We start from the raw sequence: 57,671 nt of genomic DNA, 5'->3' as shown, positions 1-57,671 counted from the left end.
ACGCCGAAAACACGGTGAACGTGCGCAAGCTCAAGGTTGGCGCCAGCGATGGCGAGAACAGCGTAATCCTCGAAGGCCTGAAGGCCGGTGACCGCCTGGTGCTGGAAGGCACCGACCGCCTGCGCGAAGGCACCAAGGTGGAAGTGGTCGAAGACAGCTCGCAAGTGCCGACCACCCCAGGCCAGCACCTGCAAGGCCAGGAAGCCAAAGGTTCGGCACATACCGGCGAAGCACAGCCTGGCAACGCAGCAGGCAAGGCGGGCGCATGAACCTCTCGCGTCTGTTCATCCTGCGGCCGGTCGCCACCACGCTGAGCATGCTGGCCATCGTCCTGGCCGGCCTGATCGCCTACAAGCTGCTGCCGGTATCCGCTTTGCCGCAGGTGGATTACCCGACCATCCGCGTCATGACCCTGTACCCCGGCGCCAGCCCGCAGGTCATGACCAGTGCCGTCACAGCCCCGCTGGAGCGCCAGTTCGGCCAGATGCCGGGCTTGAGCCAGATGGCCTCGACCAGCTCCGGCGGGGCCTCGGTGCTGACCCTGCGCTTCAACCTTGACATGAACATGGACGTTGCCGAGCAACAGGTGCAGGCCGCGATCAACGCCGCCAGCAACCTGCTGCCCAGCGACCTGCCGGCACCGCCGGTGTACAACAAGGTCAACCCGGCCGACACCCCGGTGCTGACCCTGGCCATTTCCAGCAAGACCATGCCGCTGCCCAAGCTCAACGACCTGGTCGATACCCGCGTGGCGCAAAAGCTCGCGCAGATCAGCGGCGTAGGCATGGTCAGCATTGCCGGCGGCCAGCGCCAGGCCGTACGCATCAAGGTCAACGTCGATGCCCTGGCCGCGAACGGCCTGAACCTGGATGACGTGCGCACGCTGATCGGTGCCTCGAACGTCAACCAGCCCAAGGGCAATTTCGATGGCCCCACCCGGGTGTCGATGCTCGATGCCAATGACCAGCTGCGTTCCCCCGAGGAATACGCCAACCTGATCCTGGCCTACACCAACGGTGCGCCGCTGCGTCTGAAAGATGTGGCCGAAATCGTCGATGGTGCAGAAAACGAGCGCCTGGCCGCCTGGGCCAACGAAAACCACGCGGTGCTGCTGAACATCCAGCGCCAGCCAGGCGCCAACGTCATCGAAGTGGTCGACCGCATCAAGGAACTGTTGCCGTCGATCACCGACAACCTGCCGGCGGGCCTCGATGTGTCGGTACTGACCGACCGCACCCAGACCATTCGTGCTGCGGTCAAGGACGTGCAGCACGAACTGCTGATCGCCATCGTCCTGGTGGTGATGGTCACCTTCGTCTTCCTGCGCCGCTTCAGTGCCACCCTCATCCCGTCGATTGCCGTGCCGCTGTCGCTGATCGGCACCTTCGGCGTGATGTACCTGGCCGGTTTCTCGGTGAACAACCTGACGCTGATGGCCCTGACCATTGCCACAGGCTTTGTGGTCGACGACGCCATCGTCATGCTGGAGAACATCTCCCGGCACATCGAAGAGGGCGAGACGCCCATGCAGGCAGCGCTCAAAGGCGCCCGGCAAATCGGCTTCACCCTGATTTCGCTGACCTTCTCGCTGATTGCGGTACTGATCCCGCTGCTGTTCATGGCTGACGTGGTCGGCCGCCTGTTCCGCGAGTTCGCCATCACCCTGGCAGTGGCCATTCTGATTTCCCTGGTGGTGTCGCTGACCCTGACGCCGATGATGTGCGCGCGCCTACTCAAGCGCGAGCCCAAGCAAGAGGAACAAAGCCGCTTCTACCGCGCCAGCGGCGCCTGGATCGACTGGCTGATCAAGCACTACGGCAACGCCCTTCAGTGGGTACTCAAGCACCAGCCGCTGACCCTGCTGGTGGCCGTGGGCAGCCTGGTGCTGACCGTATTCCTGTACATGGTGGTGCCCAAGGGCTTCTTCCCGGTGCAGGACACCGGGGTGATCCAGGGCATTTCCGAAGCGCCGCAGTCCACTTCGTTCGCTGCCATGAGCGAGCGCCAGCAGGCACTGAGCAAGGTGATCCTGCAGGACCCTGCCGTGCAGAGCCTGTCGTCCTACATTGGCGTCGATGGCGACAACGCCACGCTCAACAGCGGCCGCCTGCTGATCAACCTCAAGCCGCACGGCGAGCGCGACGTCACCGCCAGCGAGGTGATCAGCCGCCTGCAGCCGCAAGTCGATCGGCTGGTGGGCATCCGCCTGTTCATGCAGCCGGTGCAGGACCTGAGCATCGAGGACCGGGTCAGCCGTACCCAGTACCAGTTCAGCCTGTCATCGCCGGACGCCGACCTGCTGGCGCAGTGGAGCGGCAAGCTGGTGCAGGCGCTGCAGCAGCGCCCGGAACTGGCCGACGTGGCCAGTGACCTGCAGGACAAGGGCCTGCAGGTGTACCTGGTGATCGACCGTGACATGGCCAGCCGCTTGGGCATCAACGTGTCGCAGATCACCAACGCCCTGTACGACGCCTTCGGCCAGCGGCAAATCTCGACCATCTACACCCAGGCCAGCCAGTACCGCGTGGTGCTGCAGTCCAAAGACGCGGCAGTCATCGGCCCGCAGGCGCTGGAGTCGATCCACGTCAAGGCCGCCGATGGCGGCCAGGTGCGGCTGTCGGCGCTGGCGCGCATCGAGCAGCGCCAGGCCCAGCTGGCCATTTCCCATCTCGGCCAGTTCCCGGCAGTGACCCTGTCGTTCAACCTGGGCCACGGTGCATCGCTGGGCGAGGCGGTGCAGGTGATCGAGCAGGTGCAGAAGGACATCGGCATGCCGCTGGGGGTGCAAACCCGCTTCCAGGGCGCGGCGGAGGCCTTCCAGGCGTCGCTGTCCAGCACCTTGCTGCTGATTCTGGCGGCGGTGGTGACCATGTACATCGTGCTGGGCGTGCTGTACGAAAGCTACATTCACCCGGTGACCATCCTCTCGACTCTGCCGTCGGCGGCGGTGGGGGCCTTGCTGGCCTTGCTTATAAGCGGCAACGACCTGGGCATGATTGCCATCATCGGCATCATCCTGCTGATCGGTATCGTCAAGAAGAACGCGATCATGATGATCGACTTCGCCCTCGAGGCCGAGCGCCACCAGGGCATGAGCCCGCGCGATGCGATCTACCAGGCGGCGCTGCTGCGCTTCCGGCCGATCCTGATGACCACGTTGGCCGCGCTGTTCGGTGCGGTGCCGCTGATGCTCGCCACCGGCTCCGGCGCCGAGCTGCGCCAGCCGCTGGGCCTGGTGATGGTCGGCGGGTTGCTGGTCAGCCAGGTGCTGACACTGTTCACCACCCCGGTCATCTACCTGTACTTCGACCGCCTGGCCCGCCGCTGGCGCCCGGCCACTGACGTGAAGCAGGCCGAGGCATGAACCTGTCCGGTCCTTTTATCCGGCGCCCGGTAGCGACCATGCTGCTGAGCCTGGCGATCATGCTGCTGGGCGGGGTCAGCTTCGGCCTTTTGCCCGTGTCACCGCTGCCACAGATGGACTTCCCGGTCATCGTGGTATCGGCCAACCTGTCCGGCGCCAGCCCCGAGGTCATGGCCTCCACCGTGGCCACGCCACTGGAGCGCAAGCTGGGCAGCATCGCCGGCGTGACCACGTTGACCAGCAGCTCCAACCAGGGCTCCACGCGGGTCATCATCGGCTTCGAGATGGGCCGCGACATCGACGGCGCGGCGCGCGAGGTGCAGGCAGCGATCAACGCCACCCGTAACCTGCTGCCCAGCGGCATGCGCAGCATGCCCACTTACAAGAAGATCAACCCGTCGCAAGCACCGATCATGGTGCTGTCGCTGACGTCGGACGTGTTGCAGAAAGGCCAGCTGTACGACCTGGCCGACACCATCCTGTCGCAGAGCCTGGCCCAGGTATCGGGGGTAGGCGAGGTGCAGATCGGCGGCAGTTCGCTGCCGGCAGTGCGCATTGCTGTCGAGCCGCAATTGCTCAACCAGTACGGCGTGTCGCTGGACGATGTGCGCACTGCCGTGGCCAACGCCAACCAGCGCCGGCCCATGGGCTTTGTCGAGGACGCCGAGCGCAACTGGCAGGTGAGGGCCAACGACCAGTTGGAAAGCGCCAAGGATTACGAGCCGGTGGTGATCCGCCAGCAGAACGGCACCATCCTGCGCCTGTCCGACGTGGCGACCATTACCGATGGTGTGGAGAACCGCTACAACAGTGGTTTCTTCAATGACCAGAGCGCAGTGCTGCTGGTGGTCAACCGCCAGACCGGTGCCAACATCATCGAAACGGTCGACCAGATCAAGGCACAGTTGCCAGCCCTGCAGTCGTTGCTGCCGGCCAATGTGCAACTGAACGTGGCAATGGACCGCTCGCCGGTGATCAAGGCCACCCTCAAGGAGGCCGAACACACCCTGCTGATCGCTGTGGTGCTGGTGATCCTGGTGGTGTACCTGTTCCTCGGCAGCCTGCGCGCCTCGTTGATCCCCAGCCTGGCAGTGCCAGTGTCGCTGGTGGGCACTTTCGCGGTCATGTACCTGTGCGGCTTCTCGCTCAACAACCTGTCGCTGATGGCCTTGATCCTCGCCACTGGCCTGGTGGTGGACGACGCCATCGTGGTGCTGGAGAACATCTCGCGGCACATCGAGGACGGCCAGCCGCCGATGAAGGCGGCTTTCCTGGGGGCCAAGGAAGTGGGCTTCACCTTGTTGTCGATGAACGTGTCGCTGGTGGCGGTATTCGTCTCCATCCTGTTCATGGGCGGCATCGTGCGCAACCTGTTCCAGGAGTTCTCGATCACACTGGCGGCGGCGATCATCGTGTCGCTGGTGGTATCGCTTACCCTCACGCCGATGCTGTGTGCCCGCTGGCTCAAACCACACCAGGCCGAGCAGACCCGCGTGCAGCGCTGGAGCGACAAAGTGCACCAGCGCATGGTCAACGCCTATGACCGTAGCCTGGGCTGGGTCCTGCGCCACAAGCGCCTGACCCTGCTCAGCCTGCTGGCGACCATTGGTATCAACATCGCCCTCTACGTGGTGGTGCCCAAGACGCTGATGCCGCAGCAGGACACCGGCCAGCTGATGGGCTTCATCCGCGGTGACGATGGCCTGTCGTTCAGCGTGATGCAGCCGAAAATGGAAATCTACCGCCGCGCCTTGCTGGCCGACCCGGCAGTGCAGAGCGTTGCCGGGTTCATCGGAGGCAACAGCGGCACCAACAACGCCATGGTGCTGGTGCGCCTGAAGCCGATCAACGAGCGCAAGATCGACGCGCAGAAGGTGATCGAGCGCCTGCGCAAGGAAATGCCCAAAGTGCCCGGAGGTCGGCTGTTCCTGATGGCCGACCAGGACCTGCAACTGGGTGGCGGTGGGCGTGACCAGAGCTCGTCGCAGTACCTGTATACCCTGCAGAGCGGCGACCTGGCGGCATTGCGCCAGTGGTTCCCCAAGGTGGTTGCGGCGCTGCGTGCACTGCCGGAGCTGACCGCCATCGACGCCCGTGACGGTTCCGGTACCCAGCAGGTGACACTGGTGGTCGACCGTGACCAGGCCAAGCGCCTGGGCATCGATATGGACATGGTCACCTCGGTGTTGAACAACGCCTACAGCCAGCGTCAGATTTCCACCATCTACGACAGCCTCAACCAGTACCAGGTGGTGCTGGAGATCAACCCCAAATACGCCTGGGACCCGAGCACGCTGGAGCAGGTGCAAGTGATTACTGCCGACGGCGCCCGTGTACCGCTGTCGACCATCGCCCACTATGAAAACAGCCTGGCCAACGACCGGGTCAGCCACGAAGGCCAGTTCGCCTCGGAAGACATCGCCTTTGACGTTGCCGAAGGCTACAGCCCCGACCAGGCCATGGCGGCGCTTGAACGTGCGGTGGCCAAGCTGGGCCTGCCCGAGGACGTGATCGCCAAGCTGGGCGGTACGGCCGATGCCTTTGCCAAGACTCAGGAAGGCCAGCCGTTCATGATTCTTGGCGCGTTGGTGTTGGTCTATCTGGTGCTGGGCATTCTTTATGAAAGCTACATCCACCCGCTGACCATTCTCTCGACACTGCCTTCGGCAGGCGTCGGTGCCTTGCTGACCCTTTACGTTACCGGTGGCGAATTCAGCCTGATCTCGCTACTGGGGCTGTTCCTGCTGATCGGTGTGGTGAAGAAGAACGCCATTTTGATGATCGACCTGGCCTTGCAGCTGGAGCGCCATCAGGGCATGTCGCCGGAAGAGTCGATCCGCCGGGCCTGCCTGCTGCGCCTGCGACCAATCTTGATGACCACCCTGGCCGCCATCCTTGGCGCCTTGCCGCTGCTGCTGAGCCATGCCGAAGGTGCGGAAATGCGCCAGCCGCTGGGCCTGACCATCATCGGTGGCCTGGTGTTCAGCCAGGTCCTCACCCTTTACACGACGCCGGTTGTCTACCTGTACCTGGACCGCCTGCGCCACCGTTTCAACCGTTGGCGCGGCGTGCGCACCGACGCCGCCCTGGAAACCCCGCTATGACTTTTGCCCAGACCCCACTTCACCGTGCGCTGCAAGCGCTGACCCGTGGGCGTGGCTCGCGCCTGCTCGGCGCCGGGTTGTGCGTGGCCTTGCTCAGCGCCTGTACCCTGAGCCCGGACTACCACCGCCCCGAGCTGAACAGCCCGGCGGCGCAGTTCAAGCACGCCGAAGGCTGGAGCCAGGCCACGCCGTCAGATGCCATCGCCCGCGGCGCCTGGTGGGAAATCTACGGCGATGCCGGGCTGAATGCGCTGGTTGAAGAACTGAACCGCAGCAACCAGACGGTGGCGCAGTCAGAAGCCCAGTACCGCCAGGCCCAGGCGCTGGTGCGCAGCAGCCGTGCGGCGCTGTTCCCCAGCCTGGACCTGAGCGCCGGCAAGAACCGCTCTGCCCAGGGTACCGGCAGCTCCAGTTCCAGCTTGTCCAATAACAGCAGTGGCATTCGCAACACCTACAACGCCCAGCTCGGTGTGAGCTGGGAGATCGACTTGTGGGGCAAGCTGCGCGAAACCATGAATGCCAATGAGGCCAGTGCCGAAGCCAGCCTCGCCGACCTCGCGTCGATCCGCTTGAGCCAGCAATCGGAGCTGGTGCAGAACTACCTGCAATTGCGGGTTATCGATGAGCAGAAGCGTCTGCTGGAAGCCACCGTGGCGGCCTATGAGCGCTCGTTGCGAATGACCGAAAACCAGTACCGCGCTGGTGTCTCTGGCCCGGATGCCGTGGCACAGGCGCGTACCCAGCTGAAGAGCACCCAGGCGGATTTGATCGACCTGATCTGGCAGCGTGCGCAATTCGAAAACGCCATTGCCGTGCTGCTGGGCAAGACCCCGGCCGACTTTGCCCTGGCTGACAGCAAGGCCATTCCGGCGTTGCCGCAAATTCCGGTTTCGCTGCCTTCGCAGCTGCTGGAGCGTCGGCCGGACATCGCAGCTGCCGAACGCAACGTGATGGCGGCCAACGCCAATATCGGCGTGTCGCGGGCAGCGTACTTCCCTGACCTCAGCCTGAGCATGAGTGGTGGTTATTCCAGCAGCAGTTTCAGCAACTGGATCGAGCTGCCCAACCGCTACTGGTCGGTAGGCCCGCAGCTGGCGCTGACCCTGTTCGACGCCGGCAAGCGCAGCGCCGAGGTGGACCGCACGGTGGCGGTGTATGACCAGACCGTGGCGCAGTACCGCCAGACCGTGCTGGACGGTTTCAAGGAAGTGGAAAACCTGCTGGTGCAGTTGAAGGTGTATGGCGATGAAGCGGTGGTGCGCCAGGAAGCGCTGGACGCCGCCCGCGAGTCGCTGCGCCTGACCGAGAACCAGTACCGCGCGGGGCTGATTGGCTACCTGGACGTGGTCAACGTGCAGACCACGGCGCTGAGCAACGAGCGCAGCGTGTTGAACCTGCTGCAAGGGCGCCTGGTGGCCAGTGTGCAACTGGTTGCCGCGCTGGGCGGCGGCTGGGATGCCGAACAAGCCTTTGCCGAGCAGGACTAAAGTAAACGCCCGCTTTTGTGGGAGCGGCCTTGTGTCGCGAAAGGGCCGCGAAGCGGCCCCAGATTATCCGCACAAACATCAATATTGCCGGGGCTGCTTCGCAGCCCTTTCCGACCGGTCCGGCGCCCCGGCAAGGCCGCTCCCACAAAGTACGCCACAGATCTGCTTAGGGCTTGCATTGGATCCATTCCCATTCGCAAAAACCCCGTGCGTTTCGCCTAAGCTTGAGTACAATTGTCAGCTTTTGCCGGGCCCCCTGTCCCGTCGCTGGAATTCCCAATGCTGACCGGTAGCTACTCCTCTTCGCTGGTGTTGATTTCGCTGTGCGTGGCGATTCTGGCGTCCTATACCGCCCTTGACCTGACCGGCCGCATTGCCACCGCCAAGGGGCGGGCGTCGTACTTGTGGATGGGAGGTGGCGCACTGGCCATGGGCATCGGCGTGTGGTCGATGCACTTCATCGGCATGCTCGCTTTCAGCCTACCCATCGACCTGGGCTATGACCTGGCGCTTACCGCGTTCTCGCTGCTGATCGCCGTGCTGTCCTCGGGTTTTGCCCTGTGGCTGGTGAGCCAGCCGAGCTTGCCGTGCCTGCAACTGGGTTTTGGCGCGCTGATCATGGGCGCCGGCATTGCCTGCATGCACTACACCGGCATGGCTGCGCTGCGCATGTTGCCGGGCATCGACTACGACCCGACGCTGTTCGGTGCCTCGCTGCTGATTGCCGTGGGCGCTTCGGCGGCGGCGTTGTGGATCGCCTTCCGCCTGCGCAAGCACACCCCCTATGTGCGGCAGATCCGCGGCCTGGCGGCGGTGGTGATGGGCATTGCCATCGTGGGCATGCACTACACCGGCATGGCGGCGGCGAATTTCCCTGAGGGGAGCTTTTGCGGTGCACTGGGCGGCGGGCTGCAGGGCGACGGCCTGGTCTACCTGGTGCTGATCACCACCCTGGCAGTGCTGGCGGTGGCCTTGCTGACCTCGGTACTGGACGCCCGCCTGGAGGCGCGCACCGCCGAGCTGGCCCGTTCGCTGACACTGGCCAACCAGGAACTGACCCAGCTGGCCCTGCACGACACCCTCACTGACTTGCCCAACCGCACCTTGCTGGCCGACCGCATCGAGCAGGCCATCGCCAAGGTAGCGGAGCAGGGCGGCTGTTTTGCCCTGATGTTCATCGACCTGGACGGCTTCAAGCCGGTCAACGATGCATTTGGCCACCATATCGGCGACCTGCTGCTCAAGGCAGTGGCGTCCCGCCTGCGCGGTCACCTGCACAGCCAGGACACCCTGGCGCGTATCGGTGGCGACGAATTCGTGCTGTTGGTAGAGCTGCAAGAGCCCGACGATGCCATGGACGTGGCGGTCAAGCAGGTGAACCTGGTGTCACGGCCATTCCGCGTGGCCGAGCATGACCTGCAGTTGTCGGCGAGCCTGGGCATCGTCCTGTACCCCGGCAACGGCCAGGACCAGCACGAGCTGCTGCGCAATGCCGATGCCGCCATGTACCACGCCAAAAGCGCTGGCAAGAACGGCTATAGCTTCTTTGATGTGTCGATGAACAGCAACGCACGCCAGCAGTTGCAACTGCTGCAGGACCTGCGCCAGGCCCTGGAGCAACGCCAGTTCCGTTTGCATTACCAGCCCAAGTTCGACGCCCAGGCCTGCCTGCCGATTGGTGCCGAGGCGTTGTTGCGTTGGGAACACCCGCAGCACGGCCTGTTGCTGCCCGACCGCTTCATCGGCCTGGCGGAAAAGACCGGCCTGATCATCCCGATCGGTGAGTGGGTGCTTGACGAAGCTTGCCGGCAGATGCGGCATTGGCTGGATCAGGGGCACGCGGGCTGGCGCATGGCGGTGAACCTGTCGGCCATCCAGTTCTGCCATGCCGGGCTGGTCGAGAGCGTGGCCCGCGCACTGGAGGAGAACGGGCTGCCGGCCAACTGCCTGACCCTGGAAATTACCGAAACCACGGCCATGCACGACGCCGATGCCAGCCTGACCGTGCTGCAACGCCTGTCCGACATGGGCGTGGACCTGTCCATCGATGATTTTGGCACCGGCTACTCCAGCCTGATGTACCTCAAGCGCCTGCCGGCCAACGAGCTGAAAATCGACCGTGGCTTCGTGCGTGACCTTGAGCAAGACAGTGACGATGCAGCGATTGTCTCGGCAATCGTGGCATTGGGCCAGGCGCTGGGCCTGCGCATCGTTGCCGAAGGGGTGGAGACCGACAAGCAGCAAGACTTCCTGACCCGTCTGGGTTGTGATTCGCTGCAAGGTTACCTGCTGGGGCAGCCGGTACCGGCCGAGCAGTTCATGGACAAGTTGCAGGGCTTGCGCCAGGAGAGCGCCGCAGGCTAGACAGCGTTGCGCAAGGTGAAGGCGGGTATGAAAGCGTCCATTTCCGCTTCGACGGCTTCGATGATGCGCTCCACATCGGCTGCAGCCATGATTGCGGCACACGGTATGCCGGCGATGGCCATCAGGGTTTCGCCGGTGGCGCGGTCGAACAGCCGCGCGATCATGCTGCGGGGCGCATCCATGGTGGCTTCGAAACCCAATGGGTGGAAATGCCAGCGCATCACCTGGCAGGCGTTGGGGAACGTCATCTTGTTCATGCCTGCCTCCTTGTCCGTGCCTGGACATGGTGAATAGCCCGCCACACAGATGGCGGCTGCCGGGAATGTAAAGATAGCAGCTGTCACGGGCGATTCTCGGCTGCCAACATGACAAATGTGCCAATCCATGACAGCGGTCACATCCGGGTCACCCTACCGATGAGGCGGCTGCTTTCAGGCAAACGTTTACCTCGCACGATCACGCCCGTTATCCGCTTCAATCAGGTAGATCTCATGGCTTTTCGGCGAAGCGTTTTTCGGACGAGCGGCGCGCTCACCCAAGCAGCCCGGCCGCGATGTTGATGGTGAACCCCAGGATCGCTGTATTGAACACGAAACCCACCAGAGAATGTGCCAGCACTACCCGCCGCAGTTGCCTGCCGGCCACGCCTACGTCCGAGGTTTGCACGGCCACGCTGATGGTGAACGAGAAGTAGTGAAAGTCCCAATAGTCCGGGTTGCGCTCGCCGTCGGCGAAACGCAGGGGAGGTTCATGGTTTTGCCCGGTATAGAACAGGCGGGCGTAATGCAGGCTGAAGATGCAGCCGATCAACAGCCAGGAGCCCGCCACGGTCAGGCCGGTGTAGAGGTAGTGCAGGGCCAGTGCCGTGCCCTCCAGGCCTTTGCTGGACACCAGTTGCAGGGTGACCGCGGCAAGGCTGGCGATGGCGGCGATGCACACGGTGAGCAGGACCAGGCCTGCGTTTTCGTCTTCGACGCGGGCAACCTTGCGGACCTTTTCCGGGCTGGCGTCCCAGGTGAGGTACATCACCAGCAGCAGGTACAGCCATACGCCGAGGTTCCAGCCGGCGAGTATGTGCTGCACGGTGTCACCGGCGGGGATCAGCCAGGCGCCGACAAGGCCGACTGCGGCTGCGAGGGTCAGGCGGGGGTGGGTACGGGTCAGACGGTGGAAAGCCATGGGGCCTCATTTACTGTGGGTGTGGCTACAACTCTAGACCGTTCCGGCCTGAGTACGGGTTCACACGTTCTTTGTGGGAGCGGCCTTGCCGGGGCGCCGGACCGGTCGGAAAGGGCTGCGCAGCGGCCCCCGCTTTTGTAGGCAAAACTTAGATTGAAGGGGCCGCTTTGCGGCCTTTCGCGACGCAAGGCCGCTCCCACAAGAGGGGCGCGTGGGCTGTGGTTTTCTTTGATACCGGCCATCGCACACCCTTGCAACTCTCAGTACACTGCACGTTCCAACACCAACATCTGTTGAACTCGAGGTTTTTGCATGACGCTCAGTCCTTTGGCAGGCAAGCCGGCTCCGGCCAGCGTGCTGGTCGATATTCCCCGACTGCTCACCGCCTACTACACCGGCCGCCCCGACGCTGCCGTGGCGGCCCAGCGGGTGGCCTTCGGCACCTCGGGGCACCGGGGCACTTCGCTTGAATTGAGTTTCAACGAATACCACGTGCTGGCCATCACCCAGGCCATCTGCCTGTACCGCCAGGAGAAGGGCATCGATGGCCCGCTGTTCATCGGTGCAGACACCCACGCACTGTCGGCTCCGGCCACAGCCAGCGCCCTGGAAGTGCTGGCCGCCAATGGCGTGCAGGTGATGCTGTCCAAGGATGACGAGTACACGCCCACGCCGGCCGTGTCCCACGCCATCCTCTGCCATAACCGTGGCCGCCAGCAGGGCCTGGCCGACGGCATCGTCATCACCCCGTCGCACAACCCGCCGCAAAGCGGTGGCTTCAAGTACAACCCGCCCAATGGCGGCCCTGCCGACAGCGACGTGACCAAGTGGGTCGAGGCCAAAGCCAACGAACTGCTGGCCGCGAACCTGGCGGGCGTCAAGCGCATGGACCATGCCCAGGCGCTGCAGGCCCCGACCACCCAGCGCCACGACTACGTGAGCAGCTATGTGGCGGACCTGGAAAACGTCATCGACTTCGATGTCATCCGCAACGCCAAGCTGCGCTTGGGCGTCGACCCGCTGGGCGGGGCAGGGGTGCACTACTGGTCGGCCATTGCCGAACACTACAAGCTGGACCTGGAGGTGGTGAACACCGAGGTGGACCCGACGTTCCGCTTCATGACCGTCGACTGGGACGGCCAGATCCGCATGGACCCTTCCTCGCCGTACGCCATGCAGGGCCTGATCGGCCTGCGCGAGCGCTTCGACGTGGCCTTCGCCTGCGACCCGGACCACGACCGCCACGGCATCGTCACCTCGGACGGCTTGCTGGCGCCGAACAACTACCTGGCCGTGGCCATCGACTACCTGTTCCGCCACCGCCCGCAGTGGCGCACCGACGCCGCCGTGGGCAAGACCGTGGTGTCCAGCGGCCTGATCGACCGCGTCACCCAGCGCCTGGGCCGTGAGTTGTACGAGGTGCCGGTGGGCTTCAAGTTCTTCGCCCAGGGCCTGTTCGACGGCTCGCTTGGCTTTGGTGGCGAAGAAAGTGCCGGTGCGTCGTTCCTGCGCCGTGATGGCTCGGTCTGGGCCACCGACAAGGACGGGCTGATCCCGGCCTTGCTGGCCGCCGAAATGACCGCCCGCACCGGGCGCAACCCGAGCCAGGCCTACGCCGACCTGACCGAGGCACTGGGCAAGCCGTTCGCTACCCGTGTCGAGGCCAAGGCCGATGTGCGGCAGAAGGCATTGCTGAGCAAGCTGTCGCCGGAGCAGGTGAAGTCGACTGAACTGGCCGGTGAGCCGATCGTGCAGATTCTCAGCCACGCACCGGGCAATGGCCAGGCGATTGGCGGCCTGAAGGTGATGACCGCCAATGGCTGGTTCGCTGCGCGGCCGTCGGGCACCGAGGACATCTACAAGATCTACGCCGAAAGCTTCATCGACGAGGCGCACCTGCAGCGCCTGGTGCAGGAAGCGCAGGTGCTGGTGGATGCGGCGATTGCCTGACCGGTAACAAACCGCTTGGTGCTGCGGCGCAACGTAAATTAGAATTAATCCTATTTACGCCGCCGCAGGGCCATCCCCATGATCGACGCCGCGCCGCCACCGCAGCCTAGCCTGCCTGCCCTGTACCGGGAGCATCGCAGCTGGCTTGAAACCTGGCTAAGCCGGCGCCTGGGCAATGCCTGGGATGCCGCCGACCTCAGCCAGGATACCTTCCTGCGGTTACTCACCAGTGCCCAGCCATTGGCAGACATTCGCGAGCCACGCGCCTACCTGCTGACCGTGGGCAAGCGGCTGTTGAGCAACTTCTACCAGCGGCGCAGCCTGGAGCAGGCCTACCTGGATGCCCTGGCACAGTTGCCCGAGCAGCACGTGCCCTCGCCAGAGCAGCGCTGGGTGTTGCTGGAAACCCTGCAAGCCCTGGATGAGTTGCTCGATGGCCTGAAGGCGCCGGTGCGCAAGGCCTTTCTCTGGAGCCAGCTCGAAGGCTTGGGTTACGCCGAAATCGGCAAACGCCTGGGCGTTTGCGAACGCTCCGTCAAACGCTACATGGCGCAGGCTTACGAACATTGCCTGCTGGCCGAGTTGCAATGACCACCCACTCCCCCGAAACCCGCGAAGCGGTGCGTGCTGCCGCCCGTTGGCTGGCGCTGCTGGATTCCGGCAACGTCAGCGAGACGGACTTGTTGCGCCTGGCGCAATGGCGGGCCAGCAGCAGCCTGCACGAAGACGCCTGGCAAAAGGCATCCTTGCTGCGCGAGCGTTTTTCCCGGTTACCCGGGGCGTTGGCCATGGCCACGCTGGACCGCCCGGACGCCGGCCGTCGCGCGCTGCTCAAGCAAGCCCTGGGTGTGGCGGCACTGCTGCCGGCCGCCTGGCTGGCAAGCCGGGAATTGCCGCTGGAGGCCTGGACGGCCGACATGCGCACCGCGGTAGGGGAGCGCCGGCAGGTGCTGCTGAGCGATGGCACATTTGTGCAGCTGAACACTGACAGTGCGGTGGACATCGACCTGGGCGCGCGGCGGCTGACGCTGCTGCGCGGCGAAGTGGCGATCAGGGTACCCGATAGCCTGAGCCTGGCCGTGCAGGTGCCTTACGGCCAGGTTGCGCTCAGCGCTGGCGATTTCAATGCGGGTGAAGTGTGCTTGCGCCTGGTCGATCAGGCCTGCCGGGTTTCGGTCGTCAAGGGGCTGGCCAGCCTGCAGCCACTGCATGGCCCGGCCCGTGTGCTGCAGGCCGGGCAGCAGGCCAGCTTGCAGGTGGCTGGCGTCGGCCCGGCCACAGCCCTGGACGAATGGCTGTTGGGTTGGCGCGAAGGCGTGCTGCGCCTGGATGACCGCCCCTTGGGCGAGCTGTTGCATGAGCTGCGAAGATATCGCCCCGGTGTGCTGCGCTGGGCGCCGGAGCTGGAACGCCTGCGGGTGACCGGCACTTTCCGCCTGGACGATACCGACCGGGTGCTGGCCCTGCTGGCCGCCAGCCTGCCGTTGCAGGTGCAGACGCGCACGCGTTACTGGGTCAGCCTGGCCGCGCGAGAAAATCGTGCATGAGGCTGTCCCCTTTTTTTCACTCACCGGTCATTACCGGTAGAAGAAACTAAAGGGGAGCCTTGTTCAATGCCTGCAGTAATGTCTTGCCGCCTGCGCCCACTGGTGCGCGCAGTGCGTCCGTTGTTCGCCATGAGCCTGTTGTTGTGTGCGCCCGCCTGGGCCGATGAGGCGGCGCGGCGAGCCTATCAGGTGCCAGCCGCCAGCCTGGGCGCCGCGCTCACCCGGTTTGCCGACCAGGCTGGCGTCAGCCTTTCGCTGGACCCGGCACTGGTCCAGGGCCGCCAGAGTAGCGGCCTGTCGGGTAACTACAGTGTCGAAGAAGGCTTCCTCCAGCTGCTGCGTGGCAGCGGCCTGCAGTTGCTGCCGGTGGGTGAGGGCGCTTTCACCCTGGTGCCGGCGCCACAGGCGGGGGGGGCGCTGGAAATTGCCCCGACCAGCATTGTCGGCGGCCTGGCGGCGGGTGGTGATGCACAGCCTTACGCCGGTGGCCAGGTGGCGCGCGAGGGGGCACAGGGCCTGCTTGGAGCGCGCGATTTCATGGAAACCCCGTTCAGCATCACCAGCTACACCAGCGAACTGGTGAAGAACCAGCAAGCGCGAACCTTGGGCGAACTTATCGCCACCGACCCCTCGGTGCGTGCGACCAACCCGGCGGGTGGGCGTTTCGAGCAGTTCACCATTCGCGGCTTCAGCCTGTTCAACAGTGACGTGGCGTACAACGGCCTGTACGGCATCTTGCCGACCTACTCGATCGACATGGAAATGGCCGACCGGGTCGATATCATCAAAGGCCCCAGCCAGTTGATCAACGGCATTTCGCCGCGAGGCAGTGTGGGCGGCGGTATCAATGTGCAGCCCAAGCGGGCCGGCGACAAACCGATCACCGAGTTCACCGGCAGCTATGCCTCGGCTGGCCAGGCAGGCGGTGCGGTGGACGTTGGCCGGCGCTTTGGCGAAGGCCAGCAGTTTGGCGTGCGCTTCAACGGTGTGAAGCAGGCGGGCGATACCGAATGGGACCACCAGCGCGTCGAGCGCGAAATGGCAGTGCTGGGCCTGGATTTTCGTGGCGAGCGCCTGCGGTTGTCGGCAGACCTCGGCCACACAGAGCGTGACACCGATGCGCCGCAAGAGCGTGTGCTGGTCGGTGCCAACGCCAAAGTGCCGGACGCCAACGATGTACGTCACAACTACGCCCAGGCCTGGAGCAAGGCGCGCACCAACGACACCTTTGGCGCACTGCATGCCGAGTACGACGTCAGCGAGTCGCTGCTGGCCTATGGCGCTGTCGGCGCGCGCAAAAGCAACCATGACTTCCTGCGGCACAACGTGTCCATCACCAACGATGCCGGCGACTTCACCGTGCAACCGCGCGACTTTACCCGCGATGAAACGGTGCGCACCGCCATGGCGGGTGTACGGAACTGGTTCCACACCGGGCCCGTCAGCCACGAGCTGAACCTGGCGGCCAGCTACTTCTACATGGACTTCACCAACGGCGGCGCGCGCTATGCATCGGCGCCCAGCAACCTCTACAACCCGGTAGCGACGCCGACGCCTGGTACCCCCACCCGCATCGATCCGGAGGTCTACACCGAAAACCGCTTCTCCGGCGTGGCCCTGGCCGACACCCTCGGCTTTTTCGATGACCGCCTGCTGCTGACCCTGGGCGCGCGTTGGCAACGGGTGCAGGTGGATGACTGGAGCGACGGCGTTAAAGGCGACACCGCCTACGACGAAGAAAAGGTCTCGCCTTCTGGCGGCGTGTTGCTCAAGGTCACCGACCAGCTGTCGTTGTACGCCAACTACATGGAGGGCCTGAGCCAGGGCAAGATCGCACCGTCGACCTCGGTCAACGAAGACCAGATTTTCCCGCCGTTCACCAGCCGCCAGGTCGAGGTGGGGGCCAAGTACGACCTGGGCCAGGTCGCCTTTACCGCCAGTGCCTTCCGCATCCGCCAGCCGGCCTACGAGACCAACGCCACCTCGTGGGTGTTCGGCCCCAATGGCAAGCGCGACAACCGCGGTATCGAGCTGAGCGTGTTCGGGGAACCCGTGCAAGGGCTGCGGGTGCTGGGCGGGGTGATGTATATCGACAGCGAGCTGACCGATACCGTGGGTGGCGCCTTTGATGGCAACCGCGCGCCGGCCACGCCCGAGTACAACGTCAACCTTGGCGCCGAGTGGGACGTGCCGGGGGTGAATGGCCTGACCCTGACAGCGCGGGGCATTCACTCCAGCTCGCAGTACCTGGACCAGAACAACAGCAAGCAGATCGATGGCTGGGAACGCTACGACCTGGGGGCGCGCTATGCCTTCAACGTGGACGCGACCGAGGTTACCTTGCGGGCCAGTGTCGAGAACGTGCTGGATGATCGCTACTGGAGCTCGGCGGGGGCTTCCGATGACAGTGAACCGGGGCTGACCCTTTCCACGCCGCGGACCTACCTGCTCTCGGCAACAGTCGGCTTTTAAGCCCTGCACGGTCTTTGTGGGAGCGGCCTTGTGTCGCGAAAGGGCCGCGAAGCGGCCCCAAGGATGCAATAGACTGGAAGACCCTGGGGCCGCTGCGCGGCCCTTTCGCGACACGAGGCCGCTCCCACAAGAGGGTGCACCCGCCTGCAAGATCAGGTGGGTGCAATTGCTCGGCCCAGCTTCTGCGACTGGCCCTGCAACACGCGCATCAGGTGCATCGCCGCATGCGACGGCGGCTCGAAGCGCGAATAGACAAAGCTGATGTCGAAGTGAATCTCGTCCGCCAGCGGCACCACCGCCAGGCCGCTGTCCTGCGCCACGAACTCGTCGATTACGCTGATGCCCATGCCTTGCTTGACCAGCGCCACAGCCTCGTTGGCATTGGTGAACGACAACAGTGACGGCAACTGCGCGCCGTGCCGCTCGATGTGCCCGGCCAGCAGTTTGCCAAACGGCATGTCGGGCCTGAACAGCAGCAGCGGATGGCCTTCCAGTTGGTGCAAGGTCAGCGAGGTATGCCCGGCCAACGCGTGATCGGGTGGCATCACCACCACCATGCGCCCGCGCATGAAGGGCTGTGAATGCAGGTGATCGTGTACCACGGGCAGGGCGGCAATCGACAGGTCGACCTTTTTCGACAGGATCTGGTTGGGCATTTCGCCCATCAGCGAGGTTTGCCACTCGATGTTCAGCGAAGGCGCCTCACGCTTGAGCTGGGCCAGGGCGATCGGGATGACCACCGTCGACAGCGAAGCGCTGCACGAGATGCGCAGCTTGCGGTGGCCGCCTGCGCCCAGTGACAGGGCGCACTCGTTGACCTCCAGCGCTGCCTGGTACACCCGCTCGACTTCGCGGAACAGCACCTGCGCCTCGGCGGTGGGCACCAGGCGGTTGTTGATGCGCTCGAACAGACGGTAGCTCAAACGCCCTTCGATGTACTGGATCAGCTTGCTGACAGCCGGCTGCGACACGTACAGCAGCTTGGCCGCCGCGCTGATCGAGCCGGTCAGCATCACCGCACGGAACACCTCCATGTGGCGCAGCTTGAACACCATGGGGCTTGCGTCTGCGCCTTCGTTGCCAAGCAGCATATCTATTACCTTCGGTTATGGTCTTTGCCATCTGTGTATGAGCGTCAAACCTGGCCACGCAGTATCTTGAACCCAGCCAAATTGCCCTTGCGGCGCACAATAACAAGATCTGAAGGCAAGCGCAGTGGCGCTGCCGGGAGTGCTGCGTGAACATCTTTGACGAACCGAAGATCGATTGCCATAACCATTTGTTTGACCCCGCCCGTTTCCCTTACCACCCCGACGCACCCTATGCGCCCTCCGGCCAGGAAGTCGCCACCCAGGAACAGTTCACCCGGGTGATGGACACCTACGGTGTGCAACATGCCTTGCTGGTGGGCCCCAACAGCGGCTACCACACCGACAACCGCTGCCTGCTGCATGCCCTGGCCACCGGGCAGGGGCGGTTCAAGGGCGTGGCGGTGGTCGAGGCGGGTATCCACCTCGATGCGCTGGCTGCGCTGCAAGCGCAAGGGGTGGTCGGTATCGCCTTCAACCCCGCGCTGTACGGGGTGGCCAGCCTCAAGGACGTTGACGGGTTGTTCGGCAAGCTTGCCGAGCTCGACCTGTTCGCCCAGGTGCAGGTATGCGAAGACCAACTGCTTGAACTGCGCAGCCTGCTTCAGGGCTCGCGTGCACGCTTGCTGATCGACCATTGCGGCCGGCCGGATGTGGCGGCTGGCGTGCAGCAGCCGGGCTTCCAGGCGTTGTTGCAACTGGCGGACAGCGGCCGTGCCAGCGTCAAGCTGTCTGGCATGCAGAAGTTCGCGGCGGCCGATGCGTTGCTGGAGCAAAGCCGTGCCTATGTGCACGCCCTGCTCGAAGCCTTCGGTGCGGACGCCTGTGTGTGGGGTTCGGACTGGCCGTTCATTCGCCAGCGCTCGCGGGTGGACTACGGCCCGCTGCTGAAACTGGCCGAGCGTCTGATGCCGGATGCCCGGCTGCGCCAAGCGGTGATGTGGGACACCCCACGACGTCTGTTCGGGTTCGTCTAGAACCTGGTTTTGCCATTCCAATAACAAGAGAGCAACCGTCATGAACACTGAGCAGAACGCCAGCCTCGGGGTGTTTGACACCCCGGCCCGCGCGCAGCAACGCACCCGCACCCGCTTCATGATCCTGGCGCTGATTTCAGGCGGCACCATGATCAACTACCTCGACCGCAGCGTGATGGGCATTGCCGCGCCCAGCATCAGTGCCGACCTGGGCCTGAACGCGGCGATGATGGGGGTGATCTTTTCTGCCTTCTCGTGGACCTATGCCGCCGCGCAGATCCCGGGTGGCATCCTCATCGACCGGCTGGGCACCAAGCTCACCTATTGGCTGGCGCTGACGTTGTGGTCGCTGTTCACCGGCCTGCAAGGGCTGGCGCAGGGCTTTTTGTCGTTGCTGGGCATGCGCTTTCTGGTGGGCATGACCGAAGCACCGTGCTTCCCTACCAACAGCCGGGTGGTGGCTACCTGGTTCCCGCAGAGTGAACGGGCCAGGGCGACCGGCATCTACACCTTTGCCGAATACACCGGGCTGGCGTTCCTGACGCCGCTGCTGTTCTGGGTACTGCATGCCTATGGCTGGCGCTTTCTGCTGCTGGCCGTGGGCCTGATGGGCATCCTCTATGGCCTGGTGTGGTGGCGTAAGTACCACGAGCCGCACGAGTCGACCACCGCCAACCAGGCCGAACTCGACTACATCGCCGCCGGTGGCGGGGTGGTCGATGGCGGGCAGAAAGCCACCCAGTTCCGCTGGTCGCAGATCCCGGCGCTGCTCAAGCACCGCAACATGCTGGGCATCTGCCTGGGGCAGTTCGCCTGCAACTCCACCAACGTGTTCTTCCTGACCTGGTTCCCCACCTACCTGGTGACCGAGCGGCATATGCCCTGGCTCAAGGTTGGCTGGGTGGCGGTGCTGCCGTTCATTGCCGCTTCGCTGGGCACGCTGGTCGGTGGCTGGCTGTCTGACGCCTTGCTGCGCCGTGGCTACTCGCTGAACGTGGCGCGCAAGCTGCCGGTAATCGCCGGGCTGCTCACCGCTTCGGTGATCGTGTTGGCCAACTACGTCGAGTCCGACGCGCTGGTCATCACCATCCTGTGCATCGCCTATTTCGCCCAGGGCATGTCGGCGCTGGCCTGGATGATCGTGTCCGACATCGCCCCCAAAGGTCTGCTGGGCCTCAGTGGCGGCCTGTTCAACCTGTTTGCCAACGCGGCGGGCATCGTTACCCCCCTGACCATCGGCATCATCGTTTCGATGACCGGCTCGTTTGTCTGGGCCCTGGCGTTCGTGTCGTCGATCACCGTGCTGGGGGCGCTGTGCTACCTGTTCATGGTCAGCGACCTGCGTCGCTTGCCGGAAATTCCTTCTATCGAAAATGGAGCTAAACAATGAGCCAGTACCTGCAAGGCCAGACCGCAATCGTGACCGGTGGCATGCGTGGCATCGGCCTGGCGATCGCCCAGCGCCTGCATGCCGCCGGCGCCCAAGTGGTGATCTGGGACCTCGCTGTCGGCGGCTGGGACAGCGTGGAAAGCGGCTTTGAGCCGGTGCTGCGCCAGGCGGTCGATGTGTCGTCGCTGGCCTCGGTGGAGGCGGCGTTTGCCGAGACGCTGGCGCGCTTGGGCCATGTAGAGATCCTGGTCAACAATGCCGGCATCAACGGCCCGGTGGTGGCGTCGTGGGAGTACCCGCCAGAGGCCTGGGACAAGGTCATCGCCATCGACCTGAACGGTGTGTTCTATTGCTGCCGCACCGCCATTCCGCACATGCGTGAACGTGGCTACGGGCGCATCGTCAACATCGCCTCCATGGCCGGCAAGGATGGCGTGCAGTACATCTCGGCGTATTCGGCCGCCAAGGCCGGGGTCATCGCCTTCACCAAGGCCGCGGCCAAGGAGCTGGCGCAGGACGGTGTGCTGCTCAACTGCGTGGCACCGGCCATGGTCGAGACGCCGCTGATGGCCGAGATGACAGCGGAGCACATTGCCGCAAGCAAGGCCAAGATCCCCATGGGGCGCTTCCTCAAGGCCGAGGAGATCGCCAACATGGTCAGCTGGATTGCCGGGCCCGAGTGCAGCTTTACCACCGGCTTTGTGTTCGACCTCAGTGGTGGCAGGGCGACCTATTGAATGGGCTGGGCGTAGCGCACCTGACGGCGCTGGCGCTAGCGCCGGCGCGGCTGGTACGCGAGGCGCGCCACGCCGGTTTCAGTGCGGTGGGGCTGCGCCTGCACCCGGTGATGGCGGGTGCACTGGCCTACCCGGTTGCGGCCGGTAGCCAGGCAATGCGAGAGCTGCGGGCGGTGCTGGCCGGGGAAGGCGTGCGGGTGACGGACATCGAGTTCGTGTCGCTGACGGCGCAAACCCGGGTGGCCGATTACCAGGCGCTGTTGGCCGCAGGTGCCGAGCTGGGAGCGGTGAGCCTGACAGTGTCCGGCGACGATGAGGATGTTGCACGGCTGACCGGCAACTTTGCAGCGCTGTGTGAAATGGCGCGTGGCCATGGCCTGCGTGTGGACCTTGAGTTCATGCGCTGGCGGCCGGTGGCCACCTTGCAACAGGCTTGCGCGGTGGTGACGGGGGCGGGGCAGGGCAACAGTGGCGTGCTGGTCGATGCCTTGCACCTGTTCCGTTCCGGTGGCCAGGTGGCCGACATCGCCGCAGTCGACCCGCGTTTCCTGCGTGCGGTTCAACTGTGTGATGCACCGATGCTGGCGCCCGCAGAGCCGCTGATCATCCCCGAGGCGCGCGAGGGCCGTTTGCTGCCGGGGCAAGGCCAACTGCCGCTGGCAGCGTTGCTGGCAGCGTTGCCGGCGGACGTGGACATCAGTGTGGAGGTGCCGTCCGCCAGCGTGCCCGCGGAACAGCGGCTGCAAGCGGCGGCGCAGGTAACCCACACCTGGCTGCACGGCAGGCGACCTATGTCACCCGCTGTGCAGGTTGCCGGTCACGCCTGATCCGGTACCACGGCGATCACGTCGATCTCCATCAGCCACTCGGCCTGGGCCAGCCCGGCGACCACCAGCCCGGTGGAGATCGGGAACACGCCCTTCAGCCACTTGCCCACTTCCTTGTACACCGGCTCGCGGAAACGCGGGTCGGTGATGTAGGTGGTGGTCTTGACGATGTGCGACAGGTCGGAGCCCGCTTCTTCAAGCAGCTGCTTGACGTTCTTCATGGCCTGTTCGGCCTGCGCCTGAGGGTTACCCAGGCCCACCAGTTTGCCTTCGAAGTCGGTACCGACCTGGCCGCGCACGTAGATGGTGTTACCGGCCCGCACGGCCTGGCACAGGTCGTTGTCCAGGGTCTGGTTGGGGTAGGTGACCTTGGTGTTGAACATGCGGATGCGAGTATGGGTAGGCATCAGTGGGCTCCGAGGGTGCTGACGTTGCTGATCGTGTTGGCTTGCTGTTCATCCGCCTCGCGTTGTTCGCGGTCGCGGTAGGCCAGGTAGGTGCGTTGCGTGGCGATGTGGCCGGCGACGTGCTTGGCGTCGTGCCACACGCCCCAGATGAACGAGGAACCACGGCGCGACAACCACGGCAGGCCAAGGAAGTACACGCCAGGTTCGCGGGCCACGCCGCGCTGGTGCTGGGGCTTGCCGTTGGCATCGAAGGTGTCTACCTGCAGCCAGCTGAAATCCACGCCGTAACCGGTAGCCCAGATGATGCTGGTGACGCCGGCCTTGGCCAGGTCCAGTTCGCGCAGCGGGTTGCTCATGCAGGCAGGGTCGGCCAGGCGAGTGCGGGCTTCGGGTTCTTCCGGCAGGTCCAGGCCGTTGCTTTCGATGTAGGCATCGGCTGCATCCAGGAGGGCCAGGTAGTTTTCATCGCCGCGGTTGATGTTCTCGACCAGGTTGTCTTGGAAGCGCGCCACGCCGTTGTCGAACGACTGGGTCAGGCCGACCAGGGTCATGCCTTGATGGGCGAGGGCACGGAAGTCCACGGTGTGGCCGCCACGGGCGCCGCTGACGGCGATGGTCACGTGCTCGCGACCGGGCTTGGCGATTTCTGCGTCCCACTCACCCAGCACACCCAGCCACCAGCAGAAGTCGCGGTTGCGGTAGGCCCGTGGCGGGCGGTCGTGGGCACCGACCGACAGGTACACCTGGCGGCCTGCGCGCATCAGTTCTTCGGCAATCTGCACCCCGGAAGAGCCGGCACCCACCACCAGTACCGCGCCTTCGGGAAGCTGCTCGGGGTTGAAGTAGGCAGCAGAGTGGATCTGGTGCAGGTTGCTGTCTTTTGGCGCGATGGCCGGGATTACCGGCTTCTGGAACGGGCCGGTGGCGGCGACCACACGGTTGGCGCGGATCACCCCTTCATTGGTTTCGATGGTGAAGCCAGGGCGGTCGCTGTTGCGCACCACACGCTTCACTTCGATGCCGGTACGCACTGGCAGGTTGTACTTGCGTACGTACTGTTCGAAGTAGTCGGCCACCTGGTCCTTGCCCGCGAAGGCGTCGGCGTCGAGGTTGAATTCCAGGCCCGGGAAGCGGTCGTGCCAGACCGGGCCGTTGGCCACCAGCGAGTCCCAGCGGCCGGTGCGCCAGGCCTCGGCGATGCGGTTGCGCTCCAGCACCAGGTGTGGCACGCCAAGCTTGTTCAGGTGTTCGCTCATGGCCACGCCGGCCTGGCCGGCGCCGACGACGAGCGTGTCGATTTCGAGGTTGTTCAGTGTCATGTCCGAGCCCTTGTTCAGGCGGTTTTTGTAAGGTCGGTTTGGAGGACCGCCGTTGCCTGGAGCCAGACTAGGGATGCTGCACAAATGGCGAAAATAGTATTTAGCTGGTGCTTGCCGATAAAATGGCGAAGGCCTTGATCTTCCTGGCTTGCAGCGTGCTTTTAAGGGTTTTTGGTGTGTTTTTTTGGGCTGTTTTGCGGGCTTAGTTTTTTCCTGCTCAAGGCACAGGAAAATGTTGGTTTCGTGGGGTAGAAGGTTGCGCCCAGAATGCCCTGAACCGCACAGGACAACAGGAGCTTTACCATGACCTTCTCCATCATCGGCCGCTGCCAGGAAACCGGCCAGGTCGGCATCGCCATCAGTTCGTCGAGCATCGCCGTGGGCGCCCGCTGCCCTTGGGTGCGTGCGGGTGTTGGCGCTGTTTCCACCCAGAACATCACCTTGCCGGCCCTGGGCCCGCAGATTCTCGATGCCCTGGAGCAGGGGCAGTTGCCGCCAGCGGCTGCGCTGGACCGGGTATTGAGCGCCAATGGGTGGAGCGAGTACCGCCAGGTCACAGTGATCGACAGCCAAGGCCAGGTGGCACTGTTCACCGGTCGCGAGGCATTGGGCACACACAATGCTGTGGCCGGTGAACAATGCGCGGCGGCGGGTAACCTGTTGTCCTCGACCCAGGTGATCGAAGCGATGGTAGTGGCCTTCGAACAGGCCGGCGGGCACCTGGCCGACCGCTTGCTGGCGGCCATGCACGCGGCGATGGCCGCAGGTGGTGAGGCCGGGCCGGTGCACTCGGCAGCGTTGAAGATTGCTGGCGAATTGACTTGGCCATTGGTGGACCTGCGCGTGGACTGGGCCGATACCGACCCGATCGGCGTGCTGGATGGCCTGTGGCAGGCGTACCGCCCGCAGATGCAGGATTACGTTATCCGCGCCCTGAACCCGACGGCCGCACCGAGCTACGGGGTGCCGGGCGATGAGTGATTTTGCCAGCCGCGCGCTGCTGGCCCGGCTGGTCGGCTTTGCCACGGTCAGCCGGGACTCCAACCTTGAGCTGATCGGCTTTATCCGTGATTACCTGGCCGAGCTGGGAGTGGAAAGCGAACTGTTCCATAACCCGGAGGGCACCAAAGCCAACCTGTTCGCCACCATCGGCCCCCAGGGCGTTGGCGGCGTGGTGCTGTCGGGGCATACCGACGTGGTGCCGGTGGACGGCCAGGCCTGGACTGTCGAGCCGTTTGCCCTGAGCGAACGCGACGGGCGCCTGTATGGTCGCGGCACGGCCGACATGAAAGGCTTCATCGCGTCGGTGCTGGCCGCCGTGCCCGCGTTCCTTGCCCAGCCGTTGCACATGCCGGTGCACCTGGCCTTCTCCTATGACGAGGAGGTCGGTTGCCTGGGTGTGCGTTCGATGCTGGCCGCGCTCGAACAGCGCCCGCGCAAGCCACGCCTGTGCCTGATTGGCGAGCCCACCGAGCTCAAGCCGGTGCTGGGGCACAAGGGGAAGCTGGCGATGCGTTGCCAGGTGCAGGGCGCGGCTTGTCATTCGGCGTATGCGCCGTATGGGGTGAATGCCATCGAGTATGCGGCGAAGCTGATCGGCAAGTTGGGTGACATCGGTGATGCGCTGGCATTGCCGGCGCACCACGACGCGCGCTTCGACCCACCGTTCTCCACGGTGCAGACCGGGGTGATCAAAGGGGGCAGGGCGCTGAACATCGTGCCGGCAGAGTGCGAGTTCGATTTTGAAGTGCGCGCGCTGCCAGGGTTCGAGGCACAGGCAGTGGCCGACCAGTTACAGACGTATGCGCAGGCCGAGTTGCTGCCGCGTATGCGCAAGGTCAATGCGGCCAGTGACATTCGCCTGGAGCCGTTGAGTGCCTACCCTGGGCTGGCAACACCGGCAGACAGCGAAGCGGCGCGGCTGGTGGCGTTGCTCAGTGGCACGGATGAATTCGGTACGGTGGCGTTTGGCACCGAAGGTGGGTTGTTCGACCAGGCGGGGATCCCGACCGTGGTGTGTGGGCCTGGCAGCATGGACCAGGGGCACAAGCCAGATGAATTCGTGAGTGTCGAGCAGTTACGGGGGTGTGATGCGATGCTGCTGAGGTTGGTGGATTACCTGCGGCAGGCTCCCGTCTGACAGGGTAAAGAACGCATCTAGGAGCGGCCTTGTGTCGCGATGGGCCGCGCAGCGGCCCCAAGATTTCCGCGTTGAAGCTGATTTCCTGGGGCCGCTGCGCGGCCCATCGCGACACAAGGCCGCTCCTACAGGGATCGGTGTCTGCTTCAGGTTAGAAGCTGGCCTTGACCTGCAGGCCAACCACTAACGCGTTGTCGATCTTCTTCCCCGAGAACGCCCCGGGCTCGATGATGTACTGCACATCCGGGCGCAGGTTCAGCCATGGCGTCGCCTGGTATCCATAACTCAGTTCGATCAACTGCTCGGCGCTGTCGATGTCGGGGAACTGCTGGCCAGCGTTGAAGGCGGCATCTTCCAGGACATCGCGGCTACGCGGGTTGGGCACGGCACGGCCGTAACCCAGCGCCACGGTATCTTTCGGGCGGCCTTCGAACGGCTTGTACAGCACCACGCCAGCGCCATACCACTTGGTGAACGGCGAGGCGGCCTTGCTGGATGCCGAGTACTGGCCGAAGGCGTGCAGGCTGCGGCCTGGCGAGCTTTGGTCGTTCCATACGGCCTGGTCGATCAGCAGGTAGTGGCCGCCACGGCCGGATACTTCGTCATCGCTGCCGATGCGTTTAACATCGGAGCTGTCGTAGTAGTAGCCCAGCTTGTACTCGCCGGGCAGTTCACCCTGCAGCTTGTACACCAGCTCCACCGGTACCACGGTGCCGGTGGTGTGTTTGGGGCCCAGATGCCAGGCGCGGCTGGAGTTGCCGTTGCTCTCGGGGTCGACGTTGAACGCCGCCACGCGCAATTGCCAGGCAGGCGACAGGTCGTACTTTACCCGCACGCCCAGGTGAGCGTTGGGGTAGTTGGTCCAGCCGCTGCCACCGGACATGTTCAGCGGGTGGCCGCAGAAGCCGGCGTTCATGAAGTTGCACAGGATGCCGCTGTCCAGGCCGCCCAGGTCGTTGCCCATGGCCATGTAGCCCAGCTTGACGTTGAGCGCCGGGGTGAACAGGGTGCGCTCGTAGCTCAGTTCGGTCAGGCGGGTGTACAGGCCACCGAAGTTTTCCTGGATCGGCAGGCGGTTGCCGACCAGGTCTTCCGAGGCACTGTTACCACGGCGGTCGTTGATGGTCAGCTGGACCTTGCCACCGTTGTCCAGGCCGTACAGTTTCGACAGGTCGAACTGCACGCCCAGCTTCAGGTTCTGCGAATAGCGCGCCGAGCGGTGCAGGCCACCGTGGGCGTTGTAGGCGGTTTCGCCGCTGTAGTCGCCGGTAAACTTGACGCCGTCGTCTTCAAGCTGGTGACGCAGGCCGCCCCAGTCACCGGTCAGGGTGCTGCGGGTCATCAGGTCGCCGTCGGCCAGGGCGGTGGTGCTGGCAAGGGCCAGCAGCAGGGTGGGGGTGATGCGGATTGCGGATGGCATTGCTAAATCTCGGTTTGTCTTTCGGGCCTATTCGCGGGTAAACCCGCTCCTACAAGGGCCGGTGTAGGCCTTGTGGGAGCGGGCGTGCCCGCGAAGCAGGCGACGCGGTCTTACGGCAGCGCGTAAGAAATTACGTAGTCGCCACGGTCAGTCGACTGGCGGGCGCCGCCAGCAGTGATGACCACGTACTGCTTGCCGGTCTTCGGCGAAACGTAGGTCATCGGGCCGCCCTGGCTGCCCACTGGCAGGCGGGCCTTCCAGATTTCGCTGCCGTTGCTGCTGTCGTAGGCGCGCAGGTAGAAGTCCTGGGTGCCGGCGATGAACACCAGGCCGCCTTGGGTCGACAGGGTGCCGCCCAGGGTTGGCAGGCCGATCTTGATCGGCAGGTGCATGCGGATACCGAGCGGGCCGGTGTCTTCAACGGTGCCCACCGGTACTTGCCAGGCCACCTGGCGAGTCTTCATGTCGATGGCGGTCAGGGTGCCGAACGGTGGTGCCTGGCACGGGATGCCGGCTACCGACAGGAAGCGGTTCTTGTTCACCGCATACGGGGTGCCCTTGAGCGGTACTGCGCCCATGCCGGTGTTCAGCGCTTCGCCACCGGAAGATGCACCGCCTTTGTTCTGCGACGGAATCATCTGGATCCACAGGCCCAGGCGCATGTCGTTGACGAAGATGAAGCCATGTACCGGGTCGGTGGAAATGCTGCCCCAGTTCATGCCACCCAGCGAACCCGGGAAGCTCAGCGACAGGTCGGTGCCCGGCGCGGTGTACAGGCCGTCGTAGCGCATTTTCTTGAAGTCGATGCGGCACAGCAGCTGGTCATACGGGGTGGCGCCCCACATGTCCGACTCGGTCAGGGTTTGCGCGCCGATCTGCGGCATGCCCACCGACTTCGGTTGAGTAGGGGAATACGGCTCGTTCGGGATGTTGCTTGGCTTGACCGGTACTTCGTCGACCTGGGTCAGCGGCTTGCCGGTGGCGCGGTCGAGCACGTAGATCTGCCCGGCCTTGGTGCCGATCACCACCGCAGGAACCGACTGGCCGTCGTCCTTGGTGAAGTCGATCAGGCTCGGCTGCATCGGCAGGTCGAAGTCCCACAGGTCGTTGTGCACGGTCTGGAACACCCACTTCTGGTTGCCGGTGGTGGCGTCCAGGGCCAGCACCGAAGCGCCGTAGGTGTGGTCCAGCTTGTTGCGTTCTACACCGTAGATGTCGGTGGACGACGAACCCATCGGCAGGAACACGGTGTTCATCGCCGGGTCGTAGGACATCGGTGCCCAGCTGTTCGGGGTGCTGCGCACGTAGGTGCTATCGCCCTGCGGTGCCTGGCGGTCTTCCGGGTTGCCCGGGTCGAAGGCCCAGCGCATTTCACCGGTGATCACGTCGAAACCACGGATCACGCCGCCTGGCATGTCGGTCTGGACGTTGTCGGCAACACGGCCGCCGACCACCACGGTGGTACCGGCCATCAGCGGCGCGGAGGACAGCTGATAGAAGGAGTCCGGCACGTTACCCAGGCCGGCCATCAGGTTGACCTGGCCGTTGTTGCCGAAGCCCTGGCAGAACTCGCCGTTGTCGGCGTCGACGGCAATCAGGCGGCCATCGATGGTGTTGGTCAGCAGGCGACGCTGGCAGTTGGCACCGGCCGGCACGCTACCGCCGGCGACCGGCGAGCTGTTCGGCTGGGTCGGCTGGGCGACGGCGGCAGTGGCGTCGAAGTAGGCCATGCCACGGCAACGCTGCCAGACTTTGGACTGGGCGTTGATTTCGTTTTTCCACAGCTCTTTGCCGGTGTCGGCATCAAGGGCGATGAGGTTGTTGTGCGGGGTGCAGATGAACACCTTGTTGCCGATCTGCAACGGGGTCAGCTGGTCCTCGGCACCGTTGCCGTCGCTGATGGCCACGTCACCGGTGTGGTAGGTCCAGGCCACTTTCAGCTTGTTCACGTTGTCGCGGTTGATCTGGTCCAGTGCGGCGAAGCGGCTGCCACCTTCGGTATTACCGTAGTGGGCCCAGTCCTTCTGCTCTTTGCCAGCTTCGACCGGGGTCATGCCCGGGCCTTTACCGGTAGGGGCGACGCTTGGGTGAGCAACGAACATGTTGCCGGCGGCGATCACCAGTGCCACGGCCATTACCCCGGCAACGCCGTAGGCACCACGGCCGGCACTGGCGCCGTTGGCACGGGCCAGCAGCGGGTAGACCAGCGCCACCACCATGCCGATCGCGGCAAACATGAACAGGCGCGAGAACAGTGGCCAGAACACCAGGCCCGTATCGATCAGCGCCCAGATCGCGGTACCGACCAGGAACGCTGCGTACAGCCAGGCACCGGCCTTCTTGCGGCGGGCAATGAGGACACCGGCGATGGCCATGGCCAGGCCGCCGATCAGGAAGTACAACGAACCGCCCAGGCCGGCCAGCTTGATGCCGCCAGCAGCCAGGAGGAGGCCGAGCAGGGCGATAATCACGCCCAGGCCGATCAGAATGATGTTTGTGGCGCCAGAAGCGCGCGGTGTTTCGTTCATGCCAGGGATCTCAGCAGGTGGAATGCGCGCAGTCTAAGCCCTTAGCTTGCTAATTAACAAGTTGGTACATAATTTTATGAGGCTGATTGTCGCAGGGCTGATCGTGCGATGGTGTGGCTAAAAGTGTAGAACAGGCGCTGAAAAATGCATTAAACGGGGTGTTCATGCTTGTTATGTAATATGCATTCATACTTTGGTCGAGTACAAAAGTGGCCAGGTATCACGCCGGCCACGGGGTGGAACTGGTGTAGAACACCGCCAGCCAGATGGTGGCTGTGCCGGGGGCGGTCCACTCCACGCGGTGGCGGTAGTGCGGGGGGATGTCCAGGCAATCGCCCGGCGCCAGCAGGCGGGTGTGGTGCTCGTGCTCGAAACGCAGGCCGGCGGCACCGCTGAGCAGCACGATCCACTCGCCTTCGGCCTGGTCGTACCAGAAGCCGGGCGGGCTGGCCTGGCCGCTGGAGACGATACGCTCCACACGCACGCCAGGGCGGCTGAGCAGTTCGTCGACACGTTCGGCACTGGTGGGGTCGCAGGGTGGCAGGGCAGTCAGCAGGTTATTCGGTGTCATGGAAAGCCTCGCTTTGAAGGTGTGTTGCCACTATGGACGCAAATACCCTGCAGCGCGCTTCTTGACCCGCCCGGCTGTTTGTAAGAACTTTCCGAGATTTGGAAGACGGGCAGCAAATGGACAAACTCCTGGCGATGAAGATGTTTGTGGCCACTGTCGATGCCCAGGGCTTTTCTGCCGCTGCGCGCAGGCTGGGGCTGGCGACTTCGTCGGTAACGCGCCTGGTCGATGCCCTGGAAGCGGCGCTGGGCACCACGTTGCTCAACCGCTCGACTCGCCAGGTCAGCCTGACCGAAGCCGGCGCCCGTTACTATGAGCGTGCGCGGGGCATTTTCGAGGCGCTGGACGAGGCCGATGCCAGTGTTGCCGACCGTGGCGAGGAGCCTGTCGGCGTGTTGCGCCTGTGCCTGCCGGTGGAGTTCGGCAGGCGGGTCATCGCCCCGCACCTGGGGCCGTTTCTGGCGCGGCACCCGGCGCTGGAGCTGGACATCGACCTCAGCGACCGCCTGGATGACCTGCTGGACGGGCGCTATGACCTGTCGATTCGCCTCGGCGACCCGTCGCCCAATGACGAACTGGTGTGTCGCCAGCTCGGCCGCTTCGAGCGTTGGCTGGTGGCCAGCCCGGCTTACCTGGCCGGGCGAGACACGCTGCAGCACCCCCGGCAGTTGCTGGAGCACGCCTGCCTGCGCTTTCGCTACGGGCAGAAAGCGCGGCCCTGGCGCCTGGCGCTTGGCCAGGAAAGCCTGGAGTTGAACGTGAGCGGGCCGCTGCGCAGCGCCAATGCCGACATGTTGCGCGAAACCGCACTGGCGGGCAGTGGCATCGCACTGCTGGCCGACTGGCTGGTGCGCGAGGATGTGCTGGCCGGGCGCCTGCAGCGGGTGTTCCCTGAATGGCGGGCCAGCCCTGGCACCGCCAATGACAGCATCAACGCCCTGTACCTGCCCAACCACCGGGGTTCGCGGCGGGTGAACGCGTTCATAGAGTTTTGCGAAAATTTACTGAAGCGGGGCGATTAGCGTTGCGCAGCGCGCAAAGCCGCATTGCGCCAAGGCTGGATTCTCGATGAAGACCTGTATGGGTAAGGTAGGCGGCATCTATCACCCCTTGCCGAGGAACCTCGCATGAATCCCTCCCTTGCCGCCGCGCCACCCGCAGCTACAGGCCTGAGCCGGGCACTGGTCGTGCTGCTGGCGTTCTGCTGCGGCGCGATCGTGGCCAACATCTACTACGCCCAGCCCATCGTCGGTTTGATCGCCCCGGACCTGGGGCTGTCCACCGAGCATGCCAGCCTGATCGTTTCACTCACCCAGCTGGGTTATGCCCTGGGCCTGCTGTTGCTGGTGCCGCTGGCTGACCTGCTGGAGAACCGCCGCTTGATGGTCGCCACCGCAGTGCTGGCGTGTGTCAGCCTGCTGTTGGCAGGCACCAGCAGCAGCGGCCAGGGCCAGTTGTTTCTGGGCTATGCGCTGTTGATCGGGTTCAGTTCGGTGGCGGTGCAGATGCTCATTCCGCTGGCGGCGCACCTGGCACCAGAGCAGCAGCGTGGCCGGGTGGTCGGTAACATCATGGGCGGGTTGTTGCTGGGTATTCTGCTGGCGCGGCCGTTGTCCAGCCTGGTGGCCGACCACTTCGGCTGGCGCGCAGTGTTCATTGGCGCTGCCGGGGTGATGCTGGCGATCATCCTGCTGCTGGCCCTGACCCTGCCAGAGCGGCGGCCCGAGCACAAGGCCAGCTATGCCGGGTTGATGCTGTCGTTGCTCACACTTTTGCGCCGCTATCCGCTGCTGCGCCAGCGTTCGTTGTACCAGGCACTGATGTTCGCAGCGTTCAGCCTTTACTGGACGGCGGTGCCCATGGCGCTGGCGGGTGAGCATGGCCTGTCGCAAAGCCAGATCGCGGTGTTCGCCCTGGTGGGCGCGGTGGGCGCCGTTGCCGCGCCCTTGGCTGGCCGCCTGGCAGATGCCGGGCATGCGCGGGCCGGCTCGTTGCTGGCGCTGCTGCTGGCCCCGGCGGCCTTGTTGCTGGGCTTGACGGTGCCGGGCTACAGCGTGATCGGCCTGGGCCTGACCGGCGTGCTGCTGGACTTTGCGGTGCAGATGAACATGGTCATCGGCCAGCGGGAAGTCTATGCACTGGACCCGGCCAGCCGCGGGCGGCTGAACGCGGTGTACATGACCAGCATCTTCCTGGGTGGGGCGCTGGGGTCGGCGGTGGCCAGTGCGCTGTTCAGCCAGTTTGGCTGGCAAGGAGTGGCGCTGGTGGGGGCAGGGTTGCCGGGTGTCGCGTTGCTGGTGTTCCTGCTCAAGGCCCGGCGTAGCTGAACGATGGCCTATCGGTATTCGCTGTCCCTGTGGGAGCGGCCTTGCGTCGCGATAGGGGGGCGAAGCGCCCCCAGAATTCTGGAATCATGCAGAATCGCCGGGGCCGCGTTGCGGCCCTATCGCGACGCAAGGCCGCTCCCACAAAAACTGTGCATGCCTTTACCAAATACTATCGGCTAAGCGGCAGCGCCACGCCAATCAAGGCGAACAGGCTGCCGCAGCAGCGGTTGAAACCTTTACCGCCCTTGGCCAGCCACGGCCGGACGCGAAACGCCAGGCGCGCCAACAGGTACTCGACCAGAAACTCGACACTGGCAAAGGTCGCCGCCATCACCACGAACTGCAGCATCAGCCCGCGTTGCGGGTCGATGAACTGCGGCAGGAAGGCGCCATAGAACAGCAGCACCTTGGGGTTGGCCATGGCCGACAACAAGCCTTGGCGGAACAAACCCGCATTGCCGAGCCGTGCACTGCGCTCGGTCAATTCCAGTTGCAGGCCCGGGCTCCGCCACAGCTGGATACCCAGCCACACCAGGTAAGCGCCGCCCACCCACTTGAGCACGCTCAACACCGAAGCCGAGGTTTGCAGCAACGCGCTGAGGCCAAACATGGCCAGGGCGATGAGTGCGCTGAAGCCGAACACGCCGCCAACGATGGTGAACAACGTGCGGCGGGCGCCATACAGGGCGCCATGGGTCAGGGCCAGCAGGCTGTTTGGGCCTGGTGTCAGTGACAGGCCGATGCTGGCCAGCAGATAGATGAGCCAGGTGTCGAGTGCCATCGTGGTGCAACGCCTTGTTGATTTGGAGGTTGCCAGTCTATGGCGCGGCGCCCGGTCTGGAAGGGTATGATCTGGACATTGAATGGTCGTTTCTGGACGCAATGCCATGCTGCCTGATATCCGTCTCGTAATCCTGCCGTTACCGGATTTCGCCCTGCTGCCATTCGGCGGTTTTCTCGACAAATTGCGTTTCAGCGCCGACGACGAAGACTACAGCCAGCAGCGCTATTGCAGCTGGACCGTGGCAGGCCTCACGCTCGACCCGGTACCGTCGAGCAGCGGTGCAGTGGTGCAGGTCGAGGCGGTGGCCGGCCAGCTGGAGCTGGCCAGTTTCGACTACCTGGTGGTGTTCGGCGGGCGCAATGCCATGGCTACAGCGGCGTTGGCGCCGCGCTACCAAACCTTGCTCAGGCAGGCCGGCAAAGCCGGGGTCAAGTTGGTGGGGGTCGACAATGGCGCCTTCCTGTTGGCCGCGTGTGGGTTGTTACGGGGGCATAAGGTGGTCGTGCACTGGCGTCACGAAGCCGAGTTTCGTGCAGCGTTCCCTCAGTTGCAGGTGCTGCGCGATCAGCTGTATTGCATCGACGCAAACCGAATCACCTGTGCTGGTGGCACGGCGGCCATCGACCTGGCGGTGGCGCTGTTGTCACAAGCCTGTGGGCGAACCCGGGCGCTGAAAGGGCTGGCCGACATGCTGGTGGACGAAACCCGCGACAGCCGCCATGCCTTGCGCTCGCTGGAGCTGGGCGCCGGCCAGGGGCGGCAGGTGCAGCGGGCACAGGCGCTGATGCGTCATCATTTGGGCACCCCGCTGGCGGTGGAGCAACTGGCCGCTGAACTGGGCATCAGCCGGCGCCAGCTGGACCGGCAGTTCCACGCCAGCCACGGCATGAGCGCCAAGGCCTGGTGGCTGGAGATGCGCTTGCAGCAGGCGCGCTGGCGCCTGCTCAACTCCAGCCACAGCCTGGCGCAGATTGCCGATGAGGTGGGGCTGGGCGATGCCAGTTACCTGGGTAAATGTGTGCGGCGGCGGTTTGGTTGTTCAGCCCTTGAGTTGCGGGCGCAGATTTCTGTGGGAGCGGGCTTGCCCGCGAAGCAGGCGACACGGTGACTGGCACCGGCGTTGCCGGTGTTCGCGGGCAAGCCCGCTCCCACAGAGGTGGTGCCAGACGCTGCAAAATTACTGGGGGGTGCCGAACAAGCCGGTCCAGTAGATCCCTGCATCGCTTTTCGGGTCCACGGCATAGGCGGCGCCCAGCTCACGGAAATCGGGGTTCATCAGCGTGGCGCAATGCCCCGGGCTCTCGAGCCAGCCATCAACCACCTTGTGCGCGGTGTCACGCCCGGCGGCGATGTTTTCACCGACTTGCTGGTACAGGTAGCCGGCCAGTTCCGCCCGGTCACCGGGGGTGCGGCCATCCTTGTCGATGTGGTCGAAGAAGTTCTGGTTGGCCATGGCCCGCGTGTGGTTGGCGGCGACCCCGGCCAGTACCGTGCTCCAGCTCAGTGCGGGGGCCGCGGCGTACGGCTGGCCGCCGCATTGGCGCGGCACCTTGCGCGCAGCATTGATCTCTTGCAATAGCTTCTGCCCCTCGGCCTGCCAATCGCCCAAGCGGCCGCTGAGCAGCGGCCGGGCCAGCACGATGCGCCAGTCGCGGCCCTCCTGGCTGACGCCGATATCGACGAACTGCGGGTCGAGCACCACTTGGCAAAAGCTTTCTTCGATGGCATGCATGGCCGCGCGCGCATCGCGTGGCCCCGACAGGCTGATGGCCTGGACGTTGACCATGGGGTAGGCGGCGCGGGTCATGGCCTGCTGCAGGTCACGGGTGCCCTCTGGCGACAGTGCCAGGCGGGTGTCGCTGCTGAGCGGCGGCAGCTCCAGCGACGCCTCGCCACCGCAGGGCTGGGCCTTGCTGCGGTAGACATTGATCGAATCGATCAGTTGCGCCTCTTCGCCGGTGACAGCCAGCGCACCGGTCGAGACGACCAGGCCCAGCGACAAGGCGGCAACGGATGACAGGACGCGCATGTGGATCTCCCTATGACTGGCAGCGTCGTGGTATGCGCTGCTCATCCTACACAAGCCGGGGGCTTTTGGCCCTAGCGGGTGCAAAGCAATGAAAACGCCGGCAATCGTTGCTGGCGGCAAAAGAGGGAGTAGACCACTGGTGGCCGGAAAAGTGCGATGAGTTGCTAATCATTCGTATCGAGCTAGAGCTCTCGGCGGTTTTGGCATCAACGGGCCAACGCCTGGTTCGGCTTGTAGAACAGGAAGTGCGTGGTCTGCGCAGTCTTGCGGTAGGCCTTGGCCCAGTCGGGGTGCACGGTGCGGTCGTGGAAGTACAGCGCACCGCCGGTAGGGTCTTTCAATTGCTGGTTGAGCGCCTTGCGTGCGATCTCCTTGGCCACATCGTAGCGTTGCGCTTCCTCGACCTGGTCCGGGCGGCCGTCGCACCACCAGGAAAACTGGCAGGCCTTGGTCTCCACGCCCTGCTTGACCACGCCGCAGATGGTGTCGGGGAAACCATCGTGGCCCAGGCGGTTGAGCACCACGCTGGCCACGGCCGACATGTCTTCGGCATCGGCGCCCTTGGCTTCCCAGTAGATGGTGCGGGCCAGGCAGGTGATGCTGTCGTCCAGTGGCGCCTGGCCGGCCGGGTCGACTGCCTTGGCTTCGCTTGAGGTCAGCTTTTCTGTTTTTTTCGGCGGCGGGGCATCGTTGGCCACCTTTTCTTCCAGTACTTCGGCCTTGTCTTCTGCCACTGCGGCCTTGGCCGTGTCGGCTGCGTGCAAGGGGCCTGCGAGCAGGGCCGAGGTCAAGCCGATCACTATCCAGACTGGGCGCATGGCAGGGCTTCCAAGTGGGGGCTGATTCCCAGTCTAGCCAAGCGTAAGCATTAGTACCAAAGGCAGGGTGGCAGCGGCGGCTACGGTCTGCAGGGCAATGATGGTCGCCATCAGCGGGGCGTTGCCACCCATTTGCCTGGCCATCACATAGGAGGACGAAGCGGTGGGCAGGGCCTGGAACAGCACCGCCACCACGGCTGCCTGGCCGCTGAGGCCTAGTACGCGGCACAGGCCCCAGGTGGTCAGCGGCATGACCAGGAACTTGAACGCCGACGCCGCCATCAGCGGGCGCACCTGCTGGCCCAGGCGGGCGCCACCCAGCGCCGCGCCCACACACAGCAGGCCTAGCGGCAGGGCGGCCTGGCCCAGCGCCTTGACCGTGGGTTCGATGCCCGGTGGCAAACCCAGCCCCGTTACGCGCAGCAGCAGGCCGCCAGCACAACCGACGATCAACGGGTTGGCGAAGATTGCCCGCAGCACCGTCGCCGGTGAGCTGTGGCGAGCGCTGAAACGGGCGAACACCAGCACGCAGAGCAGGTTGACCAAGGGCACGATGGCGGCGTTGGCCACCGCCGCCAGGGCGATGCCGGCGCTGCCGTAGATGCCGGCGGCCAAGGTGGCGCCGATGTAGTTGTTGAAGCGGATGCCGCCCTGGAACACTGAGGTGAAGTCTGCGCCGTCGTGGTTGATCGCGCCCTGGTACAGCACCAGCAGCACGGCCCCGGCCAGGGTCGAGAGCATCAGCACACCGACCATGCCCATCACTGGTACGCCATCGAGGTTGGCGGTGGCCAGGCCGTGGAGGAACAGCGAGGGTAGCAGTACGTAGTAGCTGAGGCGCTCGGCACCGGGCCAGAAGCTGTCGGCCAGGAAGCCGCGCAGGCGCAGGAAAGTGCCCAAAGTAATCAGCAGGATGATCGGGAGCAGGGTGGTCAGCAGCAAGTGGAGCATGGTCGACGTTCCTTGGTCGGGTACGGGCCCAGACTACTGCTGAGGACTGATCTGTAAAAACGTTGTTTTCTGCACTGACTGTTGAGAAAAAATGCATGGTTTAGGCGTTACGCGGTAACTGTGGGAGCGGGCGTGCCCGCGAAGAATCCAACGCGATGGATGGCACCGGCTGTGCCGGTGTTCGCGGGCGCGCCCGCTCCCACAGAGATCCCGCGCAACTACGCCTCAAGCGCAGTCTTCAGCACCGCACTCAAATGCCGCCGCTGGCTTTTCTCATGCTCAAGCAACACCACCCGCCGGGTCAGTTGCGGTTCGCCAAACGGCAGGCAAGTGGCCGGTGGCAGGCGTTTCAGGTCGTCGTCTGCCATGGGGATGATCGCCACACCGAGGCCCATGACGGCCATGCTTGCCAGGGCTTCCTGGCTGTCCAGCTCCATCTGCTCGCTTACCTGCAAATGCTGGCGGCGCAGTTCCTGCTCGATCTGCCGCCCGGCCCAGGCACGCTTGTCGAAGCGCAGGAACGGTTGACTGGCGAGCAGCTCCGGTACGCTGTGCCCGGCCAGTTCGGGGCTGGCGATGGCCCAGAAGCGGTCCTCGAACAGCGGTGTGAAATCCAGGCTTTGTGGGTACGGGCTGACGGGCTCAGTGGTGATTGCCGCGTCCAGCTCACCGTCCTCCACGCGGCGTGCCAGCTCCGCCGACATGCCCGAGGCCACGCTGATGTGCAACTGTGGGTGGTTGGCCTTGATCCAAACCAGCGCCTTGGGCAGACGCCGCGCCAGCACGGTATGGATCGCCCCCAGGCGCAGGCGGCCGCGCAGGCTCGGGCCGCTGGCCACAGCGTCGGCCAGCTCGTCGTAGGCAGCCAGGATGCTCTCGGCGCGGGCCACCGCCAATTGGCCTGCTTCGGTCAGCACCACCTGCCTGCGGCTGCGGTCGAACAGGGGTGCCTGCAACGCATCTTCAAGGGTCTTGATGTGCAGGCTCACCGCCGAAGGGGTGAGGCTGAGCAGGTCGGCGGCGCGGGCGAAGGTGCCGTGGCGGGCGATGGTTACCAGGGTGCGCAAGGCTTTGAGAGACATGCGGGTGAGGTCCGGTTACAAGCTGACAGGGCAGTATTGTCAGGCCCGGCCCTATCGCCGGCAAGCCAGCTCCCACAGGTACCCCACAAGCAGCGGGCATTGTGGTGACCCTGTGGGAGCTGGCTTGCCGGCGATAGGGCCGGTACAGGCAACACCGTTCAGCGTGCAATTCGCCCGTACGCCTGGCTGATCCGGTCGATCACCATGGCCAGGGCGACGATCGCCAGGCCGGCTTCCACGCCTTGGCCGACATTCAAGGTCTGGATCCCCGCCAGCACATCCTCACCCAACCCGCGGGCACCGATCATCGATGCCACCACCACCATCGACAAGGCCATCATCACCGACTGGTTGAGCCCGGCCATGATGCTTGGCAGCGCCAGCGGCAGGGCAATGCGCCGCAGCCGCTGCCAGCGGGTTGCCCCCAGGCCGTGTGCGGCCTGCAGCAACGAAGGGTCGATCTGGCTCAGGCCCAGTTCGGTCAACCGCACCAGCGGCGGCAGGGCATAGATCAGCGTGGCGAACACGGCGGGTACCTTGCCCAGGCCGAACAGCATCAGCACCGGGATCAGGTAAACGAAAGCGGGCAGCGTCTGCATCACATCCAGTACCGGTAACAGCAGCCGCCTCGCCAGTGGCCGGGACGCCAGCAGGATGCCCAGCGGCACGCCCACCAACACGCACAGGCCGGTACTGACCAGCACCAGGGCCAAGGTTTGCAGCAGTTTGTCCCAAAGCCCGAGCATGCCGATCAAGGCCAGCAGCGCCACCAGCACTGCGCTGCGCAGCAGGCTGCGGCTGGCGTGCCAGGCAAGCAGGCCAACCAGCAGCAACAGCAGCCACCAGGGCAGCAGGCGCAGCAGGTTCTCCAGGCCGACCAGCAGTTGCAGCAACTGGTCAGAGACGGTGCGCAGGTGATCGCCGTAGTTCAGTACCAGCCAGTCGACCAGCCGGTTTACGCTGTCAGCGAAAGAAAATTGCAGGGCTTGGGGAAAGCCGTTGCTCACAGGCTGCCCTCGACTTTGCCGGCAACGTCCGCAGGCAGCCAGGCTTTCCACACCTCGCGGTTGTCACGCAGGAAGGAGAGGGCGGCTTCGCGCGGCGGCGTGCGTTTTTCGCTCATGTCGGCCAGTGCCTTGTTGAGCCGATCGATCGGCAGGTCGATCTGCTCGAACACCGCCACCAGGTCCGGGTAGCCTTCACGGAAGGCCTTGGATACACCGATCGACAGCTTCGCCGGCAGTGAGCGGCTGCCCTTTGGGTTGGGGTTGCCGGCATCCGTCAGGGTGGCCCAGGCCTGGGCATCGAACGGCGGCTCTTCCAGGCGGATGAGCTTGTACCGCCCCATCAACGGAGTCGGGTCCCAGTAGTAGAACAGCACCGGCTGGCCACGGCGGATGGCCGAGCCGATTTCGGCATCCATCGCCGCACCGGAGCCGCTGCGAAAGTTCGTGTACAGGTCATTCAGGCCGTACGCCTTGAGTTTCTGGCTGTTGACCGTTTCCGATGTCCAGCCGCTGGGGCTGTTCAGAAAACGGCCCTTGTCGGGTGACTCGGGGTCACGAAACACCTGCGGGTAGCGCTTCAGGTCGTCGACGCTGCGCAGTTCGGGCGCCAGAGGCTTCAGCTTGCGAGCTGCGTCGCCTTCGATCACGTACGCGGGTACCCACCAGCCTTCTTCGGCATTCTTTACTGTGTTGCCCAGTGCGAATACCTGGCCTGCCTGCTCGGCCTTGACCCACGCAGGGCTGCGCCCGGCCCACTCTTCGGCGATCACCTGGAGGTCGTTGCGGGCCAGGGCCACTTCCATGCTGACGGTGCTGCCGGGGAGGGTATCGGTGGTGTAGCCATAGCCGCGCTCCACGATCAGGCGCAGGATTTCGGTGGTGAGGGCACCGCTTTCCCAGCCGATGGCACCGAAATGGATTGGTGGGCGTTGCTCTGCCGATACAGCGTTGTTGGTGTTGGCCAGGCCTACGGCCAGTATCAGGCCGGTCAGCAGCGTTGCAAATTTGTTCATCCAGACCTCGTCGTTTGCCGCACCTTGGGGGTGGGGCAAGTGTAGACGACGAGGTGTTGGCGGGGCTCAGGGCCGCGCGGGGCGGCCCCGTTTGCTTCAGACGCGGAACTGGTCCATCAGCGCCTGCTGCTGGTTGGCCAGGCTATTCAGGGACTGGCTGACACGCGCCGACTCGTTGGCCTGGCCCGACAGCGATTCGGTGACATCGCGGATGGTTGCCACGTTGCTGTTGATCTCTTCGGCCACCGCGCTTTGCTCTTCGGCGGCCGAGGCGATCTGCAGGTTCATGTCGGTGATCACCGTCACCGCCTGGCCGATCCGCTGCAACGCCGTCACGGCCTGGCCAACCTGCTCCACGCCGCCCTGGGCCTGACGGTGGCTGTTGTCCATGGCCCCGACCACTTCCCGGGTGCCGTCCTGCAAGGCCTCGATCACCTGGCGGGTTTCTTCCACCGACTCCTGGGTGCGTCGGGCCAGGTTGCGCACTTCATCGGCAACCACGGCAAAGCCACGGCCGGCTTCACCCGCGCGGGCTGCCTCGATGGCGGCGTTGAGCGCCAGCAGGTTGGTCTGCTCGGCAATCGAGCGGATCACTTCCAGCACCGAACCGATCTTCTCGCTGTTCTGCGCCAGGCCTTCGACTTCGGCCATGGCGTTGCTCATGTCGGCGGCCAGGGCGTCGATGCTTTGGGTGGTACGGTCGATGACTGCCAGGCCTTCGCGGGTGGCCTGGTCGGCATCACGTGCGGCCTGGGCCGCCTGCGAAGCACTGCGCGCCACGTCCTGGGCCGTAGCGCTCATTTCGTGCGAGGCCGTGGCCACCTGGTCGACCTGGCGATATTGCTGCTCCATGCCGGCGCTGGTTTGCGTAGCGATTGCCGAGGACTGGTCTGCGGTGCCTCGGGCGGCCTGCACCGAGCGTTTGACCTCGGCGATGGTCGGCTGCAACTTGTCGAGGAAGCGGTTGAACCAGCCGGCCAGTTCGCCCAGCTCGTCCTGCTTCTGATAGGTCAGGCGGCGGGTCAGGTCGCCTTCACCGCTGGCAATGTCCTTGAGCATGGCGGCCACGCCGAGGATCGGCCGGGTAACGCCGCGGGCCATCAGCCATACCATCAGCAGGCCGGCAATGGCGGCCGCCAGGCCCAGGCCCAGCTCCAGCAGGGTGCCACTGGTGTTCAGCGTGTCCAGTTCCTGCTTCAGTGTTTCGGCAGGCCCGGTCAGGGCGTTTTCCGGCACATCCAGCAGCACGCCCCAGGGTTGCGCGTCGGGGATCGGCCGGAACGCGGCCAGCACCTTCAGGCGCTGCTGGTCGTGCAGGATGGTCATCTTGCCATCGGCCAGCTTGCGTACCAGTTCGGCGCCCTTGGCCCGGTCCACCTGGTCGAAGCGCTGGGCCAGCTTGCTGGCATCGGCGCTGTAGCCGGCCAGCAGGCCGACCGGGCTGAGGATGCCGACCGTGGTGCGGCCCTCGTACAGGCTGCGGCTGGCTTCCTGGCTCAGGGCCTGCAGGCTGTTGAGGTTGATGTCGATGGACAGGGTGGCAATGATCTTGCCGTTGACCGCCAGCGGGAAGACGATGCTGGTCATCAGCACCTGCTGGCCATCGATGTCATAGAAGTAGGGTTCTACCACGCACACCTTGCCGGTTGTACGCGGGCACACCCACCAGGTGTTGGCCGGCTGGCCGCTGGGGCCGATCTCGGTGTTGGCCATGTCGTGTTCAGGCAGCGCCATGGCGGTCAGCTGGCCGGCCCGCGGCTGCGACCAGTACAGGGCAAAGCGCCCGGTTTCGTTGCTGCCCAGCTCTGCCTTGCCAGCGAACAGGCTGTCCTTGGTATCCAGCGCGTTGGGTTCGAACACCAGCGACAGGCCGAGCAGGTCGGGGTTGGCCTGCAGGGCGGTGCGTACCTGGCGCGTCATGTCTTCACGCAGGTCAAAGGCGTCGAGGTAGCGCTTTTCTGCCTGTTCGCGCAGGAACAGCACCTGACGGGCGAAGCCGGCGCCGTACTGGTAGGCGTCCATGAACTGGCGACGGATGTTCAGCGCTTGCACTTCACCCTGCGATTCGATGCGTGATTGCGCCGCCTCGGTCAGCATCTGCATGCTGCTGGCCTTGACCAGGTCCGAGCTGTGGTCCATGCGGTACAGCGACAGGCCGACGAGCAAGGTGACGATGCCGGCCAGGCAGAGGCCGGCGAGCAGGGTGATCTTCCACTGGATGGAAAGTTGGCGCAAAGGCATGGGGGCGGATCCCTTTTTTGAGCAGTAAGGGTTATGGCTTTGGGGCTGGGTTGGGCTGACAGGTGCATGGCTGGAGATTGTTGTCGCCTGTGAAATCGAGCGCCGCCCGCGCGGCGCATCGCCGGCAAGCCAGCTCCCACATTTGTTTCGGGCCAATGAGTCCTGAGGTGAAGGCGCGCGACCCTTTGGCGCCCACCTCGATATCGTGCCGGGCAAACAAGGCGGTCGCGCGCAATGGCACAGTAGTTACTGGCCCGAAACAAATGTGGGAGCTGGCTTGCCGGCGATGCGCCGCGCGGGCGGCGCTCGGTCTCACAAGCGGCATAAATCTCCAGCCAGGCACCCTCAGCCCAACACCTTATCGGCCCCTTCAATTTTTTCTTTATTCAAACATTCAATTTAAATTCGTCCTCCCTGAGAAATCCGCCGCAACATGGCGTTTTTGACATCTGCCGCCCACTGCTTCAGAGTGCGCGCTTTTTTCTGTCGTTATGAGGTAAGCCAAACATGAATGCAGTGATCGCCGCGGTCGGCATCATGCTGATACTCAGCCTGTCCCGCGTGCACGTGGTCATCGCCCTGATCATCGGTGCCCTGGTCGGTGGGCTGGTGGGCGGCCTGGGCATCGAAGGCACCCTCAAGGCGTTCAACGGAGGCCTGGGCGGTGGCGCCACGGTTGCCTTGTCCTACGCACTGCTGGGCGCTTTTGCCGTGGCCATCGCCAAGTCCGGCCTGGCCCATGCCTTGGCTGACCGTGCACTGGCCATGATCGATCGCCAAGGCCACGCCAATGGCGGCAAGGTCAAATGGCTGATGATCGGCCTGATGCTGGTGGTGGCGGTGTCGTCGCAGAACATCCTGCCCATCCATATTGCCTTCATTCCGCTGCTGGTCCCGCCGTTGCTGTATGTACTGACCCGCCTGCGCATCGACCGCCGGCTGATCGCCTGCGTGATCACTTTCGGCCTGATCACCCCGTACATGTTCCTGCCGGTGGGCTTCGGCAACATCTTCCTCAACGAAATCCTGCTGGCCAACGTCGCCCGTGCCGGTGTGGACGTGAGCGGTGTCAACGTCACCCACGCCATGGCCATCCCGGCTGCAGGTATGTTGGCCGGCCTGCTGCTGGCCGTGTTCATCAGCTACCGCAAGAAGCGTGACTATGATCTGGCGCGCATCGAGCAGGTTGAGCAGGTGAGCGTGCAGTACAACCCGCTGACGCTGCTGGTGGCGGGGCTGGCCATTGCCGCAGCGTTCATCGTGCAGTTGCTGCTGGACTCGATGATCATCGGTGCCATGGTCGGTTTCCTGATTTTCTCGCTGTCGGGCATCGTCAAGTGGAAGGACACCGACGACCTGTTCACCGAAGGCATGAAGATGATGGCCATGATCGGCTTCATCATGATTGCTGCCTCGGGCTTTGCCGACGTGATGAAGGCCACCGGTGAGGTAAAAAGCCTGGTGGAAACCTCGGCCCAGTGGATCGACCACAGCAAGGGCATCGGTGCCTTGCTGATGCTGTTGGTGGGCCTGCTGGTGACCATGGGCATCGGCTCTTCGTTCTCCACCGTGCCGATCCTGGCCGCGATCTTTGTGCCACTGTGCGTGCAACTGGGCTTCGACCCGCTGGCCACGGTGTGCATCGTCGGTACTGCCGGTGCCCTGGGGGACGCGGGCTCGCCGGCTTCGGACTCGACCTTGGGCCCGACCTCGGGCCTGAACGTGGATGGCCAGCACCACCATATCTGGGACACCGTGGTACCAACCTTCATCCACTACAACCTGCCATTGCTGGCGTTTGGGTGGGTGGCGGCGATGACGTTGTAAGGGGCGAGGGGGTCAGCCCTTGTCGGGCGGCGGCGAGATGCGGTTGAGCACGGTGCTGCCGTCCTTGCTGCGGGTGAGGTAGATCGGCAGCACCTTGGGCAGGTTGTTGACCAGGCGCGCGACCTCACGGGTGTTGTAGATACCACTGATGCGAATGCGGCCGGTGCTGGCATCGGCCAGCTGCAGCGGCGCGTCGAGGTAGCGGTTGATTACCGGCAGCGCCTGCTCCAGGCTCAGGTTGTCGAGCACCAGCTTGCCACTGCGCCAGGCCAGGCTGTTGCCGTAGTCGTTGCTCTGTTCCAGCTGCGGCTCGAAATCGCCCTTGTGATAGCTGGCCTGCATCCCCGGGCCCAGGCGGTAGCCACCAGCGCTGCCGTCGCTGGTCACCAGTACCGAGCCTTCCACCAGAGTCACCTTGACCTGGTCCTGGTACTTCCACACGTTGAACTGGGTGCCGGTGACGCGGGTCTGGCCACGGCCGGCATGCACGACGAACGGGTGGCTGCTGTCGTGCTGCACCTTGAAGAACGCCTCGCCGCGCTTGAGCGTGACCTGGCGCTGGTCCTTGTAGTTGAGGTAGGTCAGCTCGGTGTGGAGGTTGAGCTGTACCGTGCTGCCGTCGCTCAACTCCACGGTCTGCATGCGGTCGCCGGCTTCGAAGTGCTGATAGTGGTTGGGCAGCCAACCTTGTTCCCAGCCCACCCAGCCGGCCAGCGGCAGCACGGCCAGGGCGAGGGCGGCGGCAGACGCCAGCGGGCGCCAGTTGCGCGGGCGTGCAGGTTGCCGGATGGGTGGGTTGAAGTCGACGACGGTGGCGTTGCGTGGCAACAGGTCGGCGGTTTGCCAGATCTCCAGCATCGCCTGGTATTCCTCGGCATGCCGCGGGTCCGCCGCCAGCCAGCGGGCGAATGCCTCGCGCTCGGACGCCGTGCAGTCTTCGGCGTGCAGGCGCATGCACCAATGCGCGGCGGCGTCGGTGATGGCATCGTCAGGGCTGGGGTTGAGGCGGTCGTGGTTCATTGCGGCTCCGGATTTTGCGTATTCTACCCTTGCAAGAGGGCTCCCGAGAACCGACGTAATGGCGAATGACTATCAGTTGTGACGGTTTTTCGTCGGATTTGCAACGGTTTTTCAGCGTCTGAGAACCCTTCGCGTAAAGGTATGCCGGCTGAAATCCATGGGGCTGCCTTGCAGCCCATCGCGACACAAGGCCGCTCCTACAAGGCATCGCGTTCCCCTGTAGGAGCGGCCTTGCGTCGCGATAGGGGCGCAAAGCGCCCCCAGAGGCCTTTCAGAACTGCGCCGCCTCCAGCCCATAAAGGCTGCCACTGCCCGCCTTGATACTGGCTGCCAGCCCCAACCCCCGCGGCAGCACCCGCTGGAAGAAAAACGCCGCACACGCAAGCTTGGCCCCATGAAACGCGTGATCCTCTTCACGCCTGGCCAAGGCCACCGCCGCCATCCGCGCCCACATGTAGGCATACGCCGTCAGCCCGAACAGCTGCAGGTATTCCACCGCTACCGCACTGACCAGGTTGGCATCTTCGCCTGCCCGTGCCCGCAGCCAGGCGCTGGTCGCCTCCAGCCGCGCCAGGCTCGCCTGCAAGGCCTCGCGGTGCAGCGGTGCATCAACACTGAAAGCACGTACTTCAGCGGCAAAGCTGGCCAGTGCCTGGCCACCGTCACCCAGCACCTTGCGCCCCAGCAGGTCGAGCGCCTGGATACCGTTGGTACCTTCATAGATCTGCGCGATGCGCACATCGCGCACCCGCTGCTCCTGCCCCCATTCGCGGATGTAACCATGGCCACCGTATACCTGCTGGCCGAGCACGCAGCTTTCCAGACCGTTGTCGGTGAAAAAGGCCTTGGCCACTGGCGTCAATAGCGCCACCAGGCGCTGGGCATGCTCACGTTCACCGGCGTCTTCGGCGTAACGCGCCAGGTCCAGTTGCTGGCCGACGTAGGCGGCAAACGCCCGGCCACCTTCGGTGAGGGTGCGCATGGTCAGCAGCATGCGCCGTACATCACCATGGTGGATGATCGGGTCGGCAGCCTTGTCCTGCGCCTGTGGGCCAGTGGCGGCACGGCTTTGCAGGCGCTCGTTGGCGTAACGGGCGGCGCTCTGGTAGGACGCTTCGGCACAACCGATGCCCTGGATGCCGATGGACAGGCGCTCGTAGTTCATCATGGTGAACATGGCCGCCAGGCCCTTGTTCGGCTCGCCCACCAGGTAACCCTCGGCAGCGTCGAAGTTCATCACGCAGGTGGCCGAAGCCTTGATGCCCATCTTGTGCTCGATCGAGCCGCAGTGGGCGGCGTTGCGCGCGCCCAGTCGGCCATCGGCCTCGACCCGGTATTTCGGCACAAGGAACAGCGAGATGCCTTTGGCGCCGGCGGGCGCATCCGGCAGCTTGGCCAGCACCAGGTGGATGATGTTCTCGGTCAGGTCCTGTTCGCCGCCGGTGATGAAAATCTTGCTGCCGCTGATGCGATAGCTGCCGTCGGCCTGGGGTTCGGCGCGGCTGCGGATCAGCCCCAGGTCGGTGCCGGCGTGGGGCTCGGTCAGGCACATGGTGCCGGCCCAGCGGCCTTCGTACAGGGGCGGCAAGTAAGTTGCCTTGAGCGTTTCGCTGGCGTGGGCATCGATTGCCAGGCAGCTGCCGGCGCTCAAGGCCGAATACAGGCTGAAGCTGCAGTCGGCGGCGTAGAGCATTTCTTCGAACAGCACCCCAAGCATTTTCGGCATGCCCATGCCGCCAAATGCCGGGTTGCCGCCCAGGCCGACCCAGCCGCCTTCGCGGTAGGTCTGCCAGGCTTGGCGAAAACCGTCTGGCGTGGTGACCTGGCCGGCGTCGAAGCGCACACCTTGCTCGTCGCCGTTACGGCTGAGCGGGGCGATCAGCTGGCCGGTGACTTTGGCGGCTTCTTCCAGGATGGCGTCGGCGATGTCGGCATCGATGCGCTCGGCCAAGGCGGGCAGACGGGCCCACAGGGCCGGGGCGTTGAACACGTCATGCAGGACGAAGCGCATGTCGCGCAGGGGGGCGGAATAGGTGGTCATCGGCAGCTCTTGTAATGGTGCAAATCTGGGTGCGCCTCTTCGCGGGCAGGCCCGCTCCCACAGGAGAAGCACAGGTTTGGAGGTGGGTGCTGTCCCTGTGGGAGCGGGCGTGCCCGCGAAAGGGCCGTTACGGGTTCAGAGGGCTTTGGCCCGGTCGCGCAGCACGTACTTCTGGATCTTGCCGGTGGAGGTCTTGGGCAATTCACCAAACACCACGGTCTTCGGCACCTTGAACCCGGCCAGGTGCTCGCGGCACCAGCTGGTGATGTCGGCTTCGCGGGTATCTTCCCGGCCTGGCTTCAGGGCAATGAACGCGCACGGGGTTTCACCCCATTTTTCATCCGGGCGCGCCACCACGGCGGCTTCAAGCACTGCCGGGTGTTTGTACAGGGCGTCCTCGACTTCAATGGTGGAGATGTTCTCGCCACCGGAAATGATGATGTCCTTGAGCCGGTCCTTGATCTCGACATAGCCGTCGGCATGCCACACGGCCAGGTCACCGGTGTGGAACCAGCCGCCACGGAACGCTTCGGCGGTGGCTTCGGGGTTTTTCAGGTAGCCCTTCATCACGGTGTTGCCGCGCATGAAGATCTCGCCCAGCGTGTTGCCATCGCGTGCCACCGGCTCGAGTGTCTGTGGGTCGGCCACCATCAGCCCGTCCAGGGTCGGGTAGCGCACGCCCTGGCGTGACTTGATCCGGGCACGCGCTTCCAGCGAAAGTTCGTCCCATTCGTCATGCCAGGCACACACGGTCACCGGGCCGTAGACTTCCGTCAGGCCGTAAGTGTGGGTGACGTGGATGCCCATCTCTTCCACGGCGCCAATGATCTTGGCCGGTGGCGCGGCGCCGGCGACCATGGCCTGTACCGGGTGCTCGATGGCGGCTTTGGCTGCCTCGGGCATGTTGACCAGGGCGTTGAGCACGATCGGGGCGCCGCACAGGTGGGTGACCCGGTGTTCGCGGATCAGGTTCAGGATCTTCTGTGGGTCGACCCGGCGCAGGAACACGTGGGTGCCGGCCAGGGCGGTGATGGTCCAGGGGTAGCACCAGCCGTTGCAGTGGAACATGGGCAAGGTCCACAGGTACACCGGGCGGTGGCCCATGGCCCAGGTCATCTGGTTGCCAATGGCGTTCAGGTAGGCGCCGCGGTGGTGATAGACCACACCCTTGGGGTTGCCGGTGGTACCGGAGGTGTAGTTGAGCGAAATGGCCTGCCATTCGTCATCCGGCCATTCCCAGGCAAATTCCGGGTCGCCTTCGGCGAGCAAGGCTTCATAGTCCAGCGCGCTGACCGCACGGCCTTCGCCGTACTCCGGGTCATCCACATCCACCACCAGGGGCGGGTGTTCGAGCAACGCCAGGACGGCTTCGATCACAGCATGGAACTCGCGGTCGGTAATCAGCACCTTGGCTTCACCATGCTGCAGCATGAAAGCGATGGCCTCGGCGTCCAGGCGCACGTTCAGGGTATTGAGTACGGCGCCGGTCATGGGCACGCCGAAGTGCGCTTCGAGCATCGCCGGGGTGTTGGGCAGCATGACCGCCACCGTGTCGCCACGGCCGATGCCACGGCCTGCAAGGGCGCTGGCCAGGCGTCGGCAGCGTTGGTAGGTTTCTTGCCAGTTGCGGCGGATGGCACCGTGGATCACCGCCGGGTATTTGCCGTAAACGGCAGCGGTGCGTTCGATGAAACTCAGCGGGGTGAGGGCGACATGGTTGACGGCAGCGGGCATCAGGCCCTGGGCATAGATCGACATGCGGTAATCCTGTAAGGGAGGCAGGCGCAGCTAGTGCGCTTGGCCCCCGATGGCTGATTGTTAGCTCTGTTCAGGGTGCAAAGAGGCGGACGGTGGGCCGCTCCCTCTGTCGCAGTTTTACGCGAGTCGCTATGGTAGTAGGAATATCGACTATAGCAATATAGTAAAACTACTATAACAATGAGCCGCCTACTGTGAACCAGACTGCTTACCCCTGGCTTGCCAAGGACCCGCAACCCAGCCTTTTGCTGGCGGCCGACGCCAGGCCACTGGCGCTCAACCCGGCGCTGCAAGGTTGGGTGGACGAAGGCCCGGCGCTGGCCAGCTGGCTGCCGGCCAACAGCGCTGCCCTGGTACGTGCCTGCCTGCGCCAGCATCGGGCGATTGCCGATGTCGAGGTGCAGGTGGGGGAGCGCACCGTGCTGTGGACTTTCATTCCGGATGACCAGGGCCAGCAGGTACTCGGGCGCTGTCGCGACGCCAGCGAAGAACGCCATGGCGCACGCGAAGCCAGCCGCGCCCGGCGCTTGTACCGGCTGATCATCGAAAACACCACCGACCTGATCTCCCGGCACAGCCCGGATGGCCGTTTCCTGGATGCCTCGCCGGCAGCGTTTCGCTTGCTCGGCCTGTGGCCCGAGCAACTGCGTGGCATGGCCGTGCATACCTTGCTGCACCCGCGTGAGCGCCGCCAGGTGCTGCGCCAGGCGGCCGCTGCCCTGGACGAGGATGGCTATCACACCATGACCTGCCGGGTGCGCCAGGCCTCTGGCGGCTATCGCTGGTTTGAAATCGCCAGCCGGGCCATCCGCGAAACCTACACCGGCGCGGTGGTGGAGGTGGTCAGCGTATCCCGCGACATCACCTTGCGCATCGAAGCCCAGGAAAGCCTGGCGCACAGTGCCCGGTTGGCCACCTTGGGTGAGCTGGCTTCGGGCATCGCCCACGAAATCAACCAGCCACTGGCTGCGGTGGTCAACTACGCCAACGCCAGTCAGCGTTACCTGCAGGGCCTGGAGCGTGATCCACAGGCCCGCGAGCGGGTAGGGCAGGGCCTGCTGCGTATCAGCGAGCAGGCCACCCACGCCGCCGAAGTGATCCGCCGCCTGCGCGCCTTCCTGCGCAAAGGGCCACGGCGCCTGCAGGCGCTGGACGTGGCCGAAGTGGCCGGCGAAGCCATGCGGCTGTGCGCCTGGGAGGCCGCGCGCGACCAGGTGCTGGTCGAACTGCGCGTGAGTGCGCAACTGCCTTCGGTGTATGCCGACCGGGTATTGCTGGAACAGGTGCTGCTCAACCTGTTGCGCAATGCCATCGATGCCAACCGCGAGCTGCACGGCGACCAGCCGTCACGTATCCTGCTCGGCGCCGCGCGGGACGGCGATGGTGTGCGGGTCGAGGTGGCCGACCAGGGCCCGGGTGTAGCGCCCGAGCGCCTGGATGAAATCTTCACGCCGTTCACCACCAGCAAGGCCGACGGCCTGGGCCTGGGTTTGAGCATGAGCCGCAGCCTGATCGAAGGCTTTGGCGGCAGCCTGTGGGCGCGAGCGGGTGACAACGGCGGTTTGGTACTGTGCTGCCGGCTGGCAGTCAGCAGGGGATAAAGGGGGGCGGTGGTGCAAGCGAAAGTGTATGTGGTCGATGACGACCAGGGTATGCGCGACTCGACGGTTTGGCTGCTGCAGTCGGTGGGCCTGCAGGCCTTGCCGTTCGCCAGCGGGCAAGCGTTTCTCGACGCCTGCGTCGACGATGGCCCCGCCTGCGTGCTGCTGGATGTGCGTATGCCGGGGCTGGGCGGGTTGGCGGTGCAGCAGGCAATGCGCGAGCGCGGCCTGGCGCTGCCGGTGATCTTCGTCAGCGGCCATGCCGATGTGCCGATCGTGGTGCGGGCATTCAAGGCTGGCGCCTGCGATTTCATCGAAAAGCCCTACAACGACCAGTTGCTGCTCGACAGCGTGCAGGCGGCGCTGGAGCACGCCGGGCGGGCGCGGCAGGGCGACCAGGCGCTGGCCTTGGTGCAGGCGCGCATCGACGGCCTCACGCCGCGTGAACGTGACGTTTTCGTGCCGTTGGCCCAGGGGTTGAACAACCGCGAAATTGCCGAGCGGCTGGGCGTCAGTGTGAAGACCGTGGACCTGTACCGGGGGCGGGTGATGAAGCGGCTGCAGGCGGGCAGCCTGGCTGAGCTGGTGGGCATGGCCATCGCCTGCGGGGCGGTGCAGGCGCTTGGCCTGCAAACACGGCAATAGCCCTGTGGGAGCGGCCTTGTGTCGCGATAGGGCTGCGCAGCAGCCCCCGGCGATCTTCGCTATGGCTCAAATTCTGGGGCTGCTGCGCAGCCCTATCGCGACACAAGGCCGCTCCCACAGGGATCTCGGCAAGCATCCGAAGGCGCGCATGGTCGGTGCCGGAAGCGCCAAATAATGAAATTTTACATAGCCAGCTAATCAAAGCTTTGACATTCACTGCCTAGGCAGTAATATTTTCACACAATTGCCCGAGCAGCCTCCGATGGCCCATTTCTCCCCCGAAAACTTCCAGACCTGCGCCATCGGCATGCTGCTTGGCCGGGCGGCGATCCTGAAGGACCGCATTCTCGATTGGCACCTCGAATCTGAGGGCGTCACTGCCGCGCAGTTCAAGGTGCTGATCATCGTCACCCAGTACCAGGTGGATACCCCGGCCGAGCTGTGCCGCTACCTGGGCCTGGACAGCGGTTCGATGACCCGCATGCTCGACCGGCTCGAGCAGAAGGAGCTGATTGTGCGCAACCGCTGCGCCGACTCACCGCCGATGGCCAGCGCCTGGCCGACCGCCTCCCGGAAATTGGCGCTGCCGCCATGAACGAGTTGTGCGGCGTGCTGGCGCCCGAAGAGCTCAAGGCCCTGGAAGGCTTGCTGGCCAAGGTTTTGCTCGGTGCCGGCGACCCGTTGACGATCCGCCGCTTTGGCGACCGTTGAACCCTGTCACGAATTATCCAAGGTATTGTCATGGCCACTCCCGCAGATACCCCGACTCCCTCCGTCGCGCCCGAGCCGTCGCGCAAGCGCAAGGCCTGGCTGCTTGGCCTGCTGCTGTTGCTGATACTTGGCGGTGCCTGCACCTGGGCCTGGTACAGCCTGGTGGGGCGTTGGCACGAAAGCACCGACGATGCCTACGTCAACGGCAACGTGGTGGAGATCACCCCGCTGGTCACCGGCACCGTCACCAGCATTGGTGCCGATGACGGCGACCTGGTCCATGCCGGCCAGGTGTTGCTGCAATTCGACCCGGCCGACAGCGAGGTGGCCTTGCAGTCTGCCGAAGCCAAGCTGGCACGCAGCGTGCGCCAGGTGCGCGGGCTGTACAGCAATGTCGACTCGCTCAAGGCCCAGCTGGAAACTCGCCAGGCCGAACTGCGCAAAGCCCAGCAGGACTTCAACCGGCGCAAGGTGCTGGCCGATAGCGGGGCGATTGCTGCAGAAGAGCTGTCCCACGCCCGCGATGACCTGAGTGTCGCCCTGGCCGCTGTCAACAGCGCACGTCAGCAGCTCAGCACCAGCAGCGCGCTGGTCGACGACACCGTGGTTTCCTCGCACCCCGAGGTAATGGCCGCCGCTGCCGACCTGCGCCAGGCCTATCTCGACCATGCCCGTACCACGCTGGTGGCACCGGTTACCGGTTACGTTGCCAAGCGCACTGTGCAACTGGGCCAGCGCCTGCAGCCAGGCACCGCGACCATGGCGGTGATCCCGCTGGACCAGGTGTGGATCGACGCCAACTTCAAGGAAACCCAGCTGCGTGAAATGCGCATCGGCCAGCCGGTGCAGATCAGCGCCGACCTGTACGGCAGCGAGGTCAAGTACAGCGGCACGGTCGACAGCCTTGGCGCCGGTACCGGCAGTGCCTTCGCCCTGCTGCCGGCACAGAACGCCACCGGCAACTGGATCAAGATTGTCCAGCGCGTCCCCGTGCGTATTCACCTGAGCCCCGACCAGCTCAAGGACCACCCACTGCGCATTGGCCTGTCCACCGTGGTGGAAGTCGACCTGCATGACCAGAGCGGCCCGGCCTTGGCCCAGCAGCCCCCACAGCAGGCCAGCTACACCACCCAGGTGTATGACCGGCAGCTGGTCGAGGCCGACAACCTGATCGCCCGGTTGATCCACGACAACAGTGCAACCGGCAAGACGGCCCAGCGATGAGCAACAACGCCGCTGCCCAGTTCACGCCGCCGAGCCTGCTGCTGACCACCATCGGGCTGTCGCTGGCGACGTTCATGCAGGTGCTCGACACCACCATCGCCAACGTGGCGTTGCCGACCATTTCCGGCAACCTGGGGGTGAGTTACGAGCAGGGCACCTGGGTCATTACCTCGTTCGCGGTGAGCAATGCCATCGCCTTGCCGTTGACTGGCTGGCTCAGCCGGCGGTTTGGCGAAGTGAAACTGTTCATCTGGGCGACGCTGTTGTTCGTGCTGGCCTCGTTCCTGTGCGGGATCGCCCAATCGATGCCCGAACTGGTCGGCTTCCGGATATTGCAGGGCGTGGTCGCCGGGCCGTTGTACCCGATGACCCAGACCTTGCTGATTGCTGTCTACCCCCCGGCCAAACGGGGGATGGCCCTGGCGCTGCTGGCGATGGTCACGGTGGTGGCGCCGATTGCCGGGCCGATCCTGGGGGGCTGGATCACCGACAGCTACAGCTGGCCGTGGATCTTCTTCATCAACGTGCCCATCGGCCTGTTCGCCGCCGCCGTGGTGCGCCAGCAGATGCGCACCCGGCCGGTGGTCACCAGCCGCCAGCCGATGGACTACATCGGCTTGCTGACGCTGATCGTCGGTGTCGGGGCTTTGCAGGTGGTGCTCGACAAAGGCAACGACCTGGACTGGTTCGAGTCGTCGTTCATCATAATCGGCAGCCTGATTTCGGTGGTGTTCCTGGCGGTGTTCGTGATCTGGGAACTGACCGACCGCCACCCGGTGGTCAACCTGCGCCTGTTCGTGCACCGCAATTTCCGTGTCGGCACCATTGTGCTGGTCGGGGGGTATGCGGGCTTCTTTGGCATCAACCTGATCCTGCCGCAATGGTTGCAGACGCAGATGGGCTATACCGCGACCTGGGCGGGCCTGGCGGTGGCGCCGATCGGCTTGCTGCCGGTGATCATGTCGCCGTTCGTGGGCAAGTATGCACACCGGTTCGACCTGCGTTTGCTGGCGGGGCTGGCGTTTCTGGCCATTGGTACCAGTTGCTACATGCGTGCCGGGTTCACCAGCGAGGTGGACTTCCAGCATGTGGCCCTGGTGCAGTTGTTCATGGGCATTGGCGTGGCGTTGTTCTTCATGCCGACCTTGAGCATCCTGCTGTCCGACCTGCCACCGCACCAGATTGCCGATGGGTCGGGGCTTGCAACCTTCCTGCGTACCTTGGGCGGGAGTTTTGCGGCGTCTTTGACGACGTGGATCTGGATTCGCCGGGCGGACCAGCATCATGCTTATCTCAGCGAGAACATCAGCCAGTTCGACCCGGCGACGCGGCATACGCTTGAGCAGTTGGGCGGGGCCAGCCCGCAGAGTTATGCGCAGCTGGAGCAGATACTCAACGGGCAGGCTTACATGATGTCGACGGTGGATTACTTCACCCTGATGACCTGGGTGTTTGCCGGGTTGATCCTGCTGGTGTGGTTTGCCAAGCCGCCGTTCACTGCCAAGGCAGGGCCTGCATCAGCGGGGCATTGAGTTAAACCACACCACAAAGGTTCCAGCGTTATCGCCCTTGCTCTTGCTTCGGCTTTTGCTTCTAAGCGCGCGATAGTTCAGGCGACGCCCCGGAGCGCAGCGCAGGGGCCGGATGATGGGAGCGGACGGCTTTGGTTACTTTGGCCAAGACCAAAGTAACCCGCCGGAAGGGCGGAAAGGTGACTCAGCGCCACCTGCGCGAACGAATGTCTACACTGTGTTAAAGCCAACATCCCAGATCAAGAGCTGCTGCGGCGGTATTGAAACGGAGAACAGTCCGTTTGCGATGGCGACGCATACTCACCTTTTCGCTCTTACAGCGAGTCACTTTTTGTCAAACGCGGTGCGTGTCAATGTACCTGTCGCCTTAACTTCAGCTAGCTATGGCAACGCCAGCTTCCGGGCGCTCCGGATTCAAGTAAACAGCATCTGCAAGNGTCACTTTTTGTCAAACGCGGTGCGTGTCAATGTACCTGTCGCCTTAACTTCAGCTAGCTATGGCAACGCCAGCTTCCGGGCGCTCCGGATTCAAGTAAACAGCATCTGCAAGTCGCCAATTTCGCGTCTGGCCGCTCCAGCGTGTCGGATTAGCTGCTTTGGCAGACGAATACAATGCCGCTCGCGCCTGTAGCAACGCGGTCGCTCTGCCTTCGTGACGCTCGTTGGGCGTGACGTATCGCAGGGCACTGTGCCGGTGCTCTTCGTTGTACCACTCGACAAATTTCTGCACCCAGAGTCTCGCTTCCATAAGGCTGTCGAACGGACGATCTGGCCACAGTGGGCAGTACTTCGCAGTGCGGAAGAGTGTTTCCGCATAAGCATTATCATTGCTCACCCGCGGACGACTGAACGAAGGCTTAACACCCAGCGAAACCATTTGTTCGCGTAACAGTGAGCCCCTCATCACAAGGCCGTTGTCAGAGTGCAGTACCAAAGGGCGACCCGCTGTTCGCTCACGCAAACACCCTTTCTCAAGCAGCACACAGGCGTTCTCAGCACATTCGGATTCATGGACTTCGTTAACTACAAGCTTGCGGCTGTAGATGTCTTTGACCATGTACCAGTAGTAGAAACGCCCCTTGATCGTGGTTGGCAACCATGTGATGTCCCAGCACCACACCTGGTTTGGGCCATCCGCTCGATGCGTAGTCAAGATTCGGCGTTTCGGGGCTTTAGCCCGGCCTCGGCGCACATTTTGATTCGCCTCTTTGAGCACTCGATAGAAAGTCGATTCCGATGCCAGATAAATACCTTCATCTGCTAACTTGGGCACGATCTGATGCGGTGTCAGGCTGGCATAACCTGGCTGATTTGCAGCCGCTAATACTGCCTGTCGCTCCGCCACACTTAGCTTGTTCGGTGGTGCCTCGCGTTGAACTGTCTGACGCCTATCACCGTTGCTATGGCGCCAGCGCTGGATCGTTCGAAGGCACAGCCCTAGCTCGCGGCACGCATGGGATTTTCTTGCCCCCGCTTCGACAGCTTCGGCTATCAAACCTAGTGCCTGCATGCGATCTGAGGAACTGATCAGTCTTCCTTGTCCTTGCCCCAGATCGCATTGGCTTTTTTTCGCAGTTCCAGTAAAGCCTCCGCCTCTTTGCGACCAGCATCAGACTTCGACAACTGACGTTCTAGTTCCTTGATGCGCCTTTGTTCTGCAGTTTTCTTGGCACAAGGTTGGGGCTCAGCTACCTCGTTGGCGTTTTGGCAAGCCAAACGCCATTGCTGGATCTGCTCAGGGAATATCCCTTTCATACGGCAATACTGAGAGAGCTCGATCTCACTCAAGGGNTCGTTGGCGTTTTGGCAAGCCAAACGCCATTGCTGGATCTGCTCAGGGAATATCCCTTTCATACGGCAATACTGAGAGAGCTCGATCTCACTCAAGGGAGCTGTCTCCATGACAGTATTGAATTTGTCGGCGCTGGACCATTGATCGCTGGTCTTGTTGTTACCAGGGACGATCAACCCTTTCTCTCTAGCCATTTGTCTCCAGTTTCGCAGGGACTGCGGAGTAACGCCGATTGCAACGGCAAGCTCCGCCACAGAACGGTTCAGAGGCGGCATCATTTGCTGAACAGCCCAGTCTCTGAATTCAGAGTCATAACGCTTTTTCATTACCTTGCACCTTCGCCCCCTTGGAAGATTGAGTCAATCAATAGAGGCGACAGGTAGGCTGACACGGGGGG

The 57,671-nt window shown here is 64.2% G+C and carries 43 protein-coding genes and 2 pseudogenes (1 of these 45 running past the window's edge); 24 read left to right on the top strand and 21 right to left on the bottom strand.

The window, feature by feature from the left end; genetic code table 11:
* The 5 genes from AK81_RS02720 to AK81_RS02700 form a co-directional block, all read left to right on the top strand.
* Window positions 1-269, top strand: partial view of an MdtA/MuxA family multidrug efflux RND transporter periplasmic adaptor subunit gene (locus AK81_RS02720; protein ID WP_043196611.1) — the 3' portion only. The gene continues 1,039 nt to the left of window position 1, outside the view; only the last 269 of its 1,308 coding nucleotides appear in the window; the start codon falls outside the window, past its left edge; the stop codon is at window positions 267-269.
* Window positions 266-3,364, top strand: a complete 3,099-nt coding sequence (locus tag AK81_RS02715; RefSeq protein ID WP_043196610.1) for an MdtB/MuxB family multidrug efflux RND transporter permease subunit — start codon at window positions 266-268, stop codon at window positions 3,362-3,364. Before AK81_RS02720 ends, AK81_RS02715 begins: the two co-directional genes overlap by 4 nt.
* The gene (locus tag AK81_RS02710; RefSeq protein ID WP_043196608.1) at window positions 3,361-6,468 is read left to right on the top strand and encodes an efflux RND transporter permease subunit; all 3,108 of its coding nucleotides are present in this window, start codon (window positions 3,361-3,363) and stop codon (window positions 6,466-6,468) included. The genes AK81_RS02715 and AK81_RS02710 overlap by 4 nt, the downstream gene beginning before the upstream one ends.
* A complete protein-coding gene (locus AK81_RS02705; RefSeq protein WP_043196606.1) occupies window positions 6,465-7,955 on the top strand; it encodes an efflux transporter outer membrane subunit in 1,491 nt (496 codons plus the stop codon). Before AK81_RS02710 ends, AK81_RS02705 begins: the two co-directional genes overlap by 4 nt.
* A gap of 279 nt (window positions 7,956-8,234) precedes the next feature.
* A complete protein-coding gene (locus tag AK81_RS02700; RefSeq protein WP_043196605.1) occupies window positions 8,235-10,319 on the top strand; it encodes a putative bifunctional diguanylate cyclase/phosphodiesterase in 2,085 nt (694 codons plus the stop codon).
* Here AK81_RS02700 and AK81_RS02695 read toward each other — a convergent pair.
* Window positions 10,316-10,576: a DUF1652 domain-containing protein gene (locus tag AK81_RS02695; RefSeq protein ID WP_016499326.1), complete on the bottom strand. Its 261-nt coding sequence runs from the start codon at window positions 10,574-10,576 to the stop codon at window positions 10,316-10,318. The two genes, AK81_RS02700 and AK81_RS02695, sit on opposite strands and share 4 nt — an antisense overlap.
* A gap of 274 nt (window positions 10,577-10,850) precedes the next feature.
* Window positions 10,851-11,498, bottom strand: a complete 648-nt coding sequence (locus AK81_RS02690; protein ID WP_043196604.1) for a DUF1345 domain-containing protein — start codon at window positions 11,496-11,498, stop codon at window positions 10,851-10,853.
* A gap of 312 nt (window positions 11,499-11,810) precedes the next feature.
* On the opposite strand from AK81_RS02690, the gene pgm reads away from it, so the two are divergent.
* From pgm to AK81_RS02670, 4 genes are all read left to right on the top strand, one after another.
* Window positions 11,811-13,448 (top strand): phosphoglucomutase (alpha-D-glucose-1,6-bisphosphate-dependent), encoded by a 1,638-nt coding sequence (pgm, locus tag AK81_RS02685; RefSeq protein ID WP_043196602.1) that lies wholly within the window; start codon window positions 11,811-11,813, stop codon window positions 13,446-13,448.
* A 78-nt stretch (window positions 13,449-13,526) separates the two neighbouring features.
* Entirely contained in the window at window positions 13,527-14,039 is a 513-nt protein-coding gene (locus AK81_RS02680) for a sigma-70 family RNA polymerase sigma factor (protein ID WP_043196601.1), read from the top strand.
* Window positions 14,036-14,995, top strand: coding sequence for a FecR domain-containing protein (locus AK81_RS02675; RefSeq protein ID WP_043196600.1), 960 nt, complete (start codon window positions 14,036-14,038; stop codon window positions 14,993-14,995). Before AK81_RS02680 ends, AK81_RS02675 begins: the two co-directional genes overlap by 4 nt.
* A 66-nt stretch (window positions 14,996-15,061) precedes the next feature.
* A complete protein-coding gene (locus AK81_RS02670; protein WP_043196597.1) occupies window positions 15,062-17,467 on the top strand; it encodes a TonB-dependent receptor in 2,406 nt (801 codons plus the stop codon).
* 152 nt (window positions 17,468-17,619) lie between these two features.
* Here the strand turns inward: AK81_RS02670 and AK81_RS02665 are convergent, their stop codons facing one another.
* Window positions 17,620-18,558: a LysR family transcriptional regulator gene (locus AK81_RS02665; protein WP_043196596.1), complete on the bottom strand. Its 939-nt coding sequence runs from the start codon at window positions 18,556-18,558 to the stop codon at window positions 17,620-17,622.
* A 146-nt stretch (window positions 18,559-18,704) separates the two neighbouring features.
* Between AK81_RS02665 and AK81_RS02660 the strand changes: the two genes are divergently transcribed.
* The 4 genes from AK81_RS02660 to AK81_RS02645 are packed head-to-tail and all read left to right on the top strand — an operon-like array spanning window position 18,705 to window position 22,486.
* Entirely contained in the window at window positions 18,705-19,532 is an 828-nt protein-coding gene (locus tag AK81_RS02660; RefSeq protein ID WP_043196595.1) for an amidohydrolase family protein, read from the top strand.
* Window positions 19,533-19,572: 40 nt separating this feature from the next.
* Window positions 19,573-20,922, top strand: a complete 1,350-nt coding sequence (locus tag AK81_RS02655; protein WP_050491829.1) for an MFS transporter — start codon at window positions 19,573-19,575, stop codon at window positions 20,920-20,922.
* On the top strand, window positions 20,919-21,659 hold the full coding sequence (locus AK81_RS02650; protein ID WP_043196594.1) for an SDR family NAD(P)-dependent oxidoreductase: 741 nt from the start codon (window positions 20,919-20,921) through the stop codon (window positions 21,657-21,659). The genes AK81_RS02655 and AK81_RS02650 overlap by 4 nt, the downstream gene beginning before the upstream one ends.
* Window positions 21,656-22,486: a sugar phosphate isomerase/epimerase family protein gene (locus AK81_RS02645; RefSeq protein WP_043196592.1), complete on the top strand. Its 831-nt coding sequence runs from the start codon at window positions 21,656-21,658 to the stop codon at window positions 22,484-22,486. Before AK81_RS02650 ends, AK81_RS02645 begins: the two co-directional genes overlap by 4 nt.
* Here the strand turns inward: AK81_RS02645 and AK81_RS02640 are convergent.
* Both AK81_RS02640 and AK81_RS02635 read right to left on the bottom strand, forming a co-directional pair.
* Entirely contained in the window at window positions 22,477-22,893 is a 417-nt protein-coding gene (locus AK81_RS02640) for a RidA family protein (protein ID WP_043196591.1), read from the bottom strand. The two genes, AK81_RS02645 and AK81_RS02640, sit on opposite strands and share 10 nt — an antisense overlap.
* A complete protein-coding gene (locus AK81_RS02635; RefSeq protein ID WP_043196590.1) occupies window positions 22,893-24,212 on the bottom strand; it encodes a flavin-containing monooxygenase in 1,320 nt (439 codons plus the stop codon). The genes AK81_RS02640 and AK81_RS02635 overlap by 1 nt, the downstream gene beginning before the upstream one ends.
* A gap of 303 nt (window positions 24,213-24,515) precedes the next feature.
* Between AK81_RS02635 and AK81_RS02630 the strand changes: the two genes are divergently transcribed.
* Complete coding sequence (locus AK81_RS02630; RefSeq protein ID WP_043196589.1) at window positions 24,516-25,193, top strand: DUF1028 domain-containing protein; 678 nt, start codon at window positions 24,516-24,518, stop codon at window positions 25,191-25,193.
* On the top strand, window positions 25,186-26,352 hold the full coding sequence (gene argE / locus AK81_RS02625) for an acetylornithine deacetylase (RefSeq protein ID WP_043196588.1): 1,167 nt from the start codon (window positions 25,186-25,188) through the stop codon (window positions 26,350-26,352). Before AK81_RS02630 ends, argE begins: the two co-directional genes overlap by 8 nt.
* A gap of 151 nt (window positions 26,353-26,503) precedes the next feature.
* Here argE and AK81_RS02620 read toward each other — a convergent pair whose 3' ends face one another.
* From AK81_RS02620 to AK81_RS02610, 3 genes are all read right to left on the bottom strand, one after another.
* Window positions 26,504-27,772 (bottom strand): carbohydrate porin, encoded by a 1,269-nt coding sequence (locus AK81_RS02620; protein ID WP_016499341.1) that lies wholly within the window; start codon window positions 27,770-27,772, stop codon window positions 26,504-26,506.
* A gap of 110 nt (window positions 27,773-27,882) precedes the next feature.
* Window positions 27,883-30,300, bottom strand: a complete 2,418-nt coding sequence (locus tag AK81_RS02615) for a glucose/quinate/shikimate family membrane-bound PQQ-dependent dehydrogenase (RefSeq protein ID WP_043196587.1) — start codon at window positions 30,298-30,300, stop codon at window positions 27,883-27,885.
* Window positions 30,301-30,520: 220 nt separating this feature from the next.
* A complete protein-coding gene (locus AK81_RS02610; protein ID WP_043196586.1) occupies window positions 30,521-30,871 on the bottom strand; it encodes a cupin in 351 nt (116 codons plus the stop codon).
* A gap of 116 nt (window positions 30,872-30,987) precedes the next feature.
* Here AK81_RS02610 and AK81_RS02605 point away from each other — a divergent pair, with 116 nt between their 5' ends.
* Both AK81_RS02605 and AK81_RS02600 read left to right on the top strand, forming a co-directional pair.
* Window positions 30,988-31,893, top strand: a complete 906-nt coding sequence (locus AK81_RS02605) for a LysR family transcriptional regulator (protein ID WP_043196585.1) — start codon at window positions 30,988-30,990, stop codon at window positions 31,891-31,893.
* A 105-nt stretch (window positions 31,894-31,998) separates the two neighbouring features.
* The gene (locus AK81_RS02600) at window positions 31,999-33,198 is read left to right on the top strand and encodes an MFS transporter (RefSeq protein WP_043196584.1); all 1,200 of its coding nucleotides are present in this window, start codon (window positions 31,999-32,001) and stop codon (window positions 33,196-33,198) included.
* A 169-nt stretch (window positions 33,199-33,367) separates the two neighbouring features.
* On the opposite strand, the gene AK81_RS02595 is transcribed toward AK81_RS02600, so the two are convergent.
* Window positions 33,368-33,979: a LysE family translocator gene (locus tag AK81_RS02595; protein WP_043196583.1), complete on the bottom strand. Its 612-nt coding sequence runs from the start codon at window positions 33,977-33,979 to the stop codon at window positions 33,368-33,370.
* Between the two features lie 106 nt (window positions 33,980-34,085).
* Between AK81_RS02595 and AK81_RS02590 the strand changes: the two genes are divergently transcribed.
* Complete coding sequence (locus AK81_RS02590) at window positions 34,086-35,090, top strand: GlxA family transcriptional regulator (RefSeq protein ID WP_043196582.1); 1,005 nt, start codon at window positions 34,086-34,088, stop codon at window positions 35,088-35,090.
* A gap of 69 nt (window positions 35,091-35,159) precedes the next feature.
* Here the strand turns inward: AK81_RS02590 and AK81_RS02585 are convergent, their stop codons facing one another.
* From AK81_RS02585 to AK81_RS30715, 8 genes and pseudogenes are all read right to left on the bottom strand, one after another.
* Window positions 35,160-36,011, bottom strand: coding sequence for a CAP domain-containing protein (locus AK81_RS02585; RefSeq protein WP_043196581.1), 852 nt, complete (start codon window positions 36,009-36,011; stop codon window positions 35,160-35,162).
* A gap of 206 nt (window positions 36,012-36,217) precedes the next feature.
* A complete protein-coding gene (locus AK81_RS02580; RefSeq protein ID WP_043196580.1) occupies window positions 36,218-36,829 on the bottom strand; it encodes a cell wall hydrolase in 612 nt (203 codons plus the stop codon).
* 33 nt (window positions 36,830-36,862) lie between these two features.
* Window positions 36,863-37,780, bottom strand: coding sequence for an AEC family transporter (locus AK81_RS02575; protein WP_043196578.1), 918 nt, complete (start codon window positions 37,778-37,780; stop codon window positions 36,863-36,865).
* Window positions 37,781-37,998: 218 nt separating this feature from the next.
* A complete protein-coding gene (locus AK81_RS02570; RefSeq protein ID WP_043196577.1) occupies window positions 37,999-38,862 on the bottom strand; it encodes a LysR family transcriptional regulator in 864 nt (287 codons plus the stop codon).
* Window positions 38,863-39,020: 158 nt separating this feature from the next.
* The gene (locus tag AK81_RS02565) at window positions 39,021-39,869 is read right to left on the bottom strand and encodes an ABC transporter permease (protein ID WP_043196576.1); all 849 of its coding nucleotides are present in this window, start codon (window positions 39,867-39,869) and stop codon (window positions 39,021-39,023) included.
* On the bottom strand, window positions 39,866-40,882 hold the full coding sequence (locus AK81_RS02560) for an ABC transporter substrate-binding protein (RefSeq protein WP_043196575.1): 1,017 nt from the start codon (window positions 40,880-40,882) through the stop codon (window positions 39,866-39,868). Before AK81_RS02560 ends, AK81_RS02565 begins: the two co-directional genes overlap by 4 nt.
* A gap of 96 nt (window positions 40,883-40,978) precedes the next feature.
* Entirely contained in the window at window positions 40,979-41,734 is a 756-nt protein-coding gene (locus AK81_RS30720; protein WP_370453613.1) for a methyl-accepting chemotaxis protein, read from the bottom strand.
* A gap of 102 nt (window positions 41,735-41,836) precedes the next feature.
* Window positions 41,837-42,802: pseudogene (locus AK81_RS30715) on the bottom strand (HAMP domain-containing protein); the annotation flags it as partial.
* An 828-nt stretch (window positions 42,803-43,630) separates the two neighbouring features.
* On the opposite strand from AK81_RS30715, the gene AK81_RS02550 reads away from it, so the two are divergent.
* Window positions 43,631-44,950, top strand: a complete 1,320-nt coding sequence (locus tag AK81_RS02550) for a Na+/H+ antiporter family protein (RefSeq protein ID WP_019473295.1) — start codon at window positions 43,631-43,633, stop codon at window positions 44,948-44,950.
* A 12-nt stretch (window positions 44,951-44,962) separates the two neighbouring features.
* Here the strand turns inward: AK81_RS02550 and AK81_RS02545 are convergent, their stop codons facing one another.
* From AK81_RS02545 to AK81_RS02535, 3 genes are all read right to left on the bottom strand, one after another.
* Window positions 44,963-45,970 carry a FecR family protein gene (locus tag AK81_RS02545; RefSeq protein ID WP_043196573.1) on the bottom strand — a complete coding sequence of 336 codons (1,008 nt, stop codon included), beginning with the start codon at window positions 45,968-45,970 and terminating at the stop codon, window positions 44,963-44,965.
* A 271-nt stretch (window positions 45,971-46,241) separates the two neighbouring features.
* A complete protein-coding gene (locus AK81_RS02540) occupies window positions 46,242-48,011 on the bottom strand; it encodes an acyl-CoA dehydrogenase C-terminal domain-containing protein (RefSeq protein ID WP_043196571.1) in 1,770 nt (589 codons plus the stop codon).
* A 135-nt stretch (window positions 48,012-48,146) separates the two neighbouring features.
* Complete coding sequence (locus tag AK81_RS02535; RefSeq protein ID WP_043196570.1) at window positions 48,147-49,769, bottom strand: acyl-CoA synthetase; 1,623 nt, start codon at window positions 49,767-49,769, stop codon at window positions 48,147-48,149.
* A gap of 194 nt (window positions 49,770-49,963) precedes the next feature.
* Between AK81_RS02535 and AK81_RS02530 the strand changes: the two genes are divergently transcribed.
* From AK81_RS02530 to AK81_RS02510, 5 genes and pseudogenes are all read left to right on the top strand, one after another.
* Window positions 49,964-51,370 carry a sensor histidine kinase gene (locus tag AK81_RS02530; protein ID WP_043196569.1) on the top strand — a complete coding sequence of 469 codons (1,407 nt, stop codon included), beginning with the start codon at window positions 49,964-49,966 and terminating at the stop codon, window positions 51,368-51,370.
* A 9-nt stretch (window positions 51,371-51,379) separates the two neighbouring features.
* Window positions 51,380-52,015, top strand: a complete 636-nt coding sequence (locus AK81_RS02525) for a response regulator transcription factor (RefSeq protein ID WP_043196568.1) — start codon at window positions 51,380-51,382, stop codon at window positions 52,013-52,015.
* 262 nt (window positions 52,016-52,277) lie between these two features.
* A pseudogene (locus tag AK81_RS02520) lies at window positions 52,278-52,726 on the top strand (MarR family winged helix-turn-helix transcriptional regulator).
* 30 nt (window positions 52,727-52,756) lie between these two features.
* Window positions 52,757-53,950 (top strand): HlyD family efflux transporter periplasmic adaptor subunit, encoded by a 1,194-nt coding sequence (locus AK81_RS02515; RefSeq protein ID WP_043196567.1) that lies wholly within the window; start codon window positions 52,757-52,759, stop codon window positions 53,948-53,950.
* Window positions 53,947-55,482, top strand: a complete 1,536-nt coding sequence (locus AK81_RS02510) for a DHA2 family efflux MFS transporter permease subunit (RefSeq protein ID WP_043196566.1) — start codon at window positions 53,947-53,949, stop codon at window positions 55,480-55,482. The genes AK81_RS02515 and AK81_RS02510 overlap by 4 nt, the downstream gene beginning before the upstream one ends.
* 487 nt (window positions 55,483-55,969) lie before the next feature.
* On the opposite strand, the gene AK81_RS27830 is transcribed toward AK81_RS02510, so the two are convergent.
* Window positions 55,970-57,600 (bottom strand): IS3 family transposase gene (locus tag AK81_RS27830; protein ID WP_430297537.1). Its coding sequence is split into 2 segments (ribosomal slippage): window positions 55,970-57,042 and window positions 57,042-57,600, totalling 1,632 coding nucleotides; the frame shifts between segments, so codons are not numbered across the junction.
* Window positions 57,601-57,671 lie beyond the last annotated feature (71 nt).

Origin of the sequence: Pseudomonas putida W15Oct28 (genome assembly GCF_000708715.2) — a bacterium.
GTDB lineage: Bacteria > Pseudomonadota > Gammaproteobacteria > Pseudomonadales > Pseudomonadaceae > Aquipseudomonas > Aquipseudomonas putida_R.
The sequence above is the reverse complement of the archived record's forward strand: the minus strand, read 5'-3'. Positions and strand labels throughout refer to the sequence as shown.

What these genes read in the sequence shown, in the direction of transcription:
- AK81_RS02710 (WP_043196608.1), top strand. Translation starts at nt 3,361, where the DNA reads ATGAACCTGTCCGGTCCTTTTATCCGGCGCCCGGTAGCGACCATGCTG.
- AK81_RS02620 (WP_016499341.1), bottom strand. Translation starts at nt 27,772, where the DNA reads ATGCCATCCGCAATCCGCATCACCCCCACCCTGCTGCTGGCCCTTGCC.
- AK81_RS02545 (WP_043196573.1), bottom strand. Translation starts at nt 45,970, where the DNA reads ATGAACCACGACCGCCTCAACCCCAGCCCTGACGATGCCATCACCGAC.
- AK81_RS02610 (WP_043196586.1), bottom strand. Translation starts at nt 30,871, where the DNA reads ATGACACCGAATAACCTGCTGACTGCCCTGCCACCCTGCGACCCCACC.
- AK81_RS02585 (WP_043196581.1), bottom strand. Translation starts at nt 36,011, where the DNA reads ATGCGCGTCCTGTCATCCGTTGCCGCCTTGTCGCTGGGCCTGGTCGTC.
- AK81_RS02675 (WP_043196600.1), top strand. Translation starts at nt 14,036, where the DNA reads ATGACCACCCACTCCCCCGAAACCCGCGAAGCGGTGCGTGCTGCCGCC.
- AK81_RS02670 (WP_043196597.1), top strand. Translation starts at nt 15,062, where the DNA reads ATGCCTGCAGTAATGTCTTGCCGCCTGCGCCCACTGGTGCGCGCAGTG.
- AK81_RS02615 (WP_043196587.1), bottom strand. Translation starts at nt 30,300, where the DNA reads ATGAACGAAACACCGCGCGCTTCTGGCGCCACAAACATCATTCTGATC.
- AK81_RS02635 (WP_043196590.1), bottom strand. Translation starts at nt 24,212, where the DNA reads ATGACACTGAACAACCTCGAAATCGACACGCTCGTCGTCGGCGCCGGC.
- AK81_RS02630 (WP_043196589.1), top strand. Translation starts at nt 24,516, where the DNA reads ATGACCTTCTCCATCATCGGCCGCTGCCAGGAAACCGGCCAGGTCGGC.
- AK81_RS02535 (WP_043196570.1), bottom strand. Translation starts at nt 49,769, where the DNA reads ATGTCGATCTATGCCCAGGGCCTGATGCCCGCTGCCGTCAACCATGTC.
- AK81_RS02655 (WP_050491829.1), top strand. Translation starts at nt 19,573, where the DNA reads ATGAACACTGAGCAGAACGCCAGCCTCGGGGTGTTTGACACCCCGGCC.
- pgm (WP_043196602.1), top strand. Translation starts at nt 11,811, where the DNA reads ATGACGCTCAGTCCTTTGGCAGGCAAGCCGGCTCCGGCCAGCGTGCTG.
- AK81_RS02715 (WP_043196610.1), top strand. Translation starts at nt 266, where the DNA reads ATGAACCTCTCGCGTCTGTTCATCCTGCGGCCGGTCGCCACCACGCTG.
- AK81_RS02695 (WP_016499326.1), bottom strand. Translation starts at nt 10,576, where the DNA reads ATGAACAAGATGACGTTCCCCAACGCCTGCCAGGTGATGCGCTGGCAT.
- AK81_RS02680 (WP_043196601.1), top strand. Translation starts at nt 13,527, where the DNA reads ATGATCGACGCCGCGCCGCCACCGCAGCCTAGCCTGCCTGCCCTGTAC.
- AK81_RS02570 (WP_043196577.1), bottom strand. Translation starts at nt 38,862, where the DNA reads ATGTCTCTCAAAGCCTTGCGCACCCTGGTAACCATCGCCCGCCACGGC.
- AK81_RS02640 (WP_043196591.1), bottom strand. Translation starts at nt 22,893, where the DNA reads ATGCCTACCCATACTCGCATCCGCATGTTCAACACCAAGGTCACCTAC.
- AK81_RS30720 (WP_370453613.1), bottom strand. Translation starts at nt 41,734, where the DNA reads ATGGAGCAGCAATATCGCCAGGTCGACCAGGTGGCCACGGCCTCGCAC.
- AK81_RS02605 (WP_043196585.1), top strand. Translation starts at nt 30,988, where the DNA reads ATGGACAAACTCCTGGCGATGAAGATGTTTGTGGCCACTGTCGATGCC.
- AK81_RS02690 (WP_043196604.1), bottom strand. Translation starts at nt 11,498, where the DNA reads ATGGCTTTCCACCGTCTGACCCGTACCCACCCCCGCCTGACCCTCGCA.
- AK81_RS02510 (WP_043196566.1), top strand. Translation starts at nt 53,947, where the DNA reads ATGAGCAACAACGCCGCTGCCCAGTTCACGCCGCCGAGCCTGCTGCTG.
- AK81_RS02590 (WP_043196582.1), top strand. Translation starts at nt 34,086, where the DNA reads ATGCTGCCTGATATCCGTCTCGTAATCCTGCCGTTACCGGATTTCGCC.
- argE (WP_043196588.1), top strand. Translation starts at nt 25,186, where the DNA reads ATGAGTGATTTTGCCAGCCGCGCGCTGCTGGCCCGGCTGGTCGGCTTT.
- AK81_RS02665 (WP_043196596.1), bottom strand. Translation starts at nt 18,558, where the DNA reads ATGCTGCTTGGCAACGAAGGCGCAGACGCAAGCCCCATGGTGTTCAAG.
- AK81_RS02550 (WP_019473295.1), top strand. Translation starts at nt 43,631, where the DNA reads ATGAATGCAGTGATCGCCGCGGTCGGCATCATGCTGATACTCAGCCTG.
- AK81_RS02515 (WP_043196567.1), top strand. Translation starts at nt 52,757, where the DNA reads ATGGCCACTCCCGCAGATACCCCGACTCCCTCCGTCGCGCCCGAGCCG.
- AK81_RS02560 (WP_043196575.1), bottom strand. Translation starts at nt 40,882, where the DNA reads ATGAACAAATTTGCAACGCTGCTGACCGGCCTGATACTGGCCGTAGGC.
- AK81_RS02705 (WP_043196606.1), top strand. Translation starts at nt 6,465, where the DNA reads ATGACTTTTGCCCAGACCCCACTTCACCGTGCGCTGCAAGCGCTGACC.
- AK81_RS02650 (WP_043196594.1), top strand. Translation starts at nt 20,919, where the DNA reads ATGAGCCAGTACCTGCAAGGCCAGACCGCAATCGTGACCGGTGGCATG.
- AK81_RS02595 (WP_043196583.1), bottom strand. Translation starts at nt 33,979, where the DNA reads ATGGCACTCGACACCTGGCTCATCTATCTGCTGGCCAGCATCGGCCTG.
- AK81_RS02700 (WP_043196605.1), top strand. Translation starts at nt 8,235, where the DNA reads ATGCTGACCGGTAGCTACTCCTCTTCGCTGGTGTTGATTTCGCTGTGC.
- AK81_RS02575 (WP_043196578.1), bottom strand. Translation starts at nt 37,780, where the DNA reads ATGCTCCACTTGCTGCTGACCACCCTGCTCCCGATCATCCTGCTGATT.
- AK81_RS02600 (WP_043196584.1), top strand. Translation starts at nt 31,999, where the DNA reads ATGAATCCCTCCCTTGCCGCCGCGCCACCCGCAGCTACAGGCCTGAGC.
- AK81_RS02540 (WP_043196571.1), bottom strand. Translation starts at nt 48,011, where the DNA reads ATGACCACCTATTCCGCCCCCCTGCGCGACATGCGCTTCGTCCTGCAT.
- AK81_RS02580 (WP_043196580.1), bottom strand. Translation starts at nt 36,829, where the DNA reads ATGCGCCCAGTCTGGATAGTGATCGGCTTGACCTCGGCCCTGCTCGCA.